Raw genomic sequence first — 57,671 nt, 5'->3', positions numbered from 1 at the left:
TTCCTTAATAGAAATAGATGAGCGTATCAGAGGGATTCGCTCATCTTTTATTATATAACATCTGAAAATAGCTTCATCTCATTTCATCGACTTGGGTATTCCTTATCAAGCTTAAGTTTACACATGATGGCGAGCTTTCACTTTTTTTAAATAAGAACGCCAAGTTATACACCATTTATCCGGGTTATCTAAGTAATCCTGCTCATCTAATTTGTGAATCGTACTATTTTGTGGAGCATTCGTAATGATACTAGGATTTTCATAGGCTTCCTCAGAAATTTGTTCTAGCGCCAAAATATATTCATCTAAATCCTGCTTTGAATAAGACTCCGTAGGTTCAAGGGTGAATGGCTGTTTGACGATATACGGATGGTGACTCGTCCAGTAGTGAAGACCAAAATCAGTCATTCTTCTTTGGATATCCTCTGTCGTAATTCCCGTTTCATTCGTTAATTGTTCCCAGCTATAACGAACTTGCTCTAAACGATGTCCTTTAACATACGGTGCACTCGCTCCTTGGATCTGAATTACTTTATGGTACATATAGTTATTATTTAAGACGGCAATTTTTGCTACTTCCTTTAGTCCAGCTGCTCCTAGTGCTCGAATCCAAGCATAAGAACGTAAAACTGTTTGAGCAACTCCATGAAAGGCACGAACTTTACCGATAGAATTTTTCAAATCATATTGAAGTGAATATTTCCCATCCATAAATTCCACAATTGGGACAGGTAAGAACTCTTTTAATTCATCGATTACTCCAAGGGCACCTGTTGCGGGTCCTCCACACATATGTGGGGCAGCGAATGTTTTGTGTAAATTAAAGAAACACATATCAAAGCCTGCTTCTTTTGCCCTCGTAATGCCTAGTAATCCATTCGCATTTGCTTGATCGTAATAACAAAGACCTCCTGCATCATGAACGATTTTTGTGAACTCTTTAATTTTCGGATTAAAGATCCCTGTATCCTCTGGGTTTGCCACAACAAAGCCGGCCGTTCTTTCTGATACAACCGCTTTTAATTTTTCAATATCCGGAAAACCATTTTCATCTGGATGCAAGGTTATAATTTTATAACCCTTAACTGCTGCAGTTGCGGCTTGTGATGGATGCGAGAAAATCGTTGTAATAATTTCATTCCTTTTTTCACCTTCGCCTCTTTGTTCATGGTATTTCCTTACAATAGATGCCATCACAAATAAAGCTTGTGTGCCACCACTTGGTTGAAAAGAGAAATAATCCATTCCAGATATTTCTCTCATACACAAGTCTAACTTATAGAAAATTTCCAACATTCCTTGTACCGTCTCTTCTGGCTGAAACGGATGAAGCTCCATCATTTTGGGATTTCTAGTTAACATCTCATTCACTTTTGGAATATACTTCATCGTACATGTTCCTTGACCGATTTCAACGTTAAAATCCGAACCAAGAGTTTCTTGTGAAAGTCGAAGATAATGTCTTAATACTCGAGCTTGACCAATTTCCGGAAGATTAGGTTTGCTCTTTCTTTGCATTGATTCTGGTACTGAGGATATACCGTCCCCAACTGCCAAGGCGATGCTTTCATGTACTGGAGGTAATTCTATCCCTCTTTCTCCCTCTTGATGAAGTTCAAAAATAATAGGCTCATTCCACTTTGCCTGATGAAAATCACGGGTTTTACTTGTGCGTTGAATCATTTCCAAGCCGAACACTCCTTTCTTTTTCAATTATTTAATAATGTCTTTTAGGGATTGAACGAGTTCGTCGATATCCTCTTTCGTATGCACTTCCGTTACACAAAAGAGAGCTGCCTGACCAAGCTCTGGAAACTCTTTTGAAAGGTCTTTACCACCAAAAATTTTATAATCTAAAAGCTGTTGATTGATCTGTTCGACTGTCTTACCCGTTTGATTAAAATCTACGATAAATTCTTTAAAAAAGGGCGATTGAAAATGAGAGCCCTTTACACCAGAAATTTGATTTATTTGCCCAACAGCATATTGACTATTTTGCATAATCGTTTGCCCAACCTCTTGCATTCCATGTGGACCAAGTAGAGCTAAATAAACTCCTGCTGTAATTCCCCATAAAGCTGTTTGTGTCCCAACCGATTCCTTTCCTTTTTCACGATGAGCAAATGAGGTTCTGTCATATGCTACATCACCAAAGCCATATTCTCCTTCTTTTACAGTCGGAATGATACCAAATAAGCGTGAAGGGTATTCATTAACGAATGTTGGATCATCATGGGTGGCAATGAAACCAGATTGTCCCCCGCTAAAATTCATATGCATGCCTAGTGGCTGTAAATCTCCGCAAACAATGTCTGCTCCATAATGACTTGGTGGCGCTAACACCCCAAGTGAGATCGGATCTACTCCTACCACCATTAGAGACTTGTTATTTTTAAGTAGCTTAGCAATTTGTTGTCCCTGTGACTCTATAAAACCTAGATAGGATGGATTTTCAAAGTAGAATGCCGCTACATCTTCAGTTAATTTCGCTTTTAAATCCTCTACATTGATTTCCCCTCTTTTTGTATCAAAGGAGACAAATTCAAATTCTAAATCCGGTAACCCATAATTGATAATGATTTTGCTGCGCTCAGGTGCAACGGTTCTAGCTAATAATATTTTCTTTTTACCAGTGATTCGAGCAGCCATTCTAATAGAGGTGGCTGCCGCTTGACCCCAATCAAAGGTTGGTACATTTACAACATCCATATCTACTAATTCTGCTAGTAAACTTTGATACTCAAAGAGTGCTTGAAAACGTCCATGATCCTCATAAGGCTCACCTGCATAAGCCGTTACAAATTCAGAGCGCTGATTAATTTCATCGCATACAGCTGGGACAAAATGTTGCCAGCACCCTGCACCTAAAAAGTTGATATATTCCCTTGTACTTATATTCTTGTTGAGAGTATCCTCAATATGACGGCGAAGCTCAAATTCTGTTAAGGCTTTCGGAATATTTAACTCTTCTTTAAGTTGAAGCTCCTCAGGAATACAAGAATATAATTCCATGATCGATTTAACGCCGATCACCTTTAGCATTTCCTCTTGAACTTCTGGAATCATATTCGGAATATATGGATGTACTTTTTGCGCCATAATATAAACCTCCTTTGTTTAGTTAATTCTTTTTGAAAAACTAAGCTAACCCTCCACCATCAACAATTAACTCAGTTCCTGTTACCCACGACGATAAATCACTGGCTAGAAATAATACCCCTTTGGCAATATCTCGAGGTGTTCCAATTCTTGATAAAGGTCGACCAACTGCCGATGACGCTAAAAAAGCATCCTCTTTCACATTTAGTTGCTTTGCTTCATCTCTGAGAAGGGGAGTATCTGTATCACCAGGACAAATACAATTAACACGGATATTTTGTGGACCATGATCGATAGCCATAGCTTTTGTTAAATTGACTACTCCAGCCTTAGCTGCGCAATATGCTGCCGCTTGATCACCACCTTTAATTCCCCAACCGGATCCTGTATTGATGATACTTCCACCTCCTCCGTTAGCCATAAGAGGAATTAAATATTTTGATAGCAAATAGACACCTTTTAATGAAACATCTATGACTAAATCCCAATCGGACTCCTCTAAATCAACCACTGTTTTTCTCTTTATTACACCGGCATTATTAAAAAGGACGTTAATTGTACCGTAGTGTTTTTCAATGAACTCTTTAACAGCCAAACAATCATTGGCATTTGTCACATCACAACGTACAAACTCTGCCATATATCCATTGTTTATTAATTCCTCAATTGCTTTCTGGCCATTTTCCTCATTAATATCTAACACAATTACCTTTGCCCCTACTTCTCCTAAAAGTGATGCTGTGGCAAACCCGATTCCTGAAGCACCACCTGTAATTACACATACTTGATCCTTTAATTGAAAATAATCTTGATTCAACATCTAGAAGCCCCCTAAACATCCTAATTTAGTTTAATTAAGAAAGTATTGAAAAACTCTTTAATAAGAATTACTTTTACATAAAGTGTTTTGCGCATATTCTATAAATCTTCTAAACGCATCTCTTCCTTTTTGATCTCGTTTAAAAACACCTGAATGCTCTAATACCTTTGAAAAAACTTTGCCTACTTCAATTTGTACATATTGTTGTACATTCTCACTATGGATGCGTGGATATTTGTTCTTCATACTTAATGCCCATTCAGCATGCTTATTTGTTCGAGGATCTTTTATTAATTGTTCTAAGGAATGGTCTCCCACTAACCAATTAGAAATAAGCTCCAATTCTTCCTTTAAACGGCCTGGGAGAACCGCGAGTCCCATCACTTCAATTAAGCCAATATTTTCTTTCTTTATATGATGAACATCTTCATGAGGATGAAAAATACCTAATGGGTGGGTCTTATTCGTACGGTTATTTCGAAGTACTATATCCAGCTCATACGCTGTACCACTTCTTCGGGCTATAGGAGTAATCGTATTATGTGGTTCCTCTTCGGTATAGGCATAAATTCCAGCAGAATCATCTGTATACCGTCTCCAAGTCTTCAATAGATGCGCACCTAAATGCGAAACATGTCTTTTATTCATTCCCTTTAATCGGATTACCGACATAGGCCAGCAAACAATTCCTACTTTAACTTCTTCAAAACCTTGAAATAGAAATTCTTCTTCTACTTCCGCTTTTGCCATCGGGAAAGAATGATGCCCACCTTGAAAATGGTCGTGACTTAAAATCGATCCTCCTACTATCGGTAAATCTGCATTTGACCCAAGGAAATAATGAGGAAATTGGTTAGTAAAATCTAATAAGCGATCAAATGTATGCTGAGAAATCGACATCGGTTTATGCTCTTTTGAAAACACAATGGCATGTTCTTTATAATAGATGTAAGGTGAATACTGTAAGTACCATTCTTCTTCATTCAACCATAGTGGAATTGTCCGTAGAGTTTGTCTTGCAGGGTGATCAAACCTTCCGAAATAACCAATATTTTCTTTACAAAGTAAACATTCCGGATAAGTAATATTCTGATTTTGATATTCCTTTAAGATGACTAATGGATCTTTCTCAGGTTTGGATAAATTAATCGTAATCTCCAAATCTCCATATTCCGTCTGAGTAGTCCAATACTCATTTTTTTTAATTCTGTCAGTTCTTATATAATTAGAATCCTGTGAAAGCTGATATAGATAAGAGGTGGCAGCTTCTGGGCTCTCCTTTTGAGCTAAAGCTTGAAACGTACGAACCACCTCTGAGGGTCTCGGCATTAAGACTCCCATTATTTTTGTATCAAGCAGATCACGATAAGTAATTGAATCGACCTCAAGTCGTCCACTTGTTGCTGCCCATTGTAATAGACTATCCAATATTTTAATTAAGGGTCTCTCCGAAGATATTTGAGGTAATGCTTCTTTCCATTCGTTTAATTCAAAAATACTTAAAAGTTGGTTCCGAACATAGTCCCAATCCTCAACAGCAAACAATTTTCGTTTCAGCCCATAATTCAATAGCTCCTGTATATAGGTAAAAACATGTTGGTCCATTTGGATACTCCTTCCTATGAACCTGAATTGTTAGTGACAGGTCTTTAGATTTTATTATTGTTTATACCCATCAGGGTTTTTCTGCATCCAGTTCCATGCACTTCCGATGATTTCTGTTACAGAAGTATATGAAGGGGACCAGCCTAATTCTGCTTGTGCTTTTTGAGAGGATGCTAAAAGGATTGGTGGATCGCCAAGGCGTCTAGATGTAACCTCCGCTCTTATTTCAGTTTTCGTTACTTTCATTGCTGCATCGAGAATTTCCTTTACTGAGAAACCGTTTCCATTACCTAAATTGTAAATAGCACTTCTATGCTCATTTCTTAGTTTTACTAAAGCTAAAATATGTGCTTCTACTAAATCGTTTATATGGATATAATCCCGAATACATGTCCCATCAGGGGTATCATAATCGTCTCCGTAAATTAACAGCTTATCCCTTTTTCCACTTGCAACCTGTAAAATAAGCGGAATTAAATGCGTTTCAGGATGATGATCCTCACCAATGGTACCATCTGGATGTGCTCCAGCAACATTGAAATATCGGAGAATCATCGAATGAATACCGTAAGCTTTTTCACACCAATGCAGCATTTTTTCAATAGCGAGCTTTGTCTCACCATAGGGATTTGTAGGATTTGTACTTTCTGATTCTTGGATCGGCATCTCCTGTACCTCTCCATAAACTGCTGCCGTAGAGGAAAACACGATTTTATTGACATAAAACTGTGCCATCACTTTTAATAAGCACATCGTTCCGTATACGTTGTTTTCATAATATTTAAGAGGATCACTCATACTTTCGCCAACTAGAGAGTTGGCAGCAAAATGAAGAACTGCATCAAATTTGTGATTTTGAAATACTTTTCGTAAAAATTCTTGATTCTTTATATCCCCTTCATAGAAAGTGCATTCCTTTGCAATAGCCTGTTGATGACCCGTTTCTAAGTTATCAATAACAACTACCTCTTCATGACGATCTCTAAGATGTCTTACAGCGTGACTTCCGATGTATCCTGCCCCACCTACAACTAACACGGTCATGTCTAGTCCCCCTAATCAGTCTTTATTTTCCTAGCTCCATCACCTATGTCAACTATATAAAAGCTTGCTTGTCTTCCAGTTTTTCCGCTATAGCGTTTGCCAACATGCTGTGTAAATGAGTCGATATGATGTTTATCTATTAAATTAACAGTACAGCCCCCGAAGCCAGCACCTGTCATTCTTGCCCCAATTGCCCCTTCCTCCCATGCAGCCTCTACTAGTACATCTAATTCTTTAACGGAAACTTCATAATCATCTCGAAGGGAAATATGGGATTCATTCATTAACAATCCAAAACCCTCAATATCACCATTATTAAGCTTTTGAACAGCCAACTTAGTTCGTTCATTTTCATACACTGCATGTTTAGCCCGTTTTCGGTATAAATCGTTTTCGATGAGATGCTTAAAACTTTCAAATTCACTAATTGATATACTCCCAAGTGTTGGAGCTGTCAGAGCTTGATTTAAATCCTTCAATGCTTGCTCACATTGATAACGTCTATCATTATATTTTGAGTCCGCTAGCCCTCTACTCTTATTCGTATTTGCAATGATAAGAGTTAAATTTTCAAGCTTTAAAGGGCTGTATGTATATTCTAAAGATTGACAGTTTAAAAGAATGGCATGATTTTTTCTCCCCATACCTATGGCAAACTGATCCATAATTCCACAATTAACGCCAACAAACTGATTTTCTGCCCATTGGCTTAATTGAATCATTTTCAACATATTCATATTCAATTGAAAAAGATCATTCAGCATAACAGACGTTACAAGCTCTATTGATGCAGAAGAAGAAAGCCCGGCGTTGTTTGGAATGTTTCCTACATATACGACATCGAACCCTTGATTAATCTGTTGCTGATATTGCTTAAATGCATAAATAACACCTTTTGGATAATTGGCCCATGCATGGATACTTTCAAATTTCAGCTGTCCTACCTCAAACTCTATCACACCTATATGTGGAAAATTATTTGAATACATTCTAATTTTCGTATCAGATCGTTTTCTAGCCACAGCATACGTTCCTATACTTAGAGCGCATGGAAAAACAAAACCTCCATTATAATCTGTATGCTCGCCAATTAAATTTACTCTTCCTGGTGCAAAAAAAGTATGAAGCTCACCCTTATCCCCAAACTTCTCATAAAATAGATGAACAGCCTCTATCATTGTAATTCCTCTTTCTCACTTAGTTAATTAAATTACTTTATAAACTTAAGTAAAAAATACATTCTTTTCTGAAAATTGTCAACAGATAAGTTGAATCGAACAGAATTCACCTATCCCCTACACTCATTTGCGAATCAAAATATCTGGACGCAAATAAGTTTGATTACCATATTCGACATCGATATAGTCCCAGTTATTTGTTGTTGTCATAAATTCAATTTTATTTTCATGTACAAGAATGGTATCTTCTGACTTGATGCCCGGTAAAGCAGGATTCCATGCGTATGCCTGATGAATAGAAACCTTACTAGTAGAATAGGGACTAGCGAGATATTCTCTAGTGGCAAATCCCGTTAACCCACCTTGATGGAGATATCTCCAATCCTCTGGATAACCAGCTTCTCTGTAATGCTCGATTCCTTTATTAACAATATTACCTACGCTGGCACCGGGAATAGTGTTAGCATTCATGGCTACATCAATTCTTGCTAACTTTTCCTTATTGATCAATAATTCTTTAGGAAGTTTCCCGAAATGAACAAATCTTGTTGCATTTGCGACTAGTCCCTCTCGTTCGGCACAGAGGACCATCATCAAATATTGATCGAGTTTTTTATTAGTTGGAAGAGGATGACGATAGTTATAAATACGTTCATCCGTAGCAATTAATGCCACGTGAATGACAAGGTCATGTTCAATTGTCTTTTTAGTTAATTTTCCGCAAATCTCCAATTCCGACATCCCTGGCTTTATTTCTTTCCCTGTTTGTTCAAGTATATTAGCTGTACACTGACAAACCTCTCGATAACTTTTAATCTCATTTTCACTTAAACAAGAACGAATGAACGAAAGATCTTGATCAACTACCTTCCAATCAGAAAAAATAGTATCACTGACAATACGCTTTCCTTCTGTTAATTTATGAATCAAATCATTTGTAGATTCATACCACTCGCAAGAATAAATTTGAAAGTCAAAACGAATATCCTTACATTCCTCTTCTATTATTCTTCGTTCTTCCATTTTGTTTGTAATTAAATAGTTTTGTTTCTTTAATATAAGCCAGTCAGATACTCCATTTGGATCAGACAAGACGATATGATTTTTTCTTCCCTCTGTCAGCCACGAAAAATTATTTCGTTTGCGAAGAAGAATTCCATCATAGCCATTCTGCTGCAAATAATTTTTTAGTTTTTGCAATGGTTGCATACTCATTTTCCTTTCATTTCCACTTAATTAATTAATTTTATTAATTATGTTATAATATAATGAATGTTTTTTTCAACATTTCTTGTCAAATAAGGTAAAATATTTTCAAGTAGTTTAATTGGAGGTCGTACGATTGCAAAAAGGTAGTTTTCAATGGATGAAATCATTAAACAAATCTATGATTTTAAATAAAATTCGCGTGAGCGGTTCGATTTCTCGTGCTCAAATTGCGAAAGATACGAAACTCACTCCTCCTACTGTCAGTAGCATTGTCAAAGAGTTAATCGAAGAAGAACTTGTCATTGAAAGTCAGCAAGGAGAATCAAGTGGCGGACGTAAACCTACTATGCTTGTCATTAACGAGCATGGATTTTATGTACTTGGTTTAGATATCGGGCCAGTTAAAATACGGATAGTTCTGACCAATATTAATGGAGATGTGTTAGCGAGTCATAGTAAGGAGTTACCATCAACTATTACAAATGAGATTCTTCTTGACCTATTAATAGCTGAAATACATTTTATGCTAGAAAATTTTGCGGAACCCCACAGAAAGTTAATTGGAATAGGAATCGGGATGCATGGTGTGATCGATGTAGAACATGGAAATTGTTTATTTGCTCCAGACCTGCAACTTCGTGATATTCCTATCAAAGAGATACTAGGGGAACATTTCCAAGCACCCGTAAAAGTCGAGAATGATGCCCGTGTAATGGCTCTTGGCGAAACTTGGTTTTCAAGTGATCATAACAAAAGTGGAACAATTGTCACTATAAACGTTGGACAAGGGATTGGTGCTGGAATTGTAGTAGAAGGTAACCTTCTTCACGGTGAGCATAATCTCGCTGGAGAAATCGGTCATATGTCCATTGATTTAAGTGGAAACAAATGTACTTGCGGTAATTTTGGATGCTTACAAACTTTAGCCTCCGGAGTTGCCATTAAAGAAAGAGCCTTAAAAGAATTAGCGATGGGGAAAAATAGTTTTTTACATGAAATGGTGAACGGAATTGAAGCAAAAACGATCTATGAGGCAGCATGCAAAGGGGATTTATTAAGCATTGAACTTTTACACAATACTGGAATTTATTTAGGGATTGGTATTACAAACTTAATACATTTATTAAATCCTACAAAAATCATCATAACCGGTGGTGTCTCAAATGCGGGTGACTATATCTTAAAAGGAATAAAAGATACGGTTGCTGGTCGAGCATTAACACTTAATGCAAAATCAACTGAAATTGTTATTTCCAAGCTTGGAGAATATTCTGCTGCCATTGGAGCTGCTGCTTTAGTGTTAGTTGAGTTATTTTCTATAGATCAGGTTGAATAAGAATGCTCCAGTTCAAAAAGGACTGGAGCTTCTTTTTATTTCAATAACTAATATTGTTTATTTCCCTAGTTCATTAGCTAGAATAAGAAAGACACTGGATGTCCAAGTAAACGCAGGGTCTCGGAGACCCTCCCCTGTTAATGCATTGAAATTTTCAGCCATACCAGATTGATTAGCCATCGCACAGTATTTTCCAGCTATTTTCCTTGCAAGATCTCTTTCACCTACTGCCTGTAAACCATCCACTATTAGCATAGTTGAAGGTGCCCATATCGGACCACGCCAATAACCATCTTGACGATAATAAGGACTATCTATACTTTCAGTAGCAAATCCATGGTCTGTTTCGAATTGATGTTGATGAATTAGACGATTTAATAATACTTCTCTTTGATTTTCAGATAATCTATCACCTAAAATAAGCGGAATAAACAAAATCAAGCTTTGAGACGAGATTAGTTGATGGGAGCCTGACAAACAAGCCTGAAATCCTGTTTCTGTCCAAAAGTGATCCTCCATCTTATTGAATATATCATCTGCCCTTTGTTTCCAGGCTCTCGCTTCTTCCGTTTTCCCAATTCGTTGGGCAATTGTTGCTAGTACATCCATTTGAATAATCAAAAAAGCAGTCAAATCTGGGGTTTCAACAGGAATTCCCTTTGAAAAAACGGTGCTATTATCCCAACCGCTATCATTGCCATGATTATATTGTGGTATCCCATCCCTGTCATCATCTCTATAATTAAACCACCAGTTCGTCCATCGTACTAAAGGTTCATAAATTTCTCTTAATTTATCATCTGAAATAAAATCTGAGCGATCCAACATCCATTTTAACGTCCAACCATGGATCGGTGGCTTACAACAATTCCACAATGAGGATTGATCATTAAGAAAATCTGGTAACGCTCCACTTTCATCCTGCCTGTCAAAAAAAATACAAAATTGATCCCATGCCAACTCTGGATTATGCTTAATTAAGGCCATCGCATTAAAGCAGTGATCCCAGCTCCATATATTTGTCATCCAATTTTTAGACATATACATAGCCGGACGTGATAATAATCCTTCTGCTTTTACGACAGAAGACCATGTAATATAGGAAGCCATTTCCCAACCATTTTGAAATTTATCAGGCACCTTCAACGTATTCTCTTTCCAGTTTCTGAACTCTTCTTCTACACCATTGACAGATTCTAAAAAGCTCATTCCTAGGCATGCATCTTTTTCATATGTAATATGATAGTCTGAGATGGCCGTTTCAAAGGTTCCATTTGAGTCAATAGGACGGCAATTAATGTGAATAAATTTACTTTTATCCACTTCAAAAGGGGCTTGAACCTCTACACTTCCCTCTATAGGGATAATGCGAAATCTCCGTTTCTGTTTAAAACTATTAATCTCCCAAGTATGGTCCGGGCAAGCCAATGCATAATCATATGATCCTGTTAATGCTGTTAACCGAAGTCCGATTCCATCCCCCTTCATTCGGATCGTGCGGTCTGAGCTAAAGCAGCATTCCAATGTTCCTTCTTTTGCAACAAGTCTCAGTAAATGAGGAGAGAATTCTACCTCATAATCTTGCTCAATCAGTTCATCATTGACTAAATTGATTTTAAAAATAGCACCGCTTTTTTCATCTCCTCCCCTAATCATTCGAATGTACAATGCTTTTCGATCGTAGTCCCCAAAATAAATGGGGGAAATAACGAAATAAGATCCATATCGACTAAACGGAATTTTCATTTCCTCTATTTTCATCTATAACTCCTCCCTAAAACTACAGAATGGATGAACCGAAATTCATCCACCCTCATTATTTGATACCGCTCGAAGACACTCCATTTACAATATACTTTTGGGCAAGGAAAAATAATAGTAGCGGCGGTAAACTAATCAGGAATGTAACAGCCATTATTCCTTCCATATCTACATCATACATCCCTTTAAATTGGGCTAAACCTAGTGTTAATGTATACTTACTTTGATCATTAAGGAAAATTAATGGTCCTAAATAATCATTCCAACTCGATAAAAAGTTAAACACTGCGATTAAAACGATAATCGGCCACATTAACGGTAAATGGATTCGATAATAAATTTGAAAAGAATTAGCTCCGTCCATTCTTGCTGCCTCATCCAGTTCTTTTGGAATAGACATAATAAATTGTCGCAACAAAAATATGTAGAATGCTGACCCAAACCAAGATGGTACAATCAATGGCTTTAATGTATTAATCCACCCAAGGAAATTAAATTCCATATATTGAGGAATCATTGTTACTTCCCATGGAATCATCATCGTAGCTAGAAGAACAATAAATAGAAAATCTCTACCTTTAAATTTAAATCTTGCAAAGCCATATGCAACTAAAGTGGAAGAAATAATTTGACCGATTGTTGTCAAGGTCGTTACAATCACACTATTTACTAAAAAAGTATTAAAAGGCTGGCTATTCCATGATTTCGCAAAGTTTTCAAAATGCCATGTGGAAGGAAGCCATTTAGGTGGAAAAAGATATAATTCGTCAGGTGATTTCATTGATGTCGTAATCATCAAAAGGAATGGCGCTAAGAATAGTAGTGATAAAAAGATCAAAATGATATAGATAGTCCCATTACTTAGCCTGTTTTTTAACCTCATCCTAACACCTCCATCTTAAGATTTTTCATTCTTCACTTCATTTTCATAAAACACCCAGGCGGATGAAGATTTAAAAACAAGTAAAGTCAAACATAGAATGATTAAAAACATAATCCAGGCATTTGCGGAGGAATAACCCATTTTAAAATACTTAAATGCATTTTCATAAACATACATCGCATAAAAGTAGGTGGACTGAAGCGGCCCTCCACCTGTCAGTACTAAAGCTAAAGTCAATTGTTGAAAAGCACTAATAATCGTGGTGATTAAATTAAATAACAAAGTTGGTGTTAAAAGTGGTAAAGTGATTTTAAAAAAACTATACAATTTACCTGCTCCATCAATTTCGGCAGCTTCATATAATTCTTGAGGGATATTTTTCAGTCCTGCTAAAAATATGAGCATCATCGTTCCTTGGCCCCACAGACTGGCTATAACCATCGCAATGAGTGCCCAGCCCTGTTGATTTAGCCAATCAGGCCCCTGAATTCCAACTAATGACAGTAAATGATTTAAAAGCCCATACTCGCCGTTATATACCCAACCCCAAATCATCGCTAATGCAACTCCGGAAATAACCGAAGGAACGTAGAAAAAGGTTCTAAAAAAGGAACTTCCTTTTAATTTTTTATTTAACAGCATGGCTAGTAGAAGAGACACAATAATATTAAGCGGAACAAATAGCATAGCAAATTTTACCGTTACCCATAGTGAATGCCAAAATAACGGATCATCTGTGAACATCACAATGTAGTTTTCAAATCCAATAAACCTTTTTTCTCCTACAATCGGCCATTCAAAAAAGCTAATTACAAGTGAAAAAAATAATGGTCCCAGTGTGAATAGTAAAAACCCAGCAATCCAAGGTGATATGAAAAAATAAGGGGCAAGATTGCCCCATTGCTTTTTCTTTTTAACCTGTATAGAGGGATTTACTTTATTGAAACTTATATTCGGCTTCATTCAAATCCTCCTAGACAGCTTAATTTCCTACATATTTCTCAGAATCCTTCACTGCTTTATTTAATAATTCCTCTGCATCTTTTCCAAGCATAACAGCATTTATGGCAGCAGATAGGTTACGATTGATCTCGTTCCAATTCGGGTTTAAAAGAAATGCAGGTGTATTAGATGAATTTTCAAGCATTGTATAAAATGGCTTATACAGCTCATCTTCTGTAACTTTTGTCGCTTCTGCAACACTTTTTCTTACTGGAAGGTCAGCTGTTCTCATCTTGATCGCTTGTTCAGAAGAATAAAATTTTACAAATTCCCAAGCTAAATCTTTTTGTTTAGAATCCTTCGCAATGGAAACGGCGGAGGATGCAATCAGTCCTTTTACTGGTTTAGAACCAAATGCAGGCATAACGGCCGTCCCTACATCAATTCCAGCCTCTTTAAAACCTTCCAATGGCCAAATCCCACTAATATACATCCCTAATTTCCCCGCTTTAAAGATATCGCTTCCACTTTGTTGACTTTTACCCCCTACTAAAACAGCGATTCCTTCCTTCACCATATCACCGTACATTTGAACCGCACTAATCGTCTCTGGACTGTTCATATAACCATCAATTTGTTTACCATCTTCACTAACAAAACTTCCGCCATTGCTCCAAATTAACCCTTGTAAATCGTACGTGTCGGGCTCTGAAGTTACTCCAAATCCGTATTGTTTCTTCCCTTTATCGGATAATGTTTTGGCAATCTTCTTAAAGTCATCCCATGTCCAATCATCCGATGGGTACGGAATTTTATATTGATCAAATAGCTTTTTATTGTAATAGACTACCATCGTGGTAAAACCAGCTGGCATGCCGTAAATTTCTCCATTCACACTCGAGTAATTAAAGAGACCTTCATAGAAATCATCCATTTTTATTTCATCATCTTTTTCCACAAATGATTTTAAAGGCTCTAATGACTGATGATAGGTTGAAAAATCCCACATATACATAACATCTGGCGGATTTTTTGCTCCAAAAGAAGCAGCAATCTTTTGATCAAATCCATCTCCATAAGCTTCTACCTGTACTTTTACATTAGAATTGGCCTTTTCAAATTCCTTAGCTATGTCTTGTTGAATCTTTAATGTATCTCCAGAATCCCAAGTTGCGAAACGGATAACTTTTTTGCCATCCTTTTTATCCTTTTCTCCTGAAGCACCTTCTGAGCTACAAGCTGTAACCAAAAGTAAAACGAGAGCCATCAATAAAAGCCACCACTTATTTCTTTTCATATAATTCTAATCCCCCTTTTATATACTAAATATTCAGAAAAATATAACCGCTTTCATTATATCTTTCTTGAAAGCGGTTAAACACATCTATATGTTTGATTAAAAGTGGACATTTATCTTTTATTTATTTTATACCTGCCAATTTGTATGATTTAGGTGTACTTTTGTTTTGTGCGGTATTTAGAAGGGGGATTACCGGTACATTTTTTATACCATCTACTAAAATATTTTGCATCTTGAATCCCAACCTTATCTGCAATTTCCTGTATCGTTAACGAGGAGGATTTTAGAAGCTGTTCTGATAACTCTATTCTCTTTTTCTCAATAAATGAGTGGATACTGATGCCCGTTTTCTTTTTAAATAACGTACTTAAATGGCTTCGGCTAACTCCAACAAAATCTGCAATTCCATTAACAGAAATAGGTTCAGATAAATGGTTTATCACATATTCCATTACGGTGAAGACAATCTCTGGACAGTCTGGGATATCATCTTTTAGATGATGAAGACCTACAACCGGTTTCATAAGACTTTGCTGATGGAATTCATCCTTAAATGTAGATAGAAAATGATCTAACTCTTTATCTTCAAATGATGTTTTTAAAAGATAGCCTGATGCTCCAATTTTCAAGCCTTCTTGTGCATACTCAAAGTCTTTATGACAACTTAATAGCAATATTTTCGTTTTAGGATATTTTTCTTTTATTTTCCTTGCCAATTCAAGTCCATTTTCCTCAGGCATGACAATATCGGTAATGACAATTTCAGGTTGATACTTAATAAATTCCTCCCAGCCCCGATTTCCGTTAGCAGCGTCAGCAATCACTTCCATGCCATACTTCTTCCAATCCACCGTTGCGATTAATCCTTTACGTACGATTGTTTCATCATCAACTATTAACACTTTTATATTCGAAGCTTTCGTCACTCTTTTCCACCCACCTTATTGGCCAATAAATCGAAAATATCGTTCCTTTTCCTTCAATCGAGTCAGCAACAATCCTATGGTTTTTCCCGAAATGGATATAAAACTTTTGTTGTACATTATACATTCCAATCCCTCTATCATTCGATTGAGAAGTTGGAACTGAAAATAAAGAATCTAGTTTAGATGGTGACATTCCTTTACCATTGTCCTTTAAAATAAGCTCAAAACAATCTTTTTTCTCAATAACCTCAAGGTGAATTTCACCTATACCATCTTCAAATGCATGAAAAAAGATATTCTCTAGCATCGGTTGAAGAGTCATTCTTGGAATTAATGCCTGTTCAAGTTTTTTCTCCATCTCCATATGAAAAGTAAAATTTGGTCCGTAACGAAGTTCCTGAATGACTAAAAAATGGTGAATGGCTTCCAGTTCCTCTTTAAGAGGTATAAGCCCAATCGTAAAATTTAAATTACCTTGTAGAACCTTCGTTAAGTGATATAGCATCTTACTAATTTCGTGATTGCCATCCAAACGAGCCTTCCATTGAATGGTATTTAGTGTATTAAATAATAAATGGGGATTAATTTGATAATGAACAGCTTTTAACTCGGCTTCTCTCTTTACTTCCTCTGTTTCCTTGATTTCCTCCATCAGCTGCTTTATTTTGTATACCATTCTATTAAAATGATGACTCAGTCTTCCGATTTCATCTTTTGTTTTAGTCGGTAGCTTTGTCTCAAATATACCGTTGCTAACTTCATCAATGGCAAACTTTAGTTTTAATATTTTTCCTGAGAATTGTTTTGAAAATAAATAAGATAAAACCATCGCTAGTAAAACAGCTATAACCATGCCAATTGTTACGACCTTTAATATCACTCTAGTTGACTTATAAAACTCGCCATGAGGGATCCTAAATTGAATTGTCCAATTGTTTGTTTTAGTAGACTCCGTCCAAACGATATCGTTATCTAAATCTTTATCGTTACTAATCGTTCGATACAAATATTCCCCCGACTGATTATAAATTGAAATTCTGGAATTTAAATCATCTTCTAAAACCTTTATCATTTTAAATAAATCATCGACATCTGTTTCAATTAAGATAAAGCTATTTTTTAATACTCCATATGAAATTGGAAGTGGGACAGCAAGTCCAATCACTTTATTTGGATTATTATATTTATAATGCATAGGGGTATAGATCCCTATCTCGGAATTTTTCTTTCTGCGTGCTTTTTTTAAAATCTCAATTTTTTCTATTTCCTCGTATTTCAGATTTCTATCTCCATAATAATATCCAGACTCTGTAAGCAAATATATCCCTTCCACATCTACCTTTTGATGCGTTTGGATTAACCTCTCCAAATTTATCTCTTCCTTAAAATCAGAGTATGTTTTAGGTCGCTGGTCACTTAATTCGATTGAGGCTTGGTCGGTTATATATTGCTGAATCGATGCAACACTAAAATACATATCTCCAATAATTCGATCTAGTTCCTTTTGAATCTTTTCACCGGCAAACTGATTATAGTTTCTTAATTGCTCTTTCACTACTTTCGATGATTGGTAATAAGAGATTAGTCCCAATGTTAGTAAAGGAATTAACGCTACCAACAAAAACATAACTAATAGCTTTTTTTGAGTATTCAGTTGAAAGGTATTAGAAATACTTCTTAAAAAAATTTTCATTAGCCACGATCCTTTGAGAAAGATTAGTAGTTTTTTACTTATAGGCAGAGCTTTAAATAATATTCATATCTTTCTCCATATCACTATTAAAACCCTTCTTTAAAGATGGTAACAAAGTGTAATATTGACTAATTTAAAGCTTACTAATCTAATGCACGAACACTCTTTCACGGATCATTCTGGACAAGATTCATATAAAAAATTAAAAATAAAAGGCTGACCCTAAAAAAGCTTTTAGCTTTAGAGTCAGCCTAAAATAGTTATAAATAAAGAATTATTAATACATTGGCACTGGAGGATCGATACCTAATACTTTCTCTCCATCTACAGTTAACCATATATAATAATGATCAATGTCTTTCTTCAATATCTTTTCTAATTTAGCAATCAATTTTTCTTGCATTTCGAAAGATAGTTTTGCTGTTTCCTCTCCTAAAGGAATTCCCTTTAACCCTAGTAAGTCTGCAGCTAATCTTGCCTCATCGTAAGAGACTTCAACATACTGATCATACTCAGATAAATAAGCAGCTTCAGCAGGTTTAACAGAAATTACAAAACTAACTAGTAAAGCCATTAATAATAAGCTTAACTTTTTCATTTCTTTTCCCCCTCATTTATTATTTTATCTTTTAATGTTAAAAAAACATCAACAATGTCTGGATGATACATCGTACCTTTACAACGTAAAAGTTCATCAAATGCTTCATCCCTTGTCATACCCTTTTTATAAACTCGATCTGTAGTCATTGCATCGAATGAGTCAACAACTGAAATAATCGCAGCTTCAATAGAAATTTCCTCACCTTTTAACCCTTTCGGATAGCCTTTACCATCATATCTTTCATGGTGTTGTTCGACCACAATCCCTGCGTTCCTTAGTAACGGGAGATTTGTCTCTTCTAATATTTCTCTACCATATGTGGAGTGCTGTTTCATGATTTCCCATTCTTCAGAGGTCAATTTTCCTGGCTTCAGAAGGATTTCTAAAGGAATTTTTAATTTACCCACATCATGTAAAAATGAAGCAATGTTTAATCTAAGGATTTGCTTTGTTTTTAGGCCTAGCGTTTCTCCAACTAACATAGATAATCGATTGATTCTATGACAATGATCAACGGTATAGCCATCTTTTTCCTCAATGGAAACAGCTAAATCCATAAATTCTTTTGTGATTTTACTATAATGATGAAAAATAGGCTGCGAAGTCACATATAGAAATTCAGTAGTTCCTTTCGCCTGAAAAATATGGTACTCAGAGACTGGAACTTTATAAAAGGAATCTCCCGCTTTGATAGGCTCAAAGCCAGCGTCTGTTTGTAGCTTTAACTCCCCAGACAAAACATGTAAATATTCTAAAGCGTCCCATCCTTCTGAAGGCTCTAAACACCATCTAGTATCTGGGTCCAATTTATGATAAATAATTTCTGTACCATCACCTGATGCAATAAGGGAAATCTGCAGCCCTTTCATGTGGACTGTTTCTATGAAACTCTTTTCATTTATAAAGCCCACTACACTACCTTCTTTCTGATGTCTTGATCTTTGTGCTACCTTCACACGTAGTATCTCTCATTTAGTAGTATAGGCATTTATTTTATAAAAATCTAGTAATAACAGCATTTGCCAAAATCCGGAAAATTCAATGAATATTCATTCTATTTCCTATATTTTATTGCTAATACTTACATTTTAGGAAAAATAGTGATAAATTTCTAGATAAATTTTATAAATATTTAGAAATTTTGTATTTCTATGTAGAATGATAAAATATTCTACTCTAAACTTTGGTGTTGACTTGTCTGACTGACCTTTAGCTTTGTTTTTATTGTTATACTACCTAAATATACTTTAGATTCACCTACAAATACGAATACTGCTGTTCCTATAGCTAAATGTAGTACAGCCCAAGGAATATTTAAAGAGGTTTTAATCGTTAAGACACCAATTAATAATTGAAAAATCGTTAGCAACGTAACGATTGCCAATCTCTTTTGTAAACTAGCTCCCCATTTTTTCGTGATTGCTTTATAAGTAAGAAGAAGTATATAAACAGTTGAAACAATTGCTAAGAATCGATGAAGGGTTTGAAGAATCTCTGGAGTTGTAACTGGAATAAGTGAATCCCTACAATTTAACCACTCACATGCTAATCCATATGACTGATGCTTAATATATGCACCGAAGCCTAAGGTCAAAATCAGCAGAATCATTAAGATATTTAGGTGGCGATTGATTAATTTTTGTGAATAATCATTGATAGGACTATATACATGTTTGACCTCTTGTACAGAATTCCTCCAAATCCATACTAGGCTAAATAAATACAGCATAGCAATTAATAAATGAATTGTGACTACGATAGCCGGTAAATCTTTTATAACAACTACTGCCCCTAATAGGACTTGTATAATTAGAAGAAACAGCATTCCCCAAGCTGTTCTACGAACATTCGAATCTACCTTTGCCCTCACAATCTTGAAAAATAAAATAACAGTCATGATTCCAAGAATGGCGCCTATCACTCGATGTGTAAACTCTACAAGAGTCGTCCCCTTTAAAATCGGTATCACTGAACCATTGCATAATGGCCATTCAGGACCACACCCCATTCCTGAATTGGATGATGCAACATATCCTCCAAAGACAATTAATAGATAAGTAACAATAATAGATAAAAATGCCAACCGTCTTATTGCCAAAGCATATCCCTCCCTACGCTTGAATATTTTGAATTTAAAAATAAGTTTATCGGAAGCTGGAAAATATTACGGTGATTTGAATCACAAATCGTATTTAATTAGAAAATTCCAGCAAAACCCAAAGGCTTTTTCATCAATAATAGGCATTTGTTACAGTCACTCCGTGTAAAAATACATACCTTATAGGGGAATTACCTAATTTTAAAAGCGGAAGCGCCTTGATTAGCCCCGATAAAGAAGACTGGTAGATTGGCGAGAGTAGCGAAGGCAGAGACCTAGTCGCACTTATGCAAACCGTTCTTTGGTTTGCCAAGCAAAGCTTGCCCACCCAGAAAGTCGTTCTTTGACTTTATGGGTGGCGAACATTTGACCTCGAGGTCGACAAGAACTCGGGCGTCCTGTCGCATTGTCGACACTAGAACTTCCTGTTCGTCGGGGCTAGGACGCTTGCGCTGGACAATTTATATAAATAAAGGAGAGCTGCCCCGATGAATCCATTTGGATATTATCACCCATATTCACCGCAAAGTCCTTATCGACATTTGGAGTTTGAACCTAATTCATATCAGAACCCTTATCAACATTTAGAGTTTGATCCAAATCCGTATCAAAACCCTTATCAACATTTGGATATTGGACCAAATTCTTATCCAGACTCTTATGAACATTTCGAGTTTGGATCGGATCCATATCAACAATCTATCGAGGAAGATTTATATAGACAACCACCGCAATTAGAAAGAAGAATTGCTGCTCTTGAGCGTAAGAACGAAGAACAATCTAGTGAAATTAATCGGCTAAATGAGGAAATGAAGCGTCAAAATCAAGAAATCCGTCGTCAAAACCAAGAGATTGATCGCTTGAATAGAGAAATTGGACGAATTAATCAAGAAATAAAAAGACTAAATGAAAATGATGAAAAAACAACTCGTCGGCTAAGAAGAGTCAATCAAAGATTAAGAGCTGTTGAAACGAAATTTAGCCTACCTTATACACCATTCGAAGGTGAGTTTTAAGAGTATGATGTGAGCAGGTATCCTTATTTTTGAGGACCTGCTTTTTCTGTTCAGAAGAACTCTATACTATTTTTCAGACTTGTCTCATATCTTTAGAAGAATGACTTTTTAAAAAGAGGAGACCGATTATGAAGCTTTTTATAAGGGCAACTTTCCTATTAGCAATCACTGCGTTTATTGGGGAGTGTGTCGAATTTATTATTAATATGATTCTTGCAAAGGAATTAGGGGAAAAGGGATTAGGACTGTATATGTCTATTTTACCCACGATTTTTCTAGTAGTTGTCTTAGCAAGCTTAGAATTACCGATTTCCGTTTCTAAGCTGATAGCAGAAAAAGACGAGAAATATCATCGAAACATTCTGAGCCAAGTCACGAAATTTGCGATTCTCTCGACTATTTCTTTTTTAGTTATTGCAATGATTGTTTTACCGATTGTTCCTGTATTCGATGCCTATCATCCATATGTGAAATGGTTAGTGTTGATTTTAATTCCGATTGCTTCATTTTCCTCCATTGCCAGAGGTTTCTTTATGGGAACCCATGCCATGGGGAAAATTGCTGTCTCAAATTTTTTAAGAAGAGCATTACAGTTACTCCTGCTTGTATTCGTTTTTCAGTTATTAGAATTTAGTACCGATATGGCCATCATCTTAGCATTATGTGCACTAGTTGCCAGCGAGATTGGCGTTTTTGGATATTTAATTATTGAATATTTGATTAAACTCCGCACGTTAAATGGGAAATCTAGAAGTCAATTAAGTTCAAAATCAGTAAGGGAAAGTTTATTATCAGTCTCGGTTCCTACTACTGGCTTACGAATTTTCCATTCACTTACCCATGCGGTTCAACCTTTTCTAATCAAGGCAGCACTTATGAAAGCTGGTCTCTCAGCCGATATTGCTATGGAACAATTTGGTTTAGTAGCTGGGGTTGCATTAACGATTGGATTTTTCCCAGCATTTATCGCCCATTCTTTACTAATTGTGTTAATCCCAACTGTTTCAAAAGCTTATGCACAAAAGGACTTTACCCTTCTCCAATCATTATTAAGGAAAGTGATGCATTTTACTTTTATTTACGGAGTACCTGCTGTGTTGGCCTTCTACTTCTTTTCTAAACCTTTAACAAGACTTTTTTTCGATTCTGATGATGCGACAATTTATTTGCAAATGCTTTGGCCCTACTTTTTATTTCATTTCTTTGTCATCCCGATGCAGGCATACCTCATCGGACTTGGCTTAGTAAAAGACGCTTTTTACCATCAAATTTGGACAACGATCATATCCTTCTCGATGATGTTTGTATTCGGATCCTTACCACAACTGCAAATGGATGGAATTATCGTAGGCATGAATATGGGTGCTGTGTTATTAATGCTGCTTCATTATGTAACGATTTGCAAAAAAATTGGCGTGTCGTTCTTCGTTATGAACCCTATAAAAGAAGGATAGTAAAAAAAGCCGATACTGTTGAATGTAACAGGATCGGCTTTTACTTATCGGGGTTGAAAGGCCCCGCACTTTTGTTATTTTCCAATATATTGATCAAGGAATGAAGCTACCCCAGTGTAGGCAGTAATATTATTTTTCAATTTCACAAAGAAATGTCCTTCGTCCTCGAATCTTATATAAGTAACAGGGTGATTTCGTGCCTTTAACTCATCTACGATTTGCTCCGCTTCTTCAATTGGTACACGGGGATCATTTGCTCCATGCAATACCATAAGTGGACATTTGATACTTTCAATTCGATGTAACGGATCGATTTCTTCAAAAAATTCACTATCATTCTCAATACTTCCATACTCTGCTTCACGTAACTTTCTGCGCCACGAACTTGTTTTTTCCAAGAAAGTTTTAAAGCTTGATATCCCAACAATATCTATGGCTGCAGACCAAACTTCAGGATAATGAGTAATAGCCGCTAAAACCATGAATCCACCGTAGCTGCGTCCCATGATAGCGATTTTATCTGGGTCCGCATTTCCTTCCGACTTTAGCCACTCTACTAAACTTGTTAAATCTTGAACAGAATCCATCCGTTTCCTAACATCATCTAGATGTGAATAGGCTTTTCCATAGCCGGTACTTCCCCTAACATTTGGCGTACAAACCGCATAGCCATGGTTAAGGAAATATTGAAGAAATGGATTATACACAGCACGAATTTGGCTTTCTGGTCCACCGTGAACAAAGACAACGACTGGCAGTTTACCTTGGACATCCTTTGGCTTATATAAGAAAGCCGGAACCTCGAGTCCATCAAAGGAAGTGAACGTAATCAGTTCAGGTTCAACTAATCGCTCTTCCACCATCGGAGATTGAGAAACAAAAGTTAATCTTGATGATTCTTTCGTTTCCAAATCGAGTTCCCAGATGTCAGATGGATTTTTCGGACCATTTAATACGTAGCTAAGCTTAGAATCATCAGGTGAAAAAGTTAATTCACTCAAGACACCAATTGGTGTTTCCCATGCTTCACTGCTATTGTCCTCTAAATGTAAGATAATCCCTTTCGATATTCCACCTTCATTGACGGAATAGGCTAACTTATTTTTAGATGAACTCATCGTTAATCCTTCAAGATCCCATTCGCGCTCATCTAACCATTTCATTGTTTTCGTTGCAATTTCCAATGAAGCAAGTCCGACAAAGTCTCTATCCTTGTTCGTTAAAAAATAGAGCAAATCTCCGTCTTTATTAAATTGCGGATTCTCAAAGTTAGCCTCTCCCTCATGAAGAGTTAACCAAGACATTTCACCCGTTTCGATATTCAATAATCCAAGATCACTATCCAAATTGGTATTGATTTTTTGTATAAGTATCTCTTGATTGCCCGGTGCCCATTTTAGAGGTTGATAATATCCATCATCTGAAAATAGTTGCTTCATTTCAAGTGTTTCTAGGTTCTGAATATAAATATCAAAAAAAGTCGCATGACGGCGATTACTTGACCATGCAATCCATTTCCCATCAGATGAACTTCCGCCATAATGATGGATGTGTTCTGGTGAATTCGTAAGAGGCAATAGATCGCCATTTTCTTTTAATAGAAATAGTTGCGTTTTCTCATTAACGCCAACATCCATACCAAGAATACGCTTCGTCGTCCCTGATATGTATTTAATGAACATGATTCTTTCTTCCGTAAATGAAACTTGCGATGGCCAACCTTGTTTGTTGGACAGCTCCCAAACCTGTGGTAAGCCCGTGTAATCAGTGATAAAGCTAAGGTTTTGCCCAGTTGGATCATAAATAGGGTTTTTCGCTGTTCGAACATGTAAATAAGGTTCAATTCCGACTGTTTCCATTTGTTCACACCCTTTGATTAATTTGATTCATCTAATTACTTCGATATACGAAAGAAAAATCCTCCTTATTTTCTAAATTTTTCGATAAAAAATAAGCTGTCGAAAATTATTTCGACAGCCCTCATTTTATTTTAATAATGGATCAGTTACGTCACTAACTCCGACAAGACCTAGAATCGTTAAGAAGATTTTCTGTACACCATAGTAGGCATCTTTCGGATCAAAAAATTCTTCAAGTGTATGGCAGCCACCGTAATCCCCGCCACCTCCTAATGTAACCGCGGGAATCCCTAAGCTAATTGGCACATTTGAGTCTGTGCTGCTAGCACCATTTAATGCTGGTTCAAATCCTAGTACACTTGCAGCCGCTGAAGCAGATTGAACGATCATAGCATCTGCAGATTGACTTCCTGCTGGGCGATCGCCAACAAGCTCCAATTCCACCTTGATGGAATTTTTCCCCCAACGCCCATTTTCCTCTTCAACTGATTGGTGGAGCTCAGCTAATACCTGCTCCTCTAGCTTCAATAACTCGTCATGGGAGGTTGAACGCATATCAATGATCATACTGGCACTAGCAGCAATCGTATTGACAGAAGTTCCTCCAGATATCGTTCCTACATTAAACGTTGTTTTTGGATTCTCTGAAACTCTTATGTCAGAAATCTTCGCAATCGCTCTTCCTAATGCATGGATCGCACTTGGAATGCCAAAATCTCCAAAACTATGACCACCTGGCCCAGTATATGTCACTCGGTATCTACGACTTCCTGTTGCTAAATAGGTAATTTCTTCAGGTGTTCCTGGCTCAATGGAAATAAACCCATCGATTTCCTTGTTATCATTGAATAAGCCTTTTACGCCACATAAGTCTCCTAATCCTTCTTCTCCAACCGTTGCAACAAATACAATATCTCCTACTGTATCAATATTTGTCTTCTCAAATGCTCGAATGATCGAAAGGAGTGCCCCTAAACCTCTTCCATCATCAGCAATACCCGGAGCATAAATCTTCCCGTCTATTTCTTTTGCAACAACATCTGTTCCTTCTGGAAACACAGTATCAAGATGGGCAGACACAACTAGCTTAGGTCCTTGTCCCTTCCCTAGTCGATAACCTAAAATGTTCCCATGCACGTCTACATGTACATTTTCCAAGCCAAGTTCATGAAATCTTTTTTCGAAAAAATCCCCTCTAACTTTTTCTTGAAAAGTAGGGGCTGGGATCGCTGTAAAGTGAATTTGCTCAAGGACAGTATTCTCATTGTCGAATTTTATAAATTCTAACCCCTCTGTAACTTTTATTTCCTCAACAAGACGGTCGTATACGGAAGTCACTACTGAAGAAACCTGACTTGATCTTTCTGTTGTTTTCTCACTCATCCTTATCTCCCCCTATTGTTAGTTAATCCTCATCCTTCACATCAATATCCTCTGGAATCGGTTCACTTAATACCTCTTCTACAAGAAGCTTATACTTTTCTATTTGTTTCAAATGTAAATTGAATTGTTCCTTATTAAGTAAATATTGCTCCCCATCAAAAATAGCACGAATTCTCTTTTGCTGGATGAGTTTTTCGATAGCTGATTCACTCATCGATAAATACTCAGCTGCTTCTTTCACTGTTAAATACATGTTGGCACCTCAGTTGATGGATTCTAATTACTTTAAAGCGAGGCGATAATCTTTTTCGCAGTTGCTTCCCCGTTTTCAATACAGTCGGGAATTCCTACTCCGTAATACGAGCAACCTGCAATTTCGATGCCTGGATAATTTTCTGCAAGATAATTTTCAAGCGTTTCTACGCTTTTTGGATGGCTAATCAAATAATTAGGCATACTATCCGACCAAATTGTCACTTCACTTGCAACTGGAATAGCTACAATTCCAAGGCTTTTATTTATGTCGGCAAGTGCTACTTGAAGTAATTCCTCCTCCGACATTTTTTGTAATGAATCAAATATTGGTAGGCTGTTTTTATAAAAAAGCCTACCGAGCAAGTGGCGGTCTTCCGATGTATGATCCCATTTCCTGCTTGTCCATGTACAGGCATTGCAAGTCAATTCATTGTTGTCAGATGTAATAAAGCCAGTTCCGTTTTCAGGAAGTACGCTATCAGGTAAATCAAATCCCACATACACACTGATCATTGAACTACTTTTAAATGGTGCAAATTTATTCATTAACTGTTCATCCTGAAATAATTTTTCCGTAGCCTTTTGTGGAATACTTAACACGACATGATCTGCTTCAATGATTTCATTATTATGTAATGTAACTTGGTAACGATGATTGATTTTTTCAAGCTTTTCTACTTTTGTATTTTTTAAAATTTCAACTTCATCAAGCTTTCGTTCGTACGCATCGATAAGCGAACCTAAGCCGTTTTTGAAGGAAAGAAATTTCTTCTCTCCATTGCTCTGGAACTTTTCCTTGTTTGCTTCAAACCCTTTAATAATACTTCCATACTGTTCTTTATAGTCAAGGATATAAGGAAGAGTGGAAGCAATCGTTAAATCGCTTAGTTCGCCTGAATACACTCCAGATAATACAGGGGCAATTTGTTTTTCCACCAATTCTTTTCCGAAGAAATGTTCAAGAAATGTTCCAATGGAATCGTTTTTAGTAAAGGTTTCATTTTTTGTATAAAAATCTTTCAGCGCCTCTACCTTACCTTCAGCAGAGACAAGCGTGCTTTTCGCTAATGATTCTACACTTGCAGGAATACCGAAAACAGCATCTGAAGGAATCGGCTTTAATTCTCCTTCAGTGAAAATGAAAGATTTGCCCGTGGCATTAAAGACGATTTCACTTTCAAGACCAAGCTCTTTTACAAATGACATACTATTTACTTTACGAGAAACAATGGAATCTGCCCCTGTTTCTATTACATATCCACTTTTCTTTATCGTACGAATTTTTCCACCAAGCTCTGAGGCAGCTTCAACCAAAATAAGCCTCACATCTGATTGATTCATGTTTTTCCATTTTTGCAATTCATACATGGCAGATAATCCAGTGATACCCCCACCAATTACTAGGACTGTCTTCAACTATGTACACCCTCTTTTGCTTTCCTAATTCATCTACTTTAAAGTGTACCACAGAGAATTTCAGCAGTGAAATATTCATTATAAAATCATTTAGTGTGTACAATGACTTTCATTATGATATGTCAGGCGAATCAATGATGCTAATATGCCTAATGATTCGGACTCTTTTAGTATTTATCCGTCTTTTAAAGTGATATATCCGACTTTTAAGCCTTTTATTATCCGCCGATTCACTTCAGATATCCGTCCAAAGTGAACAAATATCCGCCCATTTCACAATTTTGTCATAATTACAACTATTTTTCTTGAAATTAGGATATGCACACGACCAATTTCATTTAAAAATAAAATCCAGTCTGCTAAGAACTGGATTTTCGCTTGCTAAATAATCGGATAATATTGCTCATAACGCGGATTACAGTAATATGGAGGTCTTGGTCCGATAAGAGGTACTTTCAAAGGGTTCGAATTTGAATTATAGAACATCTCTACTTTTTTATCTGAATGATTAACCAACAATAGTTCTACTTTCGGATTAAATGAATGAGATTGCAAATAGACTCCCTCCTTCAATTTCAGGTTACACTTCACCCTATTCATTTTTTCAGGTAATGAGTCTGTCTTAACGAAAAACCAGGCACCTCCATTACATTTATGACATAAGGTTACATTACATTGTAATCTAGGAGGATTCCCTATGTCTCAAGAAAATCCGAATAAATCTGATAGTCAAAATTACCCGATGTATCCTAATTACGGAAAAATTACAAAATACGAAGATATTTCGATTACCGTTCCAGAACAAAGGCAGTTTCGCCAACCTGGAGTAGAAAATTTAATGGTGCCACGGCCAATCATTGAAAATCCAAATGAGAAGGGCAGTGGGAAACTACTTGGAAAGGTTGCTCTTATTACAGGTGGAGACAGCGGAATTGGTGCGGCTGCAGCTATTGCCTTTGCCAAGGAAGGAGCTAATGTAGCTATTTCCTATTTAGATGAACATGAGGACGCCAATCGAACAAAACAGAGAATAGAAGAATTAGGACAACGTTGTATATTATTACCAGGTGACTTGCGGGATAAGCAACAATGCGTTCATATTGTTGAAGAAACAATCAAGGTATTCGGACAAATGGATATTCTTTGTAATCACGTAGGTATCCAGTTTCAACAGTTAAGCTTACTCGATATTACCGATGAGCAATTCGATGACACCTTTAAAGTAAATATTTACTCTCATTTTTACACTACACGTGCTGCTTTACTCCATTTAAAAGCAGGCAGTTCGATTATTAATACATCCTCTGTTGTGGCCTTTGATGGGAATGAACAATTGATCGACTACACTGCAACGAAAGCAGCAATCTTGGGCTTTACTCGTGCTTTGGCTAACAGCCTTGTTGAAAAGGGCATTCGGGTGAATGCGGTTGCCCCAGGACGGATATGGACTCCACTTATTCCTTCTAGTTTCTCTGCGGATCAAGTTATTTTAGCTGGAAATCCAATGAAACGCAATGGACAGCCATTCGAACTAGCACCTACATTTGTTTATCTCGCTTCAAACGATTCACGTTTCGTGACAGGACAAACACTTCACGTGAATGGAGGACAGTATTTTTCATCTTAAAGGCCTTTATAGACAGACAGCAGGCACCATAATAATCATGGTGCCTGCTAGTGAGAGTCTTAATAATAGCAATTTTTATATTTTAATTTCACTTTCCTGTTCCTCTTTACTAAAGGTAAAAATTTTTCTTATAACCCCTATTGTTAAAATGAATAAAGGGATGGCAATGACGATCATTAAACCGAACGAACTTTTCATGAAAGTTGCGATAGAACCAACCTTAGGAATACTAAAGAATAGAGACCCCACTATCTGTTTAGATGAGACTAAACCTTCATCTCTCACATTATTTGCATCCCCTTGTGTAATAAAGAATTCTTCCCCGTCTTGATGAACTACTTCGACGATTCTATGGGTAACTGGAGTGTTTTGGCTATTTCTATATGTAATCACATCATTGATGCTTGGAGTGTCAGTTTCACTTGATTTAACTACTATTAAGTCCCCCGGTTTAATTAATGGTTCCATGCTTCCCGTTAACACAGTCATAACCTTATATCCCAAAATTGTAGGGAATTGGCCGGGATTATTTTTTGATTGCCACATCGAATAAAGTGAAGAGATACTTAGTATCACTAATAAGCCTATCAGAATATTTCCTATCCATTTAATCACTTTTTTGATCATGTCAGAAGCTCCCTCTTCTCATTATATTAATCCTACAAAATTTATCTCCTTTCACACGCTTATCCAATAAATCAAAAATAAGACACTCATCCCTGTAAAATTGTTTCTCTAGTAATCACAAAAACAGAAAAATGTTCCTAATAAAGAACAATAAATTCATTATAATTTACATTTTATAAAAGTTCAATATACTAACCATATTTCGTTCTATATATTGAACATATTTTACTATTGTTCATCGACTTTTGGTTTTTATAGGAATGAAGAGTTATAAGACTTTTTAAAATAAAAAAAGTCGACTTCCTTTATTTTAAGGAATCGACTTCTTCTTCCATTTCGTTAATATGCCAAACGATAGACTAAAAATCGTTCAAAAGGATTATTTCTATACTCAGGCAATCGAACTTCCTCTTTTAATTCAAATGAGGTGTGATTTTCCAGAAAAAAGATATAGTCTTCAGATCCATAATATAGGATCAATTCTATTTCCCTCTTAAATTTTTCCACTGATAGCAAAATATTGTTGATAATATTCATAAAAATTTGTACGGAAAACGGATTAAAAAAATAAAATCGATTGTCTAACGGATCAATCATGTAATCCTCTGCTCTGCAACAATGGAAATGAATTTTCCCCTTACCATTTTTATTTTTCTTCATATATCGATTCTGATTTTCTACAGCTTCCTGATAGAAAATCTCGTTCATCTCTATTCCTACAACGGATGCATTAAATAAATAATGGATAAAGAAATTTAAACGACCTTTTCCACATCCAAAATCAACCATACGATCACAACTTTTTAATTCATATTTATGAAAGAGTATTTGTAATGCACTGTAGGGTGTCGGCTCATAACGATGATAATGAAAAGATTCATTGAAGCCTTTCTGGTCCCCTTGGGTACTAATGTCTAATAACTTATCATAGTTTTGTTCCATCACTGAACTCCCCCTTTTATAAACAATAGGTCTGGATCCATTTACAACGTTTGAACTACTTGAATACGTTGTTCAACTAATAATTTTGCCATAAAAAACCCCCGTAAAAGTTAGATTTGCGTCTAACTTTTACGGGGCAGTTCAATTTGATTATTTTCTTTTTTTAGATTTTGTCATTCTTCCTAATAGAAACGCCCCAGCTGCTAAGCCAATTGCTGTATTCGTTTTCTTATTAAAAACTTGTTTAACGACAAGATTTAAATTTTGTGGTCTTTCTGCAAGACGTCTCATGAAATAGCCGTACCAGTCTTTACCAAAAGGAACATACGTACAGAAATTATAGCCTTCATTAGCCAGTTGTAGTTGAAGTTCTTTTCTGAAACCATACAGCATTTGAAACTCAAATTTATCATTTGGAATGTCGTTCTTTTTAACAAATGATTTCACATGGTTAATGATGTTATGATCATGTGTCGCAATAGATGTAAATTTTCCGTTTAATAAATGCCATTCGATTAGCTTAATAAAGTTTTTATCGATATCTTTCTTATCTTGGTAAGCATACTTCTCTGGCTCTTTATATGCACCTTTTACGATACGCAAACGGTAATTTTTATACTTTTGAATATCTTCTTCTGCGCGGAAGAAATACGCTTGGATAACTGTTCCTACATTATTATATTTCTCTGATAATGCGTCTAAAATTTGAAAAGAAGGATCTAGATGTCCATAATCCTCCATATCAAAATTAACAAAGATATCATAGCTGTTTGCCTTAGACACGATTTCTTCTAAGTTACTTAAGCAAAAATCATAATCAATATCTAAACCCAATTGAGTTGGTTTTAATGAGATATGCGCGTCCACTTTATGTTCATGAATCGCTTCAATGACATTAAGAATTTGTTCCTTCGCTTCTAATGCCTCTTCTTCTTTAAAGACGAATTCTCCTAAATTATCGACCGTACAAGAGATCCCGTGAGCATTTAATTCCTTAATACTCTTAATTGTTTCTTCTATATTTGTTCCCGCTACGACATTTTGTGCACCTAATTTTAAACCGTACTTTTTCGCTGCACTATTTAGAAATTGATTTTGGGATAAACCGATAAAAAGATCTTTCAACATAGCGATTGCTCCTTACTATTTTTTGTCCTAATTATAGCATACCTTTTTCTCTAAACATTATTTCGCGAATTTTCTCAATTTGATATTTTTATTATTACAATATAATAATCCACAGAAAAACGAATTCGAAATGTTATTTACTTTATTTTCTCCAATTCGACAAAAAAGCTGATCTTTTTATATTATCAACAAAAAAAATAGCTCAAGCACAGTTTCAGCTTGAACTAAATAATCGTCTGTTGCGATACCCGATAAAGTCTTCCCACCAACCATACAAATGATCATCATCAAAATCGTATGCATTAATATAATAATGCTAAAAAATGATTTATATAGAAGATTTCCCCTATCTATCTTCTCTCAGCAAATAATCATTTCCATCCTGATCTTTAAACGAAAACATCGTTCCAAATGGCATTCTTAGCATATCCTCTACTACTACTCCATTTTGCTTCATTTTCTCATAAGCAGCTTCAATATCTGTTGTACTGAAAAGAATGGATGGATGAGCAACCTTAGATGGTTGGTGTTGTTCCATCGCCGACTTAGAATAAAGAACTAAAGTAGTAAATTCGTCTTCACTCGGCCCAACTTCTATCCAAAACGCATCTGGTCCCATAGCTTGTTCTAATTTTAAAACAAAACCGACTTTATTTATCCAAAAATCTTTTGCCTCTTCTTGATCTTGTACATATACAGTGATTTTTCCAATTTTATTAATCATCACATCTATCTCCTTTTTACTATTCAATTAATAAAATTAGTTTATCAACCCATGACATCGAAAGCAATTTTGGGATAACAGTGCTTATGACTTAGATTTTCCCCAAAAATAATAATCGAAATTCCTTGTATATTGACTATCAAATAGAAAATACATACAATAATATTAGCTAAAGTAGCTATTTTAGCTAACTTTGGAGGTGTCAATATGATCATTAATTCAACCGAATTACAAAATAATTTTGGAAAATACTTAATGCTTGCGGCACAAGAGGATATTATTATTACACGAAACGGTACGGAAATTGCAAAATTATCAGCGGTTAGAGAAGCTTCAGCAGTAAATGCCCCTATAGCTGAACAGGTTCATGAAAAAGCCCAAGAATACAGCATTGACGGTAAAAAGGCAAGCTTCGAAGAATTTATGAAATTGTACAATGAATCCGAAGAAAGATACGAGTATATTGATGGGGAAATCTATTTGCTCGCATCACCCAAAACAGCTCATCAGATTGCTATAACCGAGCTATTCGGCATTTTCTATAACTTCTTTCAAGGGAAAAGATGTACACCGATGGTTGCTCCATATGATATAGAGCTTAAAAGAACACAGGAAAATATTAATTTTGTCCAGCCTGATCTAATGATTATTTGTGACCTTGAGGAAAAATTAAATGAACATGATTATTATAAAGGTGTCCCTTCGCTTGTTGTAGAAGTATTATCGAATAGTACACGAAGAAAGGACATGATTAAAAAGCTTGATCTTTATATGTCCTGTGGTGTGCAAGAGTACTGGATTGTTAATCCGTTGAATAAGGAAGTCACTGTCTATCTTTTTGAAGATAAAAACATTAGTAATAATATTACTTATAAAAATAATGAGGCTGTACAATCCTATATTTTTGAAGGACTTAGTGCGGAAATTAGAAGTATTTTTAGATTGTAAAATGAATAACCAATAAGTGAGGCTGTCGAAATTTGTCCGACAGCCTCAGAGTTTATCTGGAACAATGAATATCGTCCTTTTTTAGATATTCAGTCACAAGCAGACTTATTTTCAATTAAACAAATCCACTCCATAATATCTTTTCACGACAGTTTCAAGAACTGACTGCGAATCCTCAGAATTCATGCCATTTCCTGATTGGATGAACTCTTGACCGCAGCTTTCCTTTGTTATTTCAATTCCAGTGTAATTGATTTTGATTTTATCAACACTGTTTGGATCATTTTCAAAACCGCCAGTCCCCATTCCTCTAATACATTCTTCGCTTATTTTAGTCCTATTTCCGTTCTTATCTACATAGTAATATTTATCCGTTACTGTTCCATAATCCATATCTGCAGTAGAAGTTACGTAAAATCCTTCATTGTTAATATCATAAATATCATACTTTCCTTCTTTTTTGATTTCGGGAGCACCCTTTACGTTATAAAAAGCATACACATTTCCTTCATAACCTTCCGGAATGAGATAGATATCATTCGTTTCACCATTAAATGTACAACCTACCAAAGCAAAAAAGGTCAAATTTATAGCAAAGAACTTCCTTTTCAACCGTATCCCCTCCCTAATACCCTCATTTTATCATAGAAAAAGTGATACATCCGTTCCGACCAAAGAGACACTCATTAAATTAATTTCCCCAGTAATCCCATTTTCTTCATTACAAGGGGCTCCACATATAGTAGTATATTCCTATAAAATAAATAATTTTGTCGAAATGATGGTGGTAACAATGAATGCACCAGTGAAGAAGAAAAGGAATCGACGGACACTCAAAAGAAGGATTCGCCGTTTAATTTATTTATCTTCGTTACTTAACATTTTGTTTTTCGGATGTTTATTATTTTTATTTCCCGGCCTCTTCATGAAGCCATTATCAGCCATTGCTTCTCATCTGGTTGGATATACGATTGCAAATGAAATTTCTAACCACGTTGATTTTAGCAAAGAAAGAAGTGAAGAGGATCTCAAATTAGAAGTGAAAAAAATAGTGGAAGCGCCAAACTATTTACAGTCTTTATTCATGACAAAAAACTCTCCATCTGATGACTTTGTAATCAATAAAAATACATCTATTTTAGATCTTATCAATGTCAAGGTCGTTATTGGTAATCGAACAGTATATTCGAATGAAGATCGCGAATCCACTCTCCTCCCTGCTGTATCTGATCAAAAACCGTGGGTTCAGCCTATTTTAAAAAAATTAATCTTTCCAACTCATAATCCCATTTTGAATGAAAAGGATGAACCGATTGGCTCAGTTACATCTAGTGTTGTTCCTGAAGTTGGAATGGTATTTCTATTTAGTATCTTATGCGCTCTTCTCGTTCTCATTGGATTTGCGATGATTGTCACTTCTATTTTTAGTAGATTCTTAACCATTCCTATCATTGCTCCAATTAATACATTAGAAAAAACGATCAAGAAAATTGCAGATGGGGACATCATCCAAAATGTCGATACACAGATTCAGTTAAAACGCCCATTAAAAGAAATGGAGTCACTTGCGGAATCGACCAACCGAATCATGCAAAAAATGCAAACTTATAACACACAGCTTCAGTCTCAATCCGCTTTCCTGCAGGATCAAAAAGATGAACTTGAAATGCAAAATGATGAACTTGTCAAGTCAAAAGAGCAAATACAGCAGGCAAAGGAACTTCTCGCACAAAAGGAACAATCACAGCGAAACCTTCTAAACCATGTCAATCAGGGCTATTTGACTTTCGGAGAAGACTTACTGATTGATCAAGAATATAGTTTGGAGTGCACACACATTTTTAATAGAAAGATCGAATATCATTCGTTCCCAAGTCTATTAGCAAATGGGGACATTGAACTGCAATCCTTTTTAGAAAGTCTATTAACCAAAATTTTCTCAGAAAAAGACTTAGGGAAGCGCGAAATCTACCTTCCTCTTCTTTTAAGTGAAGTCAATATTTTAAATAAACACTTGGAAATTGAATACAAAATGATTACAGATCCACAAAATCAGCATCTTGAAAAATTCATGGTCATGGTCACAGATGTTTCGGAGAAGAAATATTTACAATCCCAAATGGAAGTCGAAAGAAATACGTTAAAAATGGTCGTAAAAGTAGCGATTCATAGAAATGACTTCCTAGAAACACTACAGGATTACAAGCATTTTTGTGATATTAGCATTCCTACCCTCTTGTCTGAGAAGCGTTCACTACAAGACATAGCACTTGATATTTACCGAGCCGTACACACGTTTAAAGGGAGCTTTTCACAATTTGAAATGGTTCATACGGTTCTGAACATCCATGAAGGTGAAACAAGACTTTCCGAATTTTTAAAGGAAATAGAGAACCATTCTCTTCATGATCTGATCGATTTATTAAATAAACTCTCTATTAGTAGCTTCATTTTAGAAGATTTACAGCTACTTCTTGAAACATTAGGTCATACATTTTTTGAACAAGAGGATACGATATCCATAAACGAATCAAAGCTTTTACAAATAGAGAATAAAATGCTAGCCATTTTATCACCGTATGAACTAAATATTCTTCTACCTGAAATTCGTCAACTTCGTTATAAACCGTTTCATAGCCTGTTTACTACCTACCCAGACTATGTAAAGCAACTAGCAGAACGAACGGAGAAGAGTGTATATCCCCTAGTGATAAAAGGGGGAGATTTTTTAGTAGATCAAGATTACTTCCTGCCTGTCAGCAAAGCACTCATCCATGTCTTCCGAAATAGTTTGGATCATGGTATTGAAACAGCAGAGGAACGTTTAGAAGCTGGAAAAAGTGAATTCGGAACCATTTCTTGTGTCATTCATCAAAATATGGATAAAAGTATTGAAATCACGATTGAAGATGATGGAAGAGGTATCCCTACGGAAGTGTTAAAGGATCAGCTCCAATCGAAAGGTATCCTTACAGAAGAAGAAGCTGCTTCTCTATCAAACCATGAAATCATTCAATATATTTTCCTTGAACATCTTTCAACAAATCAAGATGTCACTGACCTCTCGGGGCGTGGTGTTGGTCTATCAGCTGTTAAAAGGGAGATTGAGAAATTGCGTGGCCATTACGAAGTGTTTAGTGAGCCTGGATTATTTACGAGGTTTCAATTTATTATTCCTTACGAAGAAAAGATATGCTGCCCTACTATCCAGCTAGAAACCGTACTAGAACCGATTTATCATGAAGCTGTTTCTTATTTAAACAGCGAGTTAAATCTAGCATTTCCGACAACTCATTCAATTAAAACCTATCAATCTGAGAAATTACCTTTACAAAATGTCAGTTCCTTTATTATGTTTAAAGGAACACTAACGGGGATGTTTGTTGTATCCGTAGACAAGCAGCTTTCTAAAGCAATTCTATCTAAAATGTTACTAGGTGAAGTGCCATCTGATGAAGAAGCGACCTATATTGAAGAATCATTAGCAGAATTTACGAATATCATTTTAGGTCATTCGCTAAAACATTTTCCAAATATGGAAAACAATTTGATGATAGAATCTCCAATAACGTTATTTACCCAGGAAGCCTCTGTTAAATATAGCGAGAGTGCCATATGGTCTTGTGATTTGGAGAATGAACAAGGGAAAATCACCCTTAGCCTTATAAAAATGAATAAATCCGAAGAGTTGGAGTGAAGATCGTATGGCGAAAATACTGATCGTTGACGATTCAATTATCATGAGAAGAAATTTGAAATCGATTTTAATAGAAGGTGGTCATGAAGTTGTTGCTGAAGCAACGAATGGACTTCAAGCCTATCAAATGTATGTAGACAATGAACCTGATATTGTGACAATGGACATTACCATGCCTGTCATGAACGGAATTGACGCTACCAAAAAAATTATAAACAGCTTCCCAAATGCGAAGATCATTATGATCAGTGCTTTAGATCAAAAGGTTATGGTATTCGATGCTCTTCAAAGTGGAGCCAAAAATTATATTATTAAACCAATCACTGTTGAAAAAATATTAACGACTATCGATTCTGTCTTAAGTACCAAAACCGTTCATCATGTAGAAAAGGAGAGTAAGGAGATATTAGTTCAGGAATCTAGTATTCCAAATGAACCCTTTTCCATCGAAAATGTAAGTGGAATTTTTGCGATCAAAATCAATAGAGAGCTAACTGATGAAGATTTGACGAATCTTCAAACAGCATTACAAGGTCTCTTTTTTATCAAACCTTTACGTATCGTCTTTGAAATAAACTGTGACGAATTGCCACCATTACAGGAAGAAATCTTATTAAGTCAATTAGAAAAATTAAGTAGTGCGAACGCTTCTATAAAAGTAATTTCGAAGAATGGTGATCTTTCAGCTAAAATAAAATCCAATTTCCCGAAGATTACTTGTGAACACCGAAGCAATTAATACGAATATTTAATTCAAATTAAAAACATCCATCCCTTTACAAAGGAATGGATGTTTTTTAACCTATTCTTATTTCAGATAGCTCTGAATAGGAGTCTCGAATCTCTAGAAATTCATCGAGATGTGCGATAAATAAATCAATTAGCAAAGGATCAAAATGTTGTCCTCTCTCCTCTTTGAATAGGTCGAGTATTCGCTCAAGCTCCCACGCTTTTTTATAAACACGTTCACTTCCTAATGCATCAAACACATCAGCAATGGCGACAATTCTCGCATAAATATGAATATCCTCTCCCGCTAATCTGAGCGGATAGCCATTGCCATTATATTTTTCATGATGCTGTAAAGAAATAATCGAAGCCGATTTAATAATGGTTTGCTGTGAAGATTTAAGCATATTATAACCAATCGTTGTATGAGCTTTCATCTCTTCAAATTCATCGTTTGTTAGTTTTGCTGGTTTATTTAATATCGCATCTGGGATGGCAATTTTACCGACATCATGCATCGTTGCTGCTAAACGTATGATTTCAGCTTCTTCTTCTGATAGCCCTGCTAACTTAGCGAGTAATTTAGAATATTCAGCCACTCGTTTGACATGAAAGCTCGTTTCCTGGGATCTTGTTTCCGTAATTTCTCCCAACGTAAAAATAATTTCACGTTGGATCATTTCCATTTCGGAATGTAAAGCTTTAATTTTCTTTAAGTCTCGGTATGTACGTAAGGAAGCAATAACAGTTGTGTACAGCTTTTGAACAGTCAATTCTGTTTTCTCTTTGTAATCATTGATGTCATATTCGGTAATAACCGTTCTTTCAGGCGCCTGTCCTGGTTGCCCTGTACGTAAAATAATTCTTACATCCTCATTCATGTATTGATGTCTAATTGTTTTTACAACTTCCAGCCCGCTATGATCATGCTCCATAACCACATCTAATAAAATAATCGAGATATCATTTTCTTGCTCTAAGATGGATAAGGCTTCTTGACCTGTAAAAGCACTGATGAATTGAAGTGCTTTCCCTTCAAATTCAACATCACGTAACACCATTTTTGTTACACTATGTACTTCAGGTTCATCATCCACTATTAATACAGTCCAATATTCTTTCTCTGATGAAGTGACTTGGCTATCATCGATTTCATCATCGAGAAAAAGTAATTCATCATCCTGAAATATTAACTCATTTTTCATGTTAAGCTGTAGCTCCCTTTATAGAGGAATTTGAATTTGAAACATAACACCTTGATTTACGTTACTTTCACATGTTATCGTCCCTTTTAACGTTTGTGTCACGATATTATAGATAATGTGAAGACCTAATCCACTTCCGCCTGTTGTTCTTTTAGTGGTAAAAAAAGGATCAAAAATCTTCTGTAGATTTTCAAGTGCAATGCCATGACCATTATCTCGATAGGTCATAATCATACTATTATCCTTCTTTTCAATCGAGATGGTAATGACCTTTTCTCGTTCTAATTTTTCAAATCCATGAATTAAAGAATTCATGATTAAGTTTGTAAAAATTTGTGAAATTGCACCTGGCTGACTATTAATCTGTAAATCTTTATTACAATTAATAATGATTTGAGGGTTATATTTCCTTATTGATGGTTTTAAGCTCGTAATAACTTCTTCTACATATTCATAAAGATTAAATTCCCTAAATGCCTGACTCGATTGATCGACTGCCACTTGCTTAAAGCTTTTGATCAAGTCCGCACCTTTTTGTAGGTTCGAATTGATAATTTTAATTGACTCTTTCACGTCTTGCAAATAGTTGTCTAGGTGTGACCGTTTCATTTGATTGTTTTGATAGACGTTTTCAAATTCATCTGTTTTTTGTTGTAAAAATGAACTGGCTGTCACACCAAGGCCAATTGGGGTGTTAATTTCGTGGGCAACCCCTGCAACCAACTGCCCTAACGCAGCCATTTTTTCTGATTGTATGAGTTGGCCTTGCGTTTCTTGAAGGGTTTCAAGAGCTTCCTTCAATTCAATGGTCCGCTGCTGAACCCTTTCCTCCATCCGTTGAACGAGATCAGCATTCTCTTTCGCAAACAATTCCATCTGCTCAAAATTTTGATTTACTTCATAATTTTCAATTGCTAATTCGATTTGATTACAAATGATTGGAAAACTTTGATCTTTGAAAAAGGAAGGTATTCTATCCTCTCCACCAGCTAGTAAGACATGAGCTGATTGACCTCTTACTTCAAACCATTTTGTTACGGAATGCTTAACATCAAACAACAATTTCATCTCATTGGATAAATGCTCTTCTAATGATTTTGCGGTTATATTTGTAGATTGAGTATAATGATAGATATCATTGATGGTTTGATCACTATATCCTTGGCACGCAATCGGAATCATTCGATCATCGATTTCTTGAAATAAGATCACCTTTTGAAAAGATAGCTTCGTAGAAATTAAATGGGCAATAATGCTGTAAATATCCTCTGTTTTTTTAACATAGGAAGCTTCCTGATACAAGCAATTTAAAAAACAATATATTTTAGAATTCCAGTAATGAAACTCCTTTAATTGTTCAAGGTCATTATGTATATCACTAGCCATCCCTGTGATCCCCTATTCTTTTTTCTTTAGTATACTTGTAATTCCTACAAACTAAAATAGTAGCACATCATAGTTGTGCTACTACTCCTAATTTATTTTAAATAACATAAACAAAATAACCTATAAAGATTACACATAAAACATACATAAGTGGATGGATTTCCCTTGCCTTTTTCATGGCAATCATACTAATTGGGTAAAGGATGAAACCAAGGGAAATCCCTGTAGCAACACTGAATGCCAAAGGCATCATAATAATTGTAATAAAACTTGGAATGACGATGGCAAAATTGTTCCAATTTATTTTACTAATTTCTGTTGCCATCATTGCACCAACAATGATAAGAGCGGGAGCTGTTACTTCTGGAGTGACAATGGACAATACAGGTGAGAAAAATAAAGAAATAATAAAACATGCTGAAATGACTACGGAAGTAAAGCCAGTCCGACCGCCAACTGCAATTCCCGAAGAGGACTCTACCATCGAAGCCGTTGTAGATGTACCCAAAACAGCTCCAATAACTGTGGACACAGAATCAGCAAGAAGTGCTCTTCCCGCATTAGGAATCTGGTTATTCTTCATAAGGCCTGCTTGGCTGGCAATAGCAATTAATGCACCAGCTGTATCAAAAAAAGCAACGAACAAAAAGGTAAAAATAACAGCAAGCAATTTTGGAGAAAAGATGTCATCCAAGTTTTCGAAAACCGCACCGAAGGTAGGCTCCAGACTCGGTATTTTTCCAATGATTGCGTGTGGGGTCTTAATAATTCCAAATACCATGCCAAGGATGGTTGATAGTAGGATTCCGTAAAAAATACCGCCTTTTATTCCTCTATTTAAAAGAACAATTGTTATGATAAATCCAGTAATAGCAAGTAGAGTTGGCGCAGATTTGAGATTTCCAATCGACACGAATGTGGCTTCATTCGCCATCACAATTCCGGCATTTTTTAAACCGATAAATGCGACGAAGAAGCCAATCCCCCCAGCAATGGCATGTTTTAAGTCCTGGGGTATTACATTAATAATCTTTTCACGGATTTTTAATAAGCTTAAAATCACGAATAATACTCCCGCAATAAAGACCCCACCCAATGCCGTTTCCCATGGTATATTCATACCAATGCAAACGGTGAAGGTAAAAAAGGAATTTATCCCCATACTTGGAGCGATGCCAATCGGATAATTAGCAATCAAACCAATGAGCAGAGAACCAATAATTGCGGATAGTGCTGTTGCCGTAAATAACGCTCCCTTATCCATCCCCGTTTGACTTAAGATAATCGGGTTAACAACGAGAATATAAGCCATTGAAAGAAATGTTGTAATTCCCGCCACACTTTCCTGTTTAAAGGAGGTGTTCCGTTCAGAAAATTGAAAGTAGTTTTTCATGATGTTACCTCCGAATCGAGTATATGAACAAAAGCGAAAGCGCCTTGATTAGCCCCGACAAGCAAATGCCGTCCCAAAGAGGAGGTTTGCCTTTTAACCTCATCTCTGGGGCGCCATTTGACCTCGAGGTCGACAAAAGCGCGACGTCCTGTCGCATTGCCGACACTAGTACTTCCTGTACGTCGGGGCTAGGACGCTTGCGCTGGACGTGGCCAATACAAGTTAATAAGTTAACTGCATCCGAGAATATTTTTGTTAAGATATGAAAAAATCCCCCGGTATAATGCCGGAGGATTGTTCTACAAAGGTCAATAATAAGTATATACACTCTATCATTGTCCCTTGTAGACAGGCTATTTACGGCAGCCCGGTAGAAACGTTCAAACCTTATTATTGAACATATACAAGGAAAATAATTATGAAATTAATAAAAAACATATTAACAATGATCATTTTATTCGTCAATTACTTAGCCCGTTTTCAGTCTATTAAGTTTATTCCCCTGATGCTCTTTATGTACCTAAAGGAGATATTACCAAAATTTAGACTCTCAGCAAGCCACGGAAACCCCTTGCTGCATAGTAGGATTCTGCTCCATTGTGGTAAACAAAGACAGTGTCGTAGCGACAATCACAAAAGATAGCCCCACCAAGCTTTCTAATATTAGAAGGTGTTTTCACCCAGCTCGATGTTTTCAAGTCAAAGTTCCCAAGTTTTTGTAGCTCTCGATATTGTTCTTCTGTTAATATCTCTATACCCATGTCAACAGCCATTTCAATAGCGTTATTTTCTGGTTTATGATTTTTTCTTGACTCCAGCGCTTCACGGTCGTAACAAACACTTCTTCGGCCTTTAGGACTTTCTACTGAACAATCATAAAAAATGTATTCGTCCTTCTGATTATCAATAACAATAACATCCGGTTCACCACCGGTTCTTTCCATTTCATTTAGCGACCATAGTTTGTCTGGATTATTTTCTAATTTTTCTTGTACTTTATCCCATTCAAGTCCTTCATGGCGATTCATGTTTTTCTCAAAACGGGTTTTCAATGTTGTAAGTAATTCTTCGCGTTGTTCTGATGACAAATTCTCTTTTTCATTTTTCATACTAAAACACCTCGTAAAATAAAATAGATTCGTAGATGAATGAATTATATCAACTTTATGCAAATAATAGTAATTCATTTGCAGTGCTTCCCTAAAGGGAGAATATCATTTTCCCCTTATTTACAATTAGTAAAATCACATAGACCTTAAATTAACTGTTATTTTTCGTTACAATCTACAAGAACTAATAACAAATAAAAATCACCCCTTCCCTGTCACATTGACTAGAGCTAGGTGATATTGTTTTTAAGATTTTTTAATTTAAGTTCTAAAATGGAAAACCTTGCCTTCTTCCCATATAACTGAGTCAATTATTTTACTTTTGCAACTCCCAGTGCAAAATGGCTCCAAAGTATATTCTCAATTAATTCAGCTTGTGGATCTTCACACTCCACAATTAAGATTATTTCAGAATGTTTGCCCTTCAAGACCCTTTTATTCTTCTTTACAACTAATTCCATAAAAAGCCGAATAGCAAAGCCAAGAACAAACCCAACAAATGCACCAATCAGTCCCAAAAAAATCGGGCCCCAAGATAATTTAAAACCAATACTTGCTCCAAAAACTGAAAATGCGGTGCCAATCCCCATGCCAATATCTATTAACGATGTACCATCTGAGCGATGTATGGAATCAAAAATTTTACGTTCCTCTTTTCTATTATCAAGAGGTACGGCAAAGATACTTTCCTTTCTAATTCCTTGCTTTTCTAAAGTTGCAATGGCCATTTCTAAATATCCTGTTGTTTCAAATGTTGAAAAAAGCTGCATTTGGGATCACTTCACTTTTTGTCCTTTTAGTATTCGAAAAGCTTGGCTTTGATAATTCTTGGTTAAATGGCTACTTAGCTCTTTTTCGAAAAGCTTGTTATTCTCCACTGTATTAATATAGGCATCATAAGCAGCGAAACCATATAGTGAAGGCATAAAAAGGAGCCATTCTGGTTTTAAAACAGAGGTAGCATCTTTTACATTACCTTGTATCACAAGTAAAATACCCTCTGCAAAATGTGATTGATAATGAAATACAACTAACCATACGATGAGAAATATAGCCGTTAAAATCCTATGAATATACAGTTGCCCTAATCCAGGGATAAACATTGACCACATAACGGCAACAAGTGGATTTCGTTTATCTAGGTAGTTAATCTCTAATGCTCCAATCGAATACGAATTGAAACGATGATCCTCTCTGTCTGCCAAAATGTAGACTCTATTCATATCAACAGTTGTCCGATAACTATCCCAAATACCGAAAAGGTAAACGGGGATATACATAAGGAGCCACCTTGTGTTTAATACCTCTTTTGCCATGTCAAAATTCCCTTGAAAGGAATAAATCATTGAAGAATTAACATGTGCTTCAACATTAACAATAACTTCCCAAATAAATAAGGCATATCCTCGAAGATATTTAGATAAAAGCAAATGCCCGAAGCCAGGGAACGCTGCGGACCACCAAGCAATAATATAAGGACTTCGTAAATGCAGTTGCGTCGTACCTAAAATACTAACATGGGCTTTATACCTTCTTGCGGTGTTATCATTTATGTAGTTGTCCATTAAATCCACCTTCCGGATTTTTTACCATTCATCTCCATAAGACGTTACGATTATACCTGACCTTATTAAGCAAACAACTAAATTAGTGTAATCAAGAGATCCACCGATTTATCTGTATATTAAATTATCAATTCCATAAAATAATTTCAGAATAAGAAATGAAAAGTCGGAGGTAGTTCTTTTGAGTATTTTCGAAAAAGCAAAAAACAACACATTAACCGCTGCCGAAGTATCCGCTCTTTGGCTTCAATATTTGGGCGATAGTATGGCAATATGTGTTTATAAATATTTTCTTAACATTGTTGAAAACGAGGATATTAAACCTATTATGGAATATGCCTTGCAGTTAGCTGAGACCCATGTTACAAAAATCACCGATTTCTTAAAAAGTGCTAATTTCCAAATCCCAATTGGTTTTACAGAGAGTGACGTGAATGTTAACGCCCCTCGTCTTTTTTCTGATCAATTTTTACTTTTTTACTCCTATGTTATGACAATACATGGACTAACTGCTTATAGTTTAGCCATTACAAATTCGGAAAGAGAAGACATTCAAAATTATTTTTTTGAATGTACGGAAACATCTAAAAAATTGTTTCAAAAAATAATGAAATTGGCTAAAACACAGCCAAAATATGCAAGTGTCCCCTCCATTCCTTCGCCTCATGGGACAAAGTTTATAGAATCACCCGGATTCATTGATAATTTAATCGGAGACAAAAGACCACTAAATAGTTCGGAAATCACCACCCTTTTCTTTAATTCAACGAAAACTGGATTTGTCAAAGCGTTGAGCTTGGCGTTTAGTCAGGTGGCGGAATCGGAAGAAGTTCGTAATTTCATGCTGAAAAACATTAAATTAGCAGGAAAAGATGCTGAAAGTTTTGACTCCTATTTACAACAGGATCATTTACCAATACCTGAGAAATGGGATGCTGAGATTACTGATTCTACTATAAGCCCATTTTCTGATAAATTGATCATGTTTCACGCAGGGTTTTTAGTAAATGCGGCTCTTTCTTATTATGGTGCATCATTAGCTTCCAGTTTCAGATCGGACGTAATCTTAAACTACAGTAAAGTATTTACCCATGCTTTAGAGGCTGGTGCATTTTCTTACAATATTATGGTTAAACATGGCTGGCTAGAAAAACAACCAGAAGCGATTAACAGAGAATCTCTGGCAAAAGGAACCGATAATTGAGACAGCTAAATGGAGATATATTAGAGGGGTCAAAATGGTGAAAAATAATAAACTAATATTAATATTGATGGTGGTCTCTTTATGGCTCACCATTCCCTTGATGGGGAAAAATGCATTCAAACGATTTTTACCGGCGGGTATATTTATTGCTTTAGTTACAAGATGGAAAAATTCCATTGCCAAAAAAAGGAAATGGTGGTGGTGGTACGAAAAACTTCACCCAAGACTAACAGGCTCATTTCCTTTTATATGGGGTCCATTTATGATTGGTTCAATGTGGATTCTTAAATTAGCTTATGGAAAGTTTTATCGTTACCTGATATTAAATTTAGCCGTTGATTCGATTTTTGTATTTATTTTAATCGATAATTGGCTAATGAAATGGGGTATAGCATCATTGGTTCGAATGAAAAAAATTCAATTATCCCTTCTATTATTTATTGACTCATTGCTTTTATATGGATTTCAAAACCTTATAGAGAAAATAAAAGCACCGAAATTATATGAATGAGTGATTGAAGTGGAATTTAATATTCCCGACATTTCCACTTTATATTATTTTAATCCACTCTCTTTTTACATAAAGTTAGCACTAAAATCCACTATTTCAGATGATGATTCCAGCGATTTTTCTTTTCACCATTCTCTTTCTTGGAAACACCAAATCGAAAAAGCGGTCTTTCGTAAAGGAAAGGTCGCTTTTTACGTAAGAGGGAAAGCTAATGTAGGTTTGTATTGGCTGGGTTCTATTGTTAATAAGATTTTCTCAGAACGCCCATTATGTATGGGGAACATGTGCAAAGCAAAGAAACCATTATGAACGTGACAAATAAGTCAAGTTAGGAAAATTACAATTCCTGTCGTGCATGAACCTATCATTTCAAGAGATGTGTTTGAATAGGGACAGGGGGTACCTAGGATCCAACCAATTTTTTCATATTTTTGCAAACCATTTCCACTTAGGAAAACCTCATATCTTACCTCCTGGTTCGGTTGTATAATAGATTTTTACCTAGTTATAAAATACCTAAGTAAAAATAATTCCATAACCTCATTTATTTTAGAAGTGACAAACCTCCATTTTGCCTATAAATCAAATTACATTTTTCACAAAAAAATAACTTCAAGATAGAAAAAGCAGTCTAAATCTAGTAAGATATCCACATGTGATATTAGAGAAGGGGTTAAAAAAATGAGCGTATTAAACGTACAAAATTTAAGTCACGGTTTCGGTGATCGTGCGATTTTTAATAATGTATCTTTTCGACTTTTAAAAGGAGAACACGTTGGACTAGTTGGGGCAAATGGTGAGGGTAAGTCTACTTTCATGAATATTGTTACTGGGAAGTTGCAGCCTGACGAAGGGAAAGTAGAGTGGTCAAGAAAGGTCCGTGTTGGTTATTTAGATCAGCACGCTGTACTTCAAAAAGGTACGACAATGCGTGACGCTTTAAGTACTGCTTTTCAATATTTATTTGATGCTGAAGCAGAGATCAATGAACTTTATGCAAAAATGGGTGATGAAGGTGCTGATATTGATGCACTGCTTGCAGAAGTTGGAGAGCTACAAGAAACTTTAGATAGTAATGATTTCTATCAAATTAATTCAAAAGTTGAGGAAGTTGCTCGTGGTCTAGGATTAGACGATGTTGGACTTGATCGAGATGTAGATGACCTTAGCGGTGGGCAACGTACGAAAGTTTTGCTAGCTAAGCTTTTACTAGAAAAACCTGAAATCCTATTACTAGACGAGCCTACGAACTATTTGGATGAGCAGCATATCGAATGGTTGAAGCGCTATTTACAAGAATATGAGAATGCATTTATTTTGATTTCACATGATATTCCATTCTTGAACAATGTTGTTAACTTGATTTATCACATGGAAAACCAAGAATTGAATCGCTATGTCGGTGACTACGATAACTTCTTAAAAATTCATGAAATGAAGAAACAACAGCTAGAGTCAGCTTACAAGCGTCAACAACAAGAAATTGCTGATTTGAAAGATTTCGTTGCTCGTAACAAGGCTAGTGTTGCAACTCGTAATATGGCGATGTCTCGTCAGAAGAAGCTCGACAAAATGGAAGTTATTGAATTGGGGAAAGAGAAGCCGAAACCAGAGTTCAATTTCAAAGAAGCTCGTGCAAGTAGTCGTTGGATTTTCGAGGCTGAAGATCTTGTTATTGGTTACAACGAACCACTTTCTCGCCCTCTGAATTTGAAAATGGAGCGCGGACAAAAAATTGCATTCGTTGGTGCAAACGGAATTGGTAAGTCGACTCTTTTAAAAAGTATTCTTGGTTTGATTAATCCGATTTCAGGTAAAGTGGAACGTGGTGAGTATCAATACATTGGTTACTTCGAGCAGGAAGTGAAACAGTCCAACTACAACACTTGTATTGAAGAGATTTGGAGCGAGTTCCCAAGTATGAATCAGGCTGAAGTTCGTGCTGCTCTTGCAAAATGTGGATTAACGACGAAACATATTGAAAGTAAAATAGAAGTCCTCTCTGGTGGAGAAAAAGCTAAAGTTCGTCTGTGTAAAATTTTAAACACCGAGACGAATTTGTTAATTTTAGACGAGCCTACCAATCACTTAGATGTGGACGCAAAAGAAGAATTGAAGCGTGCTTTAAAGGCATATCGCGGAAGCATCTTAATGGTATCTCACGAACCTGATTTCTATCGTGAAATTGCGACTGATATTTGGAATTGCGAGGATTGGACTACGAAAGTATTTTAAATAAAGATTAAGGGGTACCTAATAAGTAAAATTTTACTTAGGTACCCCTTTTCTGTCTATTTCGATATTAATTTTGCAACAGCTTCTACACGTGTAGAATGCTGCTCGTAGATTTTCTATTTAAGCACTAATTGCGACACACACTCCACATGTGTCGTATGCGGAAACATATCAACCGGCTGTACTTCCAATGTCTGATATCCACCATCTTCTAATATTCTTAAATCCCTTGCTAATGTGGCAGGATTACATGAAACATAGACCACTTTTTTTGGTTTCATTGCAATGATGGTTTGTAGCAGCGCTTCATCACAACCTTTTCTTGGTGGGTCTACAACTAGAACATCTGCTTTGTTTCCTTCTTTATACCATTTTGGGATCACCACTTCTGCCTGTCCAACAGCAAATTCAACGTTGGATATTCCATTTAATTCAGCATTTCGATTGGCATCTTCAATTGCTTCAGGTACGATCTCAACGCCATACACTTTCCGCGCTTTTTTTGCCAAAAATAATGAAATTGTCCCGATACCACAATAAGCATCAATAACTGTTTCTTCGCCGCTTAAGTTTGCGTACTCTAATGCCTTTTCATAAAGGACTTTTGTTTGCTCTGGGTTTACTTGGTAAAACGAACGTGATGAAATCGCGAACTTAACATCACCAATGTAATCGTAAATGACCTCTTCGCCCCATAGTACCTTCGTCTCGTCACCTAGGATCACATTCGTTTTCTTCGAATTGATATTGAGAATAATCGATTTTACACCTGATATTTTTTCAAGTATTTCGTCAATCATTTTCTTTTTATTTGGAAGGTCTGCAGTTCTTGTTACTAGGACGACCATCACTTCACCGGTTACTAAACCGTGACGAGCCATTATATGTCTAAGTGTACCTTTATGCTTTTCTTCATTGTAAGCTTGAACCCCATGGCGTTGACATATTTCTTTTACTACACGAACCACTTCATCATTTTTATCTTGCTGAATTAGACATTCTTGCATGTCGATAATGTCATGGCTTCTTTTTTGATAAAATCCAGCAATGAGACCACCTTCACGTTCTCCTACTGGAACCTGCGCTTTATTACGGTAGCGCCACGGTTCGCTCATTCCTAGAACAGGATGCACCTTGACATTTTCTAACTTTCCGATCCGTGTCAGGACATCTCGAACTTGCTTTTCTTTTGCTTTTAATTGCCCCTCGTAACTTAGATGCTGAAGCTGACAGCCCCCACATTCCTTATAAATAGGACATGGAGCATCCACTCGGTCTGGACTTTCTTCATAAAGCTCGACCAGTTTTCCGAATCCATATCCTTTGTTAACCTTTAACACTTTTATCTTCGCTTTTTCACCAGGCAACCCGTTCGGGACAAATAGTGGATAACCTTCAACTTTTGCAACTCCCGCGCCTTCATGTGTCAAATCCTCAAACACAACATCTATAAAATCATTTTTTTGTACTGGTATCGTTTGGCTCATTTTTGACTTCCTTTAATAATATTTTCGACTCCACTCGTTCATTTTAAAATTCTACCACAAACGGGCGTGACTAAGAAACACTCCATTATTTTAGCACTTTAAAGCATTGGGGGACTGACCCCCAATGCTTTAAAGTGCTAAAAAGCTCGTTCGGTTGGGAACGAGCTTTGGGTGTTTATTTATTCGTTTTTGTTAGATTTCCAGTCGAGTGGGTGATCTTCTGGGCGGATTTTGTTGATTGGTACGAATACTTCTAGATGGCGGTAGAGGTTTTCGAATTCGGCTGGCAACAGTCCTCCAAATTCTCCATCTAAGTTTAATTGTACCTTTTCATTCGATGTTACTTTAATTCGGTTTGCTTGTGTATACACCACATTACTATCATTGATATGCTCGCCTCGGATAGCTAATGTTGCGATTCGAATAAAATCAGCAAGATTCGTTTTCTTCAAAATAAGCAACGAAAACAGTCCATCATTGATAGACGAATTCGGTGCTAATTTCTCAAAGCCCCCTACTGAATTCGTTAACCCGACTAAGAAAAGCATTGCTTCGCCTTCAAAAAGCTTTCCATCATATTCAATCGTAAAATCCGTCGAGCGAATGGATGGAAGCATCTCCATCCCCTTTAAATAATAGGCAAGTTGACCAAGCATCGTTTTAAGCTTACTCGGCACCTCATATGTAAGCTCTGTGATCCTACCGCCACCTGCAATATTAATAAAATATTTGTCATTGATTCGACCAATATCTACAGGGATCGTTTCACCTTTTACGATTATATCTGTCGCCGCTTCAATATCCCTTGGAATATGGAGAGCCCTTGCAAAATCATTCGTTGTTCCAACTGGAATGATTCCCAACCTCGGCCTGTATTCCTGCTCGGCTAACCCGTTAACCACTTCATTAATTGTTCCGTCCCCACCAGCTGCAATCACTAGATCGTAACGACGTTCCACCGCAATTCGAGCTGCTTCAGTCGCATCCCCTGCACCAGTAGTAGCATGACAGGACGTTTCATAACCTGCCATTTCAAGTCTTTGTAGAACCTCTGCCAAATGCCGTTTAAAAATTTCACGACCTGATGTTGGATTATATATGATTCTCGCTCGTTTCATACCCATCATCTTCCTATTTTCATTTTGTATTATTTTTAAAAATTTATGCCATAACATTCCAATTTCATTCTACCGCAAACCTCAGTCTGCGACAATTTTTCAGGTCCCGTCTAGGCACATAGTGTTTATTATATCCAATTTCTAATAGTCTATTTAAAAACACCTAAATTATCATATAACTTTTCACTGTATATAGCAAAAATTTATCTACATATTTTTACCAACCTTATTTAAGTCAGTTACGAAAAAATCCCTGCCTATGGCAAGGAGAATTTTTATTTCACCTTATTTATCTCCACTTGGTATGTATCAAAAATCGAAATATGATGCGTTCCTTTTCCAGATTGGTAAACGGCTGATTTTAAATCTGATGAACCATTCTCCAATTCATTTTGAACTTCAGACTTTTGTTCAGTAATTTTCCAGAGTCCCTCCTGTCCAATAATTTGTTGGACACTCTCCGCCTTCACAGTCAAATCATCATCCTCTTCAACATGAAGAGATACTTCGGACGCATTTTCAATACTCCAGTCACTTAATAACGTCCTTGGTTGTAAACGGATATTATTATTTCGTCCAATCACTTCTAGCTTTACATTTGAAGGAACTAATAAAGTGGCTGAAACAGTAGCATAGTAATCAAACGGACCGGTTTGACTCGGCAAGTCTTTCATCTCGATATACAAAGTGTCTCCATTCTGTTGGACATGTAAGAAATCAGTTGACTGATTGATCAGCTTTTCATTTTCCCTCATTACGGTTCGATATGTTCCAAACATGGACACTTCTTTATTTGGTGTCGCTTCAATTGTAATAGGATATTGTTCTGTTTTGACAACAATTCTTTTGATCTCGGCATCTACTTTTTGAATGAATGGTGGCAGTTCCATTGTTTGTTCCTGACTTTCCATTACATCCGTCACCTTTTCCATCAGCCCAGTTGAACTTAATAATACAAAACCAATTCCAATCATTCCAATGACTCCGACGAAAAAAATGCTCAAGAAATCATATTTTAGAAATGGCTTTTCATGTTTATTAAAAAATAGAAAGACAAGAATTTCTATTCCTAGCACAACTAAAATAGCTGGCCACCAAGCAATCATCATTTTGTATAGCTTTAAATTAAAGAACTGAGAAAATAATAAGATTACGCCTAAAAAAAGAAGGGAAGCCCCCATCGAAAAGGTTCCCACTCGCCATACTCGCATCTAAAGTTCCACCTCTCTATTTATCTTTCTCACACTTTTCTTTTACTGCCTAACAAAAGCTTTATTCCCCCACCAATAAGTAAGATGCAGACAACCGCGGTTTGAAAGTAGCGTTTAAACCAGTACACTAGGTCAATGTTGATGATGTCGTATAAAATAGGTGATAAAGCTGGAATAAATATATTTTCAACTAGATAATAAAGTCCTAATAGTAATAATCCGATTCCTACCCATTTTTGATGATTAATGAAGTATGAAATGAGTGGTGTGTCTTCAATTTCTTCCTTTCCGTAACGCGATGCTTTTTGTAAACCATCAAAAAAGCTATAAAACCAAATAATTGGAATAAGAAACAAAAAGATCCCTAATCGTAAAACATCTAAAATATAAATAGAAAATAGAAAAGCTGCCATCAGTTGCACTCCGCGGCGCTGGATTCCTAAATAAAGGTGACCCGCACCAGGGAAAATAGATAAAAATGTAGCAATGGCTTTACTCTTTTTCCCGTCTTCACGACGTGTTTCAAAATCTTCAAAAATGGTTCGATCGGTTAAGGTCTCTCCACGTGATTTTTTATTAAATTGCTGAATTGCATCAAAAAACCCGTATACCCAGATGACTGGGATGGCTGCTAAAAAGATGAGAAACTCCTCTCTGCTGGTTAGGGCTGTCACGAAAATAATCATAATCCCTAAACCCAAAAAGCTAGCTAAGAGAGTTAAGCCTCGATTCATTAGCCCAAGCTGGAAATGTCCTAAACCAGGGATAAATGAAAGAAGGATGGTATAGAAACGTTCCGATTCTTGAGGGGTATTCCCCGTATCGTTCACTTCAACTGCTATTTTTCGTTTCGAATTTTGAATTCCCATATCAATAAAGCTCATGAGATAGAAGATGACTCCAATTACTGAGAATGCAAGGAGCCCCTCTTGATGACTTGCAATGGCCAGCAGAAACGAACCAATTATCGGTACAGTTGTGGCGAATAGATAAAATAAACCTCGGAAGACTTTTCCTAAGTAAATAAAGCCTAATCCAGGAAAGAGTGAAAGTATCCCTGCGACGGTTGAGTTTTTCATTATTTTTGAGCCTCCTTATTTTGTAAATGAAATGAATCTATCCATGTAAATGTTTTTTCAATAATTTCCTCCGTTACAGATGGTGTTTGACCTAATACTTGCGGGTTTTGTACGGTGTCAGCGTATTTTGTAATTGATTGAAAAACGCCAGAGCCCATTAACACTAAAGTCATCGCTGCAGCTATTAAATAATGAAAAACAGATGATTGGTAGAAGGATTTTTTCGTATTCACCTTCTGTTTTTGTTTATTCAAATCTGCAATTTCAGCCATTATTCCATCTGTAAAATCGAAATCATTTTGGATAACTGGAAACTGCGTCGTATCCCCATCTAACACTTGCAAGTAACTCTCCAAACATTGGTCGCAGGAATAAAGATGGTTCTCATACTCCTCGCGGGTCGACCCATCCAATTCATTTTTCACATATTTACACCAATCTTCATAAGAGTAATGCGTTTTCATGAAAAATCTTCCTCCTTCCAATGCTTTTTAATCCAAAGTCTTGCTCGGTATAACTTCATTTCAATTGTTTTCACTTGGACATTTTGTTCTTGCGCCATTTCTTGATAGCTTTTTTCCGCTATATAATAACCGTATATAACATCTCTATAGTTATCTGGTAGCTCATGCAGCTTTTCGTGAACTTTTTTCCTATTCTCACGTTTGATTACTTCATACTCAATACTGTCAGTTGTTGTTATCAGTTCATTTTGCTCGTATTCTTCCAACACATTTTGCTGATGCCGAGCCTTTTTTCTTTTCGCATCAATAGCATGGTTTACAGCAATCCTCGTGATCCAAGTTTTAAAACCGTGATTCTCGTAAGTAGGGAGAGAGGTATAAATTTTTATCCACACTTCTTGTGCTGCATCTTCCGCTTCCTTTTGATCACGTACTACCGCAAAAATGGTCCGGAACACATCATTGCGATACTTTTCGATTATCAGTCGAAAAGCGTGATCATTTCCACTAAGAACCTTTTGAATCAAATGTTCATCACTAATCTCTCTCCCCTCCTTTTAGGGCTTCTCAACTTAATAGACGAATGAAATTGATGCTCCCCCTACACTTTTTATAAATTTTTTCAAAAAAACTTTCACTTATCATATCATTGATATATGGTAAAACAATGGTAGAAAATCAGGAATGCTATATAAGGAGAGTGTTGTATGAATTTACAAACATTATTTTATGATCCTATTTTGTCTGTCCAAGAGCTTAGCCCTGGATATGACGACCATGCAAGTGATGTTTGGCTAGTAAAAACTTCAAAGGAGGAAGTCGTAGTCAGAACTTCAAGGATGATAGAGGAGCCTGACAATGACTTTTGGTGGGGCTGCAAAAGTTTTTTCGGCATAGATCCTCGGAAAGTGTGGGAACTTGAAGATGTAAATAATATTCTGAAGCCAATCAGCTCGATTCCCGTTCCAAGTGTCATACATAAGGGGAAAATTGAACAGCGTGAACTGGTCGTTGTTGAAAAATTAGAAGGGACTGTGTTAACAAGTTTAATAGAACAGCCCGAATCTGTTCTTGAAAGCCTCGGGAAAGGTTTGGCTTCCATTCATCAGTTCCAAGCCAATTATGTGGGAAACCCTTCAGGTACTTTCCAGGTTCCATTAGAAAAATTTCATGAACATCTTATGATTGGAATGGAAGAGCATGTTTCAAAGTTTTATCAAGGGACAAGTATTGCGAACAAATTACCTGAAATGGTTGAAATCATTAAGCAGTTACCCCCTATCGATTACGCTTCCTTTGTTTTAATTGACATGGATCCGACCCAGTTTTTAACAGATAGTATGGAAGTTACTGGAATTGTCGACACAGAAGCCTATGTGCTGGCACCGAGGGAATTCGATTTTATCGGCTTAGAATATCTTTTAGATACAAGATCTGCTGAGGCCTTTAAGAAGGGATACGAAAGTATTCTGCCGATACCGAATCTATCAGAATATAGAAAACCCTATCGATATCTCTACCGTCTACTAGCCGTGCAAGGAAAAGTCGAAATTGAAAAATGGCTCAATCACAATATTTTCTTTTAACGCATTAACGTGCTGGGGGACTGTCCCCCAGCACGTTAACGCGTTAAAAAGCATGCTAATTTATTATATTAAAAGAATTATAAATTATATGAATTGAATAGTTATTTCCATAATTTAATATTGAAATCTGATAAATACAAGTGTTAGAATATTTTTTACATATAAATTATTATTCAATATGTTATTTTGAAAATCGAAAGGAGAAACAATATGACAAATGAAATGTATCAAATGATTGCTATTGGCATCTATATGGTCGGTATGTTGTTAATCGGTTGGTACGCTTACCGAAAGACAAGCAATCTTACTGACTACATGCTTGGGGGACGTTCATTAGGTCCTGCCGTGACGGCACTAAGTGCTGGTGCAGCAGATATGAGTGGTTGGTTGTTAATGGGATTGCCTGGAGGAATTTATGTAAGCGGTTTAGCTGATGCTTGGATTGCCGTTGGATTAACAATCGGAGCTTATCTTAACTGGAAAATGGTTGCCCCACGTTTACGTTCTTACACACAAGTGGCGAATGATTCAATCACAGTTCCTGGTTATTTAGAAAACCGCTTTAAAGACAGCACGAAGCTGTTACGTATTGTTTCAGGTATCGTTATTCTTATTTTCTTTACATTTTACGTATCTTCCGGAATGGTTTCTGGAGCTGTCTTTTTTGAAAATTCATTCGACACTAGCTATCTCACAGGACTTCTCATCGTTGCTGGTGTAACTGTGGCTTATACTTTATTCGGTGGATTCCTTGCTGTAAGTTACACTGATTTTATTCAAGGATTAATGATGGTTATTGCTCTTCTAATGGTTCCCATCATCGGTATTTTCAAAACTGGTGGTCCCGCTGAGACATTTGAAACCATTCGTATGATTGACCCTACTTTACTTGATTTCTTAAAAGGAACGACTGTTGTTGGAATTATTTCTGCAATGGCTTGGGGATTAGGTTATTTTGGTCAACCTCATATCGTCGTTCGTTTTATGGCTATTTCCTCTATTAAAGAAATGAAAAGCGCCCGTCGTATCGGTATGGGCTGGATGATTTTCTCTTTAATTGGTACGATTTTTACCGCTTTTGTTGGGCTAGCTTTCTTCAAACAAAATCCTGAATTAACACTTAAAAACCCTGAAGCGATTTTCATCGAGTTAGGTCAAATCTTTTTCCATCCATTAGTTGGAGGTTTCATTTTAGCTGCAGTACTTGCTGCTATTATGAGTACAGTCGCTTCACAATTAATCGTAACATCTAGTGCCTTGGTTGAAGATTTATATAAAGTTCTTTTCCGTAAAGATGCTAAAGATAAAGAGCTTGTTTTCTTAGGAAGAATGGCTGTTCTTGCAGTTTCCGTCATTGCCGCATTATTAGCCCTACAGGAAAATAGTACAATCCTAGATTTAGTAGCCTATGCATGGGCAGGATTTGGTGCTGCATTCGGACCAATTATCATTCTAAGCTTGTACTGGAAAAAGATGACGAACTGGGGTGCGATTTTCGGAATGATCGTCGGTGCTGTTACCGTTATCGTTTGGAAAAATGTCGGTCTTGGCGACACACTCTATGAAATCGTTCCTGGTTTCGCATTTAACCTCATCGTTTCCGTTGTTGTCAGTATGATCACTTATAAAAAGAATGAAGTGATTGAAAAAGAATTCGATGAGTCTGTAAGAATGTTAAAGAATGAATAAATGAAAAAAAATGGATGGTGCCTAGTATAGTAAATAGGTCAAATAAATAGAAAAAGGCCACCGTTTTCATTGTAAAATGGAAGTACCTATCACAGAACTTCCAATATTACTACCCTAACCAAGGAGATG

At 36.2% G+C, this 57,671-nt stretch carries 50 protein-coding genes, 1 pseudogene and 1 riboswitch; of the genes and pseudogenes, 13 read left to right on the top strand and 38 right to left on the bottom strand.

From position 1 onward, the window contains the following. Positions 1–117: 117 nt before the first annotated feature. The 7 genes from gcvPB to ACFSO7_RS22185 form a co-directional block, all read right to left on the bottom strand. Complete coding sequence (gene gcvPB / locus ACFSO7_RS22215; RefSeq protein WP_377879655.1) at positions 118–1,683, bottom strand: aminomethyl-transferring glycine dehydrogenase subunit GcvPB; 1,566 nt, start codon at positions 1,681–1,683, stop codon at positions 118–120. Positions 1,684–1,713: 30 nt separating this feature from the next. Then, a complete protein-coding gene (gene gcvPA / locus ACFSO7_RS22210) occupies positions 1,714–3,099 on the bottom strand; it encodes an aminomethyl-transferring glycine dehydrogenase subunit GcvPA (RefSeq protein ID WP_377879628.1) in 1,386 nt (461 codons plus the stop codon). Between the two features lie 40 nt (positions 3,100–3,139). Then, complete coding sequence (locus tag ACFSO7_RS22205) at positions 3,140–3,916, bottom strand: SDR family NAD(P)-dependent oxidoreductase (RefSeq protein ID WP_377879654.1); 777 nt, start codon at positions 3,914–3,916, stop codon at positions 3,140–3,142. Between the two features lie 60 nt (positions 3,917–3,976). Next, on the bottom strand, positions 3,977–5,524 hold the full coding sequence (gene galT, locus ACFSO7_RS22200) for a UDP-glucose--hexose-1-phosphate uridylyltransferase (RefSeq protein WP_377879627.1): 1,548 nt from the start codon (positions 5,522–5,524) through the stop codon (positions 3,977–3,979). A 54-nt stretch (positions 5,525–5,578) separates the two neighbouring features. Further along, positions 5,579–6,568: a UDP-glucose 4-epimerase GalE gene (gene galE, locus ACFSO7_RS22195; protein WP_377879626.1), complete on the bottom strand. Its 990-nt coding sequence runs from the start codon at positions 6,566–6,568 to the stop codon at positions 5,579–5,581. 11 nt (positions 6,569–6,579) lie between these two features. Continuing rightward, entirely contained in the window at positions 6,580–7,746 is a 1,167-nt protein-coding gene (locus tag ACFSO7_RS22190; RefSeq protein ID WP_377879625.1) for a galactokinase, read from the bottom strand. 123 nt (positions 7,747–7,869) lie between these two features. After that, positions 7,870–8,946 carry a M24 family metallopeptidase gene (locus tag ACFSO7_RS22185; protein ID WP_377879624.1) on the bottom strand — a complete coding sequence of 359 codons (1,077 nt, stop codon included), beginning with the start codon at positions 8,944–8,946 and terminating at the stop codon, positions 7,870–7,872. 142 nt (positions 8,947–9,088) lie between these two features. Here ACFSO7_RS22185 and ACFSO7_RS22180 point away from each other — a divergent pair, with 142 nt between their 5' ends. Continuing rightward, entirely contained in the window at positions 9,089–10,291 is a 1,203-nt protein-coding gene (locus ACFSO7_RS22180) for an ROK family protein (protein ID WP_377879623.1), read from the top strand. A 57-nt stretch (positions 10,292–10,348) separates the two neighbouring features. On the opposite strand, the gene ACFSO7_RS22175 is transcribed toward ACFSO7_RS22180, so the two are convergent. The 9 genes from ACFSO7_RS22175 to ACFSO7_RS22135 form a co-directional block, all read right to left on the bottom strand. Further along, positions 10,349–12,052 (bottom strand): amylo-alpha-1,6-glucosidase, encoded by a 1,704-nt coding sequence (locus ACFSO7_RS22175; RefSeq protein WP_377879622.1) that lies wholly within the window; start codon positions 12,050–12,052, stop codon positions 10,349–10,351. Positions 12,053–12,107: 55 nt separating this feature from the next. Then, complete coding sequence (locus tag ACFSO7_RS22170) at positions 12,108–12,935, bottom strand: carbohydrate ABC transporter permease (protein ID WP_377879621.1); 828 nt, start codon at positions 12,933–12,935, stop codon at positions 12,108–12,110. Between the two features lie 15 nt (positions 12,936–12,950). Then, a complete protein-coding gene (locus tag ACFSO7_RS22165) occupies positions 12,951–13,898 on the bottom strand; it encodes a carbohydrate ABC transporter permease (protein ID WP_377879620.1) in 948 nt (315 codons plus the stop codon). 19 nt (positions 13,899–13,917) lie between these two features. Beyond that, entirely contained in the window at positions 13,918–15,174 is a 1,257-nt protein-coding gene (locus ACFSO7_RS22160) for an ABC transporter substrate-binding protein (RefSeq protein WP_377879618.1), read from the bottom strand. 152 nt (positions 15,175–15,326) lie between these two features. Next, positions 15,327–16,103 carry a response regulator transcription factor gene (locus ACFSO7_RS22155; protein ID WP_377879617.1) on the bottom strand — a complete coding sequence of 259 codons (777 nt, stop codon included), beginning with the start codon at positions 16,101–16,103 and terminating at the stop codon, positions 15,327–15,329. Continuing rightward, the gene (locus tag ACFSO7_RS22150; protein ID WP_377879616.1) at positions 16,066–17,796 is read right to left on the bottom strand and encodes a sensor histidine kinase; all 1,731 of its coding nucleotides are present in this window, start codon (positions 17,794–17,796) and stop codon (positions 16,066–16,068) included. Before ACFSO7_RS22150 ends, ACFSO7_RS22155 begins: the two co-directional genes overlap by 38 nt. A gap of 277 nt (positions 17,797–18,073) precedes the next feature. Beyond that, a complete protein-coding gene (locus tag ACFSO7_RS22145; protein ID WP_377879615.1) occupies positions 18,074–18,394 on the bottom strand; it encodes an 8-amino-7-oxononanoate synthase in 321 nt (106 codons plus the stop codon). Next, a complete protein-coding gene (locus tag ACFSO7_RS22140) occupies positions 18,391–19,353 on the bottom strand; it encodes an HD domain-containing phosphohydrolase (protein ID WP_377879614.1) in 963 nt (320 codons plus the stop codon). The genes ACFSO7_RS22145 and ACFSO7_RS22140 overlap by 4 nt, the downstream gene beginning before the upstream one ends. Positions 19,354–19,568: 215 nt before the next feature. Next, positions 19,569–20,495: a COX15/CtaA family protein gene (locus ACFSO7_RS22135; RefSeq protein ID WP_377879613.1), complete on the bottom strand. Its 927-nt coding sequence runs from the start codon at positions 20,493–20,495 to the stop codon at positions 19,569–19,571. Between the two features lie 488 nt (positions 20,496–20,983). Here ACFSO7_RS22135 and ACFSO7_RS22130 point away from each other — a divergent pair, with 488 nt between their 5' ends. Beyond that, positions 20,984–21,511, top strand: a complete 528-nt coding sequence (locus tag ACFSO7_RS22130) for a hypothetical protein (RefSeq protein WP_377879612.1) — start codon at positions 20,984–20,986, stop codon at positions 21,509–21,511. Between the two features lie 128 nt (positions 21,512–21,639). Continuing rightward, the gene (locus ACFSO7_RS22125; protein ID WP_377879611.1) at positions 21,640–22,965 is read left to right on the top strand and encodes an oligosaccharide flippase family protein; all 1,326 of its coding nucleotides are present in this window, start codon (positions 21,640–21,642) and stop codon (positions 22,963–22,965) included. A gap of 74 nt (positions 22,966–23,039) precedes the next feature. Here the strand turns inward: ACFSO7_RS22125 and ACFSO7_RS22120 are convergent, their stop codons facing one another. The 5 genes from ACFSO7_RS22120 to ACFSO7_RS22100 form a co-directional block, all read right to left on the bottom strand. Further along, entirely contained in the window at positions 23,040–24,824 is a 1,785-nt protein-coding gene (locus ACFSO7_RS22120) for an alpha/beta fold hydrolase (RefSeq protein ID WP_377879609.1), read from the bottom strand. Between the two features lie 126 nt (positions 24,825–24,950). Continuing rightward, positions 24,951–26,207, bottom strand: coding sequence for a M20/M25/M40 family metallo-hydrolase (locus ACFSO7_RS22115; protein WP_377879608.1), 1,257 nt, complete (start codon positions 26,205–26,207; stop codon positions 24,951–24,953). 22 nt (positions 26,208–26,229) lie between these two features. Then, complete coding sequence (locus tag ACFSO7_RS22110; RefSeq protein ID WP_377879607.1) at positions 26,230–26,460, bottom strand: excisionase family DNA-binding protein; 231 nt, start codon at positions 26,458–26,460, stop codon at positions 26,230–26,232. Between the two features lie 32 nt (positions 26,461–26,492). Continuing rightward, positions 26,493–27,878, bottom strand: coding sequence for a protoporphyrinogen oxidase (hemG, locus tag ACFSO7_RS22105; RefSeq protein WP_377879606.1), 1,386 nt, complete (start codon positions 27,876–27,878; stop codon positions 26,493–26,495). A 381-nt stretch (positions 27,879–28,259) separates the two neighbouring features. Beyond that, positions 28,260–28,433, bottom strand: a complete 174-nt coding sequence (locus ACFSO7_RS22100; RefSeq protein ID WP_377879605.1) for a hypothetical protein — start codon at positions 28,431–28,433, stop codon at positions 28,260–28,262. A gap of 142 nt (positions 28,434–28,575) precedes the next feature. On the opposite strand from ACFSO7_RS22100, the gene ACFSO7_RS22095 reads away from it, so the two are divergent. Further along, positions 28,576–29,505 (top strand): SDR family oxidoreductase, encoded by a 930-nt coding sequence (locus ACFSO7_RS22095; RefSeq protein ID WP_377879604.1) that lies wholly within the window; start codon positions 28,576–28,578, stop codon positions 29,503–29,505. A 75-nt stretch (positions 29,506–29,580) separates the two neighbouring features. Here ACFSO7_RS22095 and ACFSO7_RS22090 read toward each other — a convergent pair whose 3' ends face one another. From ACFSO7_RS22090 to ACFSO7_RS22075, 4 genes are all read right to left on the bottom strand, one after another. After that, complete coding sequence (locus ACFSO7_RS22090; RefSeq protein ID WP_377879603.1) at positions 29,581–30,132, bottom strand: signal peptidase I; 552 nt, start codon at positions 30,130–30,132, stop codon at positions 29,581–29,583. A gap of 339 nt (positions 30,133–30,471) precedes the next feature. Further along, positions 30,472–31,077: a methyltransferase gene (locus ACFSO7_RS22085; protein WP_377879602.1), complete on the bottom strand. Its 606-nt coding sequence runs from the start codon at positions 31,075–31,077 to the stop codon at positions 30,472–30,474. 147 nt (positions 31,078–31,224) lie between these two features. Then, on the bottom strand, positions 31,225–32,202 hold the full coding sequence (locus tag ACFSO7_RS22080; protein WP_377879601.1) for a proline dehydrogenase family protein: 978 nt from the start codon (positions 32,200–32,202) through the stop codon (positions 31,225–31,227). 346 nt (positions 32,203–32,548) lie between these two features. Continuing rightward, on the bottom strand, positions 32,549–32,926 hold the full coding sequence (locus ACFSO7_RS22075; protein ID WP_377879600.1) for a VOC family protein: 378 nt from the start codon (positions 32,924–32,926) through the stop codon (positions 32,549–32,551). A gap of 207 nt (positions 32,927–33,133) precedes the next feature. Here ACFSO7_RS22075 and ACFSO7_RS22070 point away from each other — a divergent pair, with 207 nt between their 5' ends. Next, positions 33,134–33,874: a type II toxin-antitoxin system prevent-host-death family antitoxin gene (locus tag ACFSO7_RS22070; RefSeq protein ID WP_377879599.1), complete on the top strand. Its 741-nt coding sequence runs from the start codon at positions 33,134–33,136 to the stop codon at positions 33,872–33,874. A gap of 111 nt (positions 33,875–33,985) precedes the next feature. On the opposite strand, the gene ACFSO7_RS22065 is transcribed toward ACFSO7_RS22070, so the two are convergent. Continuing rightward, on the bottom strand, positions 33,986–34,486 hold the full coding sequence (locus tag ACFSO7_RS22065) for a DUF6843 domain-containing protein (RefSeq protein WP_377879598.1): 501 nt from the start codon (positions 34,484–34,486) through the stop codon (positions 33,986–33,988). 181 nt (positions 34,487–34,667) lie between these two features. Between ACFSO7_RS22065 and ACFSO7_RS22060 the strand changes: the two genes are divergently transcribed. After that, entirely contained in the window at positions 34,668–37,571 is a 2,904-nt protein-coding gene (locus ACFSO7_RS22060; RefSeq protein WP_377879597.1) for an ATP-binding protein, read from the top strand. Between the two features lie 7 nt (positions 37,572–37,578). Beyond that, positions 37,579–37,932, top strand: a pseudogene (locus ACFSO7_RS22055) (response regulator); the annotation flags it as partial. Between the two features lie 436 nt (positions 37,933–38,368). On the opposite strand, the gene ACFSO7_RS22050 reads toward ACFSO7_RS22055, so the two are convergent. The 6 genes from ACFSO7_RS22050 to ACFSO7_RS22025 all read right to left on the bottom strand — a co-directional run bounded on the left by ACFSO7_RS22050 (position 38,369) and on the right by ACFSO7_RS22025 (position 44,958). Continuing rightward, positions 38,369–39,505: an HD domain-containing phosphohydrolase gene (locus ACFSO7_RS22050; RefSeq protein ID WP_377879596.1), complete on the bottom strand. Its 1,137-nt coding sequence runs from the start codon at positions 39,503–39,505 to the stop codon at positions 38,369–38,371. A gap of 18 nt (positions 39,506–39,523) precedes the next feature. Then, positions 39,524–40,891 (bottom strand): sensor histidine kinase, encoded by a 1,368-nt coding sequence (locus ACFSO7_RS22045; protein WP_377879595.1) that lies wholly within the window; start codon positions 40,889–40,891, stop codon positions 39,524–39,526. Positions 40,892–40,988: 97 nt separating this feature from the next. Continuing rightward, positions 40,989–42,284, bottom strand: a complete 1,296-nt coding sequence (locus tag ACFSO7_RS22040; RefSeq protein WP_377879594.1) for an NCS2 family permease — start codon at positions 42,282–42,284, stop codon at positions 40,989–40,991. Positions 42,285–42,609: 325 nt separating this feature from the next. Further along, positions 42,610–42,711: riboswitch (purine riboswitch) on the bottom strand. A 115-nt stretch (positions 42,712–42,826) separates the two neighbouring features. Then, positions 42,827–43,393 carry a DUF4256 domain-containing protein gene (locus ACFSO7_RS22035; RefSeq protein WP_377879593.1) on the bottom strand — a complete coding sequence of 189 codons (567 nt, stop codon included), beginning with the start codon at positions 43,391–43,393 and terminating at the stop codon, positions 42,827–42,829. A gap of 311 nt (positions 43,394–43,704) precedes the next feature. Next, entirely contained in the window at positions 43,705–44,163 is a 459-nt protein-coding gene (locus ACFSO7_RS22030) for a hypothetical protein (RefSeq protein WP_377879592.1), read from the bottom strand. A gap of 6 nt (positions 44,164–44,169) precedes the next feature. Then, positions 44,170–44,958: a hypothetical protein gene (locus ACFSO7_RS22025; protein WP_377879591.1), complete on the bottom strand. Its 789-nt coding sequence runs from the start codon at positions 44,956–44,958 to the stop codon at positions 44,170–44,172. A gap of 181 nt (positions 44,959–45,139) precedes the next feature. On the opposite strand from ACFSO7_RS22025, the gene ACFSO7_RS22020 reads away from it, so the two are divergent. From ACFSO7_RS22020 to ACFSO7_RS22005, 4 genes are all read left to right on the top strand, one after another. Further along, the gene (locus ACFSO7_RS22020; RefSeq protein WP_377879590.1) at positions 45,140–46,162 is read left to right on the top strand and encodes a DUF3231 family protein; all 1,023 of its coding nucleotides are present in this window, start codon (positions 45,140–45,142) and stop codon (positions 46,160–46,162) included. Between the two features lie 34 nt (positions 46,163–46,196). After that, positions 46,197–46,673 (top strand): hypothetical protein, encoded by a 477-nt coding sequence (locus ACFSO7_RS22015; protein ID WP_377879589.1) that lies wholly within the window; start codon positions 46,197–46,199, stop codon positions 46,671–46,673. A 9-nt stretch (positions 46,674–46,682) separates the two neighbouring features. Continuing rightward, a complete protein-coding gene (locus ACFSO7_RS22010; protein WP_377879588.1) occupies positions 46,683–46,982 on the top strand; it encodes a hypothetical protein in 300 nt (99 codons plus the stop codon). Positions 46,983–47,354: 372 nt separating this feature from the next. Beyond that, entirely contained in the window at positions 47,355–48,908 is a 1,554-nt protein-coding gene (locus tag ACFSO7_RS22005; RefSeq protein WP_377879587.1) for an ABC-F family ATP-binding cassette domain-containing protein, read from the top strand. Between the two features lie 116 nt (positions 48,909–49,024). On the opposite strand, the gene rlmD is transcribed toward ACFSO7_RS22005, so the two are convergent. From rlmD to ACFSO7_RS21975, 6 genes are all read right to left on the bottom strand, one after another. Beyond that, positions 49,025–50,395, bottom strand: a complete 1,371-nt coding sequence (rlmD, locus tag ACFSO7_RS22000; RefSeq protein WP_377879586.1) for a 23S rRNA (uracil(1939)-C(5))-methyltransferase RlmD — start codon at positions 50,393–50,395, stop codon at positions 49,025–49,027. A gap of 179 nt (positions 50,396–50,574) precedes the next feature. Beyond that, positions 50,575–51,513, bottom strand: a complete 939-nt coding sequence (locus ACFSO7_RS21995; protein ID WP_377879585.1) for a diacylglycerol kinase — start codon at positions 51,511–51,513, stop codon at positions 50,575–50,577. 275 nt (positions 51,514–51,788) lie between these two features. Further along, positions 51,789–52,724, bottom strand: coding sequence for a hypothetical protein (locus tag ACFSO7_RS21990; RefSeq protein WP_377879584.1), 936 nt, complete (start codon positions 52,722–52,724; stop codon positions 51,789–51,791). A gap of 29 nt (positions 52,725–52,753) precedes the next feature. Beyond that, positions 52,754–53,803 (bottom strand): hypothetical protein, encoded by a 1,050-nt coding sequence (locus ACFSO7_RS21985; protein WP_377879583.1) that lies wholly within the window; start codon positions 53,801–53,803, stop codon positions 52,754–52,756. Continuing rightward, positions 53,803–54,267 carry an anti-sigma factor gene (locus ACFSO7_RS21980; protein WP_377879582.1) on the bottom strand — a complete coding sequence of 155 codons (465 nt, stop codon included), beginning with the start codon at positions 54,265–54,267 and terminating at the stop codon, positions 53,803–53,805. The genes ACFSO7_RS21985 and ACFSO7_RS21980 overlap by 1 nt, the downstream gene beginning before the upstream one ends. Then, positions 54,264–54,794, bottom strand: coding sequence for an RNA polymerase sigma factor (locus ACFSO7_RS21975; RefSeq protein ID WP_377879581.1), 531 nt, complete (start codon positions 54,792–54,794; stop codon positions 54,264–54,266). Before ACFSO7_RS21975 ends, ACFSO7_RS21980 begins: the two co-directional genes overlap by 4 nt. 180 nt (positions 54,795–54,974) lie before the next feature. On the opposite strand from ACFSO7_RS21975, the gene ACFSO7_RS21970 reads away from it, so the two are divergent. Further along, positions 54,975–55,853, top strand: a complete 879-nt coding sequence (locus ACFSO7_RS21970; protein ID WP_377879580.1) for a phosphotransferase — start codon at positions 54,975–54,977, stop codon at positions 55,851–55,853. Positions 55,854–56,063: 210 nt separating this feature from the next. Continuing rightward, positions 56,064–57,542 carry a sodium/proline symporter PutP gene (gene putP / locus ACFSO7_RS21965; protein ID WP_377879579.1) on the top strand — a complete coding sequence of 493 codons (1,479 nt, stop codon included), beginning with the start codon at positions 56,064–56,066 and terminating at the stop codon, positions 57,540–57,542. The last annotated feature ends 129 nt before the right edge of the window (positions 57,543–57,671 follow it).

Source organism: Bacillus sp. CGMCC 1.16607 (assembly GCF_042683745.1).
Lineage (GTDB): Bacteria > Bacillota > Bacilli > Bacillales > Cytobacillaceae > Pseudoneobacillus.
Note: the sequence above shows the minus strand (reverse complement) of the source record. Positions and strands in the feature narration are given on the sequence as shown.

Excerpts from the sequence above, each read along its gene's own strand:
- ACFSO7_RS22035 (WP_377879593.1), bottom strand. The coding sequence starts at position 43,393 with ATGAAAAATGAAAAAGAGAATTTGTCATCAGAACAACGCGAAGAATTA.
- putP (WP_377879579.1), top strand. The coding sequence starts at position 56,064 with ATGACAAATGAAATGTATCAAATGATTGCTATTGGCATCTATATGGTC.
- ACFSO7_RS22075 (WP_377879600.1), bottom strand. The coding sequence starts at position 32,926 with ATGATTAATAAAATTGGAAAAATCACTGTATATGTACAAGATCAAGAA.
- ACFSO7_RS22095 (WP_377879604.1), top strand. The coding sequence starts at position 28,576 with ATGTCTCAAGAAAATCCGAATAAATCTGATAGTCAAAATTACCCGATG.
- ACFSO7_RS21970 (WP_377879580.1), top strand. The coding sequence starts at position 54,975 with ATGAATTTACAAACATTATTTTATGATCCTATTTTGTCTGTCCAAGAG.
- ACFSO7_RS22145 (WP_377879615.1), bottom strand. The coding sequence starts at position 18,394 with ATGAAAAAGTTAAGCTTATTATTAATGGCTTTACTAGTTAGTTTTGTA.
- ACFSO7_RS22160 (WP_377879618.1), bottom strand. The coding sequence starts at position 15,174 with ATGAAAAGAAATAAGTGGTGGCTTTTATTGATGGCTCTCGTTTTACTT.
- ACFSO7_RS21990 (WP_377879584.1), bottom strand. The coding sequence starts at position 52,724 with ATGCGAGTATGGCGAGTGGGAACCTTTTCGATGGGGGCTTCCCTTCTT.
- ACFSO7_RS22080 (WP_377879601.1), bottom strand. The coding sequence starts at position 32,202 with ATGTTGAAAGATCTTTTTATCGGTTTATCCCAAAATCAATTTCTAAAT.
- ACFSO7_RS22050 (WP_377879596.1), bottom strand. The coding sequence starts at position 39,505 with ATGAAAAATGAGTTAATATTTCAGGATGATGAATTACTTTTTCTCGAT.
- galT (WP_377879627.1), bottom strand. The coding sequence starts at position 5,524 with ATGGACCAACATGTTTTTACCTATATACAGGAGCTATTGAATTATGGG.
- ACFSO7_RS22150 (WP_377879616.1), bottom strand. The coding sequence starts at position 17,796 with ATGAAAATTTTTTTAAGAAGTATTTCTAATACCTTTCAACTGAATACT.
- ACFSO7_RS22015 (WP_377879589.1), top strand. The coding sequence starts at position 46,197 with ATGGTGAAAAATAATAAACTAATATTAATATTGATGGTGGTCTCTTTA.
- ACFSO7_RS22170 (WP_377879621.1), bottom strand. The coding sequence starts at position 12,935 with ATGAGGTTAAAAAACAGGCTAAGTAATGGGACTATCTATATCATTTTG.
- galE (WP_377879626.1), bottom strand. The coding sequence starts at position 6,568 with ATGACCGTGTTAGTTGTAGGTGGGGCAGGATACATCGGAAGTCACGCT.
- gcvPB (WP_377879655.1), bottom strand. The coding sequence starts at position 1,683 with ATGATTCAACGCACAAGTAAAACCCGTGATTTTCATCAGGCAAAGTGG.
- ACFSO7_RS21985 (WP_377879583.1), bottom strand. The coding sequence starts at position 53,803 with ATGAAAAACTCAACCGTCGCAGGGATACTTTCACTCTTTCCTGGATTA.
- ACFSO7_RS22045 (WP_377879595.1), bottom strand. The coding sequence starts at position 40,891 with ATGGCTAGTGATATACATAATGACCTTGAACAATTAAAGGAGTTTCAT.
- gcvPA (WP_377879628.1), bottom strand. The coding sequence starts at position 3,099 with ATGGCGCAAAAAGTACATCCATATATTCCGAATATGATTCCAGAAGTT.
- ACFSO7_RS22120 (WP_377879609.1), bottom strand. The coding sequence starts at position 24,824 with ATGGAAACAGTCGGAATTGAACCTTATTTACATGTTCGAACAGCGAAA.
- ACFSO7_RS22175 (WP_377879622.1), bottom strand. The coding sequence starts at position 12,052 with ATGAAAATAGAGGAAATGAAAATTCCGTTTAGTCGATATGGATCTTAT.
- ACFSO7_RS22190 (WP_377879625.1), bottom strand. The coding sequence starts at position 7,746 with ATGATAGAGGCTGTTCATCTATTTTATGAGAAGTTTGGGGATAAGGGT.
- ACFSO7_RS22005 (WP_377879587.1), top strand. The coding sequence starts at position 47,355 with ATGAGCGTATTAAACGTACAAAATTTAAGTCACGGTTTCGGTGATCGT.
- rlmD (WP_377879586.1), bottom strand. The coding sequence starts at position 50,395 with ATGAGCCAAACGATACCAGTACAAAAAAATGATTTTATAGATGTTGTG.
- ACFSO7_RS22110 (WP_377879607.1), bottom strand. The coding sequence starts at position 26,460 with ATGTATTTAACAGTGAAAGAAGCAGCTGAGTATTTATCGATGAGTGAA.
- ACFSO7_RS21980 (WP_377879582.1), bottom strand. The coding sequence starts at position 54,267 with ATGAAAACGCATTACTCTTATGAAGATTGGTGTAAATATGTGAAAAAT.
- ACFSO7_RS22165 (WP_377879620.1), bottom strand. The coding sequence starts at position 13,898 with ATGAAGCCGAATATAAGTTTCAATAAAGTAAATCCCTCTATACAGGTT.
- ACFSO7_RS22040 (WP_377879594.1), bottom strand. The coding sequence starts at position 42,284 with ATGAAAAACTACTTTCAATTTTCTGAACGGAACACCTCCTTTAAACAG.
- ACFSO7_RS21995 (WP_377879585.1), bottom strand. The coding sequence starts at position 51,513 with ATGAAACGAGCGAGAATCATATATAATCCAACATCAGGTCGTGAAATT.
- ACFSO7_RS22125 (WP_377879611.1), top strand. The coding sequence starts at position 21,640 with ATGAAGCTTTTTATAAGGGCAACTTTCCTATTAGCAATCACTGCGTTT.
- ACFSO7_RS22090 (WP_377879603.1), bottom strand. The coding sequence starts at position 30,132 with ATGATCAAAAAAGTGATTAAATGGATAGGAAATATTCTGATAGGCTTA.
- ACFSO7_RS22130 (WP_377879612.1), top strand. The coding sequence starts at position 20,984 with ATGAATCCATTTGGATATTATCACCCATATTCACCGCAAAGTCCTTAT.
- ACFSO7_RS22025 (WP_377879591.1), bottom strand. The coding sequence starts at position 44,958 with ATGGACAACTACATAAATGATAACACCGCAAGAAGGTATAAAGCCCAT.
- ACFSO7_RS22115 (WP_377879608.1), bottom strand. The coding sequence starts at position 26,207 with ATGAGTGAGAAAACAACAGAAAGATCAAGTCAGGTTTCTTCAGTAGTG.
- ACFSO7_RS22070 (WP_377879599.1), top strand. The coding sequence starts at position 33,134 with ATGATCATTAATTCAACCGAATTACAAAATAATTTTGGAAAATACTTA.
- ACFSO7_RS22060 (WP_377879597.1), top strand. The coding sequence starts at position 34,668 with ATGAATGCACCAGTGAAGAAGAAAAGGAATCGACGGACACTCAAAAGA.
- ACFSO7_RS22030 (WP_377879592.1), bottom strand. The coding sequence starts at position 44,163 with ATGCAGCTTTTTTCAACATTTGAAACAACAGGATATTTAGAAATGGCC.